Here is a 54,046-nt window from a genome sequence, read left to right on the forward strand (position 1 = left end):
ACCTGGCGCGCGAGGCCGGCGTCAGCCGAGCGACGGCGAACCGGGCCGGCGATCTTCTCGCCGAGCTCCGCGCGGCCGAAGCCCGCCTGCGGCGATCGTCGCCCAGGGCCCTCAAGGAACGCATCCATGCTCTGGAAGCGGAACTACGCGCCGTGCGTGGTGCCGAGATGGCGGAGCTGCGGGCGCTCACCCGGACGCTCGCGCAGCACATCCAGATGCTGACGTTGCAGCTCGCCGAGCGAGATGCCGTCATCGAAGGTCTGCGAGCGGAGCTGTCTCGATCCGTGGACGCCAGGGTCGTCCCGTTGCGGCGTCCGCCTCTGGACGGCACCGGCTGACAGCCGCGCTTCATCCTGACCGGTCCAGGCGCCGCTCGCCGGTCATGGCTGCCTCCCGTGCTCGCCCGTCGAGGCAGGGCTCGGGTTGTGGCAGACGCTGCCGGCCCATCAACCCTGTTCCGCACCAGCACCGAGAACAGGGTGTGACGGCCCGGCTTCCCGCGTCTGCCCCTGCCGCCTCGCCCTCGACGGAGAGGGCGAACACAGGAGGCAGCCATGACCACCGATCGCACACCCCAGCCCCGGAACGACATCTACGAGCGTGTCACCAGCCAGATCATCGCCGCCATCGAGGCCGGCGCCGACCAGTACCGGATGCCCTGGCACCACGACGGATCGGCCATCACTACGCCCGTCAACGTCGCCTCGCGCAAGGCCTATCGTGGCGTCAACGTCATCGCACTCTGGGCCGCCGCGCACGCCGCCGGCTTTCCCGCCGGCATCTGGGGCACCTATCGCCAGTGGCAGGCGCTCGGCGCCCAGGTCCGCAAGGGCGAGCGCGGGCACCTCGTCGTGTTCTGGAAGACCGTCGATCGCCACGGCAAGGCAGACGTACAGGACGGCGACGAGGATCGCGACGAGCCCGCCCGGCGCATGTTCGCCCGCGGCTACACGGTCTTCAACTGCGCGCAGGTCGACGGCTACACGCCGCCCGAGATACCGGTGCTACCCGAGGCCGAGCGCATCGAGCGGGCCGAACGGTTCTGCGCAGCGCTCGGCATCGACATCCGCCACGGCGGATCGCAGGCCTGTTACCGCCCATCCACCGACCACGTGCAGATGCCCGACTTCGCCTGCTTCCGCGATGCCGCAGCCTATTACGCCGTGCTGCTCCACGAATGCGGGCACGCCTCCGGCGCCAGGCATCGCCTCGACCGTGATCTCTCCGGACGGTTCGGCTCGGCCGCCTATGCTATGGAGGAATGCACGGTCGAGCTCCTGAGCGCCATGATCTGCGCCGACCTCCATCTCAGCGTCGAGCCGCGGCCCGACCACGCCAGCTATATCGCCTCCTGGCTCGAGGTGCTTCGCTCCGACAAGCGCGCGATCTTCACCGCCGCAGCCAAGGCGCAGCAGATCGCCGACTGGCTGCACGCCCAGCAGGGCAACGCTTGCCGGAACGACGTCAGGGGCGCCGCATAGGCGCTCCTCGACCCGATCAGTTGACAGTTCGCTCCCGGAACAGCGCCTCAATCAGCGGACATTCCGGCCGCGTGCCGTCGGCGCATTGCGCGACGACGTCCTTGAGCACCCGCTCCATGCGCTTCAGGTCAGCGATCTTCGCCCGCACATCGTCGAGATGCGCGGCGGCGACCGCGCTTGCCTCGGCGCAGGGCTGGTCGCGTTCGTCGACCAGGCGCAACAGCTCGCGGATTTCGTCGAGTGAGAAGCCGAGCTCGCGTGCCCGCAGCACAAAGCGAAGGCGCCGCTCGTGCGTCGTGTCGTAGCTGCGGTAGCCGGCCGCCGTGCGCGGTGGCTCGGGCAGGAGCCCGACCTTCTCGTAGTAGCGCACAGTCTCCAGATTGCTGCCCGTCCGCCGGGCGAGCTCAGCCCGCTGCAGGCCCTTCACGCCAGCGTGATCGCGCATCGCAAAAATCCCTCTTGACCCTGTAGTTGCTACAGACCGCATGGTACTGCGCAATGAGGATTTCGGCAAGGAAAGCGAGATCGGACATGGATATATCGCGACCCAGCACGGCGGGCATGACGTCCGCCACGACCGACGTGCTCGCGTCGGACCGAGCCGAAGTCGGACGGCAGCGCCTGGTCGCCGTCGGCGGCATTCTCGGCGCGCTTGCCGCCTCCTCGTGCTGCATCGTCCCGCTCATCCTGTTTAGCCTAGGCATTGGTGGCGCCTGGATCGGCAATCTGACGGCGCTCGCGCCCTACAAGCCGCTCTTCGTCGCCGGGACGACGGGCGTTCTCGGCTACGGCTTCTATCTCGTCTACTGGAAGCCGAGGCGGGCCTGCGCCGAGGATGCTGCCTGCGCGCGCCCGATCCCCAGCCGCATTGTCCAGATCGCGCTCTGGTTTGCGACGGTGCTCGTCGCGGCCGCCTTCGCATTCGACTACGTCGCCCCGCTGCTGCTTTCCGCCTGACACCAAGAGGAGACCCGTCCCATGAAGAAGAGTTTGAGTGCTCTTGCTTTGATCATGTCGGTGATGACCGCGCCTGCCGTGTTCGCTACCGAACGCACAGTCACCTTCGCCATCGACAACATGACCTGCGCCTCCTGCCCCTACATCGTGAAGACCTCGATGGCGGCGGTCCCCGGGGTCTCGACGGTGGCCGTCTCGTTCGAAGCCAAGACCGCGACCGTGACCTTCGACGACGCGCAGACGACCCCGGATGCCATCGCGGCCGCCAGCATGAATGCCGGCTATCCGGCCCGCCCGACGCAGGAGCAAGGCAGTTGACATGCATGACCGCGCCCTGATCCGCACCGGCGCCGCAGGCGCCATTGTCGTTGCGATCTGCTGCGCGGCGCCACTCCTTGCCGTGCCCCCGCCGCTGGCCGGCCTCGGCGCGTGGTTGACGGGTTCGGGTCTGGTCGTGCTTTCCCTGATCGCCGCGGGCCTCGGGCTTGTCGCCTGCGGCATCCATCATCGCCGTGCAAAGGTCGTCTGTTCCAACACGAAGATTCTGAATGAAGGCCTGAAGCCATGAACGATTGCTGCACATCCTCCGCGTCCCGCGACAAGGCGACGGTTTCTACATCCGCAACGGTGCCGAGCTTGGCCGTGCGGCCGGGTGTGACGTTTCCGGACTGGTCGGTGGTTTCGTCACCCGTGGTGAAGGAGGCCCTGCTGGCCATGGTCGGCTCCGACCATGTGCTCAACCGCTGGAGCGGCTACGAGGCGGCCACGGATCGCGTGCGCGTTGCGTTGCTACAGCTCTACGCCGAACACGGGCGAGCCCCGACCCCAAGCGCGCTTGCCAAGCGTGCGGGGCTGAGCGAGGAAGCCGTCCGTGCGCTGCTCGAAGAGCTCCGCCGTCGCGACCTCGTCGTACTCGATGGCGACATGATTGTCGGCGCGTATCCCTTCACCGACCGCGACACCGGCCACCGGGTCACACTGGACGGACGCACTCTTACTGCGATGTGCGCGGTCGACGCGCTCGGCATCGGCGCTATGACCGACCAAGACATCTCGATCGTCTCGCGCTGCCGCCACTGCGGCGCGCCGGTCCGGATCACCACGCAGGAACGGGGCCGGGCTCTGGCCGACGTTGAGCCGACGACGGCCGTCGTATGGCTCAGCGTCCATTACGAAGGCGGATGCGCTGCGAACTCGCTGTGCACTGCAACATCCTTCTTCTGTTCCGACGATCACCTCGCCGCGTGGCGCCGGCAGCGTCCTGCAGACGAGCCGGGATTCCGGCTGTCGATCGAGGAAGCTCTCGAAGCAGGTCGGGCGATCTTCGGGCCCAGCCTTGCCGGAATCGGCACAATCGCCGGCCACGGCAACAACGCGGCCGAGACACAAGGTGAGCCTCAATCGTCGGGCGATACGGCATCGCCGGACAGGCCCGTGACGCATCGGCGCCTTGGCACGAATGGCCGCAACAATGGTTCCTACGACCTTGCCATCATCGGCGCCGGCTCGGCCGGCTTCTCGGCCGCGATCACGGCAGCCGATCAGGGCGCCCAGGTGGCCCTCATCGGCAGCGGCACCATCGGCGGCACCTGCGTCAATATCGGTTGCGTGCCGTCGAAGACGCTGATCCGCGCCGCCGAGACGCTCCACAATGCCCGAGCCGCGGCACGTTTCGCCGGCATCACGGCCGAGGCCGAACTGACCGACTGGGGCGGAACCGTCCGTCAGAAGGACGCGCTGGTTTCGGAGCTACGTCAGGCCAAGTACGCCGACCTGCTCCCGGCTTACAACGGCATCGCCTATCGCGAAGGGCCGGCGCGCATCGTGGACGGCGGCGTCCAGGTGGACGGCACGTTTGTCTCAGCCGGCAAGATCATCATCGCGACCGGCGCGCGACCGGCCGTCCCTGTCATCCCAGGCATCGAGACCGTGCCATACCTGACGAGCACGACGGCGCTTGATCTCGAGGCGCTGCCCCGATCTCTGCTCGTGATCGGCGGCGGCTATATCGGGGCCGAACTCGCCCAGATGTTCGCCCGCGCCGGCGTCGAGGTGACGCTGGTGTGCCGCTCGCGTCTCCTTCCGGAGGCCGAACCCGAGATCGGCACGGCGCTGACGGGGTATTTCATGGACGAGAGCATCGCGGTGATTTCCGGCATCACGTACCGGACGATCCGCAAGACCGCGGACGGTGTTGCACTCACTGTCCATCGCGACGGCAAGGACGTCACGATCGACGCCGATCAGGTGCTCGTGGCGACGGGCCGCGCGCCCAATATCGAAGGTCTCGGGCTCGCCGAGCATGGGATCGCTCTCTCGCCGCAGGGCGGCATCTTCGTCGATGACCGCATGCGCACGACAAGATCGGGCGTGTACGCTGCCGGCGACGTCACCGGTCACGATCAGTTCGTCTACATGGCCGCCTACGGTGCCAAGCTCGCGGCGAAGAACGCCCTCAACGGCGACAGCCTGCGCTACGACAACAGTGCCATGCCGGCCATCGTCTTCACCGATCCGCAGGTGGCGAGCGTCGGGCTGACAGAGGCGGCTGCGCGGACCGCCGGCCACGCCGTCCGTGTCTCCACGATCGGTCTCGACCAGGTGCCGCGCGCGATTGCCGCCCGAGACACACGCGGGCTCATCAAGCTCGTCGCCGACGCTGGCAGCGGCCGGCTGCTCGGGGCGCATATCCTCGCACCGGAGGGAGCCGACAGCATCCAGACGGCGGCCCTGGCAATCCGGCACGGCCTCACCGTCGACGACCTCGCGGATACGCTCTTTCCGTATCTCACCACCGTTGAGGGCCTGAAGCTCGCGGCTCTTGCCTTCGACAAGGACGTGGCGAAGCTCTCATGCTGCGCCGGCTGAGCCGTGAAGGCTCGGATGTCGAACGTGACAATGTTGGAGGAGATCTAGTGGCGAAGAGATATGACCTTGCGATCATCGGCACGGGAACGGCTGCGATCGTAACAGCACACAGGGTTCGTGCGGCTGGCTGGAGCGTCGCCGTCGCGGACTTCCGGCCCTTCGGGGGCACCTGCGCCTTGCGCGGTTGCGATCCGAAGAAGATGATGGTCGGCGGCGCCGAGGCGGCTGATCACGCCTGGCGCATGAGCGGACGTGGAATCGAAGGGGACGCGACGCTCGATTGGACGGGACTGATGGCCTTCAAGCGCAGCTTCACCGATCCGGTACCGCAGAAGCGTGAGAAAGCCTTTGCCGACAAAGGGATTCACGCCTTCCACGGTCACGTTCGCTTTATCGGCCCGAATGCGCTCGAGTTCGGAGGAGAGAGGATCGAGGCGGACCGTATCGTGATCGCCGCCGGCGCCGAGGCCGTGCCGCTCGGCATTCCGGGCGAGCAGCACCTGATCACCAATGAAGGCTTCCTGGAACTGGAGAGCCTGCCTGAACGCATCGTCCTTGTCGGCGGCGGTTATATCGCGGCCGAGTTTTCGCACATCGCGGCGCGCGCCGGAGCACAGGTCACAATTCTTCAGCACGGGAAGCGAATGCTCAAGCAATTCGACCCCGATCTCGTCGGCTGGCTGATGGACAAGTTCAGCGAGCGCGGCATCAATGTCCGCACACAGGCAGGGGTGACCGCCATTGAGAAGGTATCAGACGGCTATCGCGTCCGGGCGGACTGTCCTGACGGCGAACTCGATATGGACGCAGATCTGGTCGTCCATGCCGCGGGTCGGGCGCCGGCGCTCGCGACGCTCGATCTCGATGCCGGGAGCGTAAAGCACCATAACGGGCGGCTGGCGTTGAACGGATTTTTGCAAAGCGTCTCCAACCCCGCGGTCTACGCAGCAGGTGATGCCGCCGGCCTAGGACCGCCGCTCACTCCGGTATCAAGCCATGACGCGAAGGTAGTCTCGGCGAACCTGCTCAACGGCAACACGGTCAGGCCTGAATACACAGGCGTTCCGAGTGTCGCCTTCACCATCCCGCCGATCGCAGCCGTCGGCATGAGCGAAGCCAAGGCGCGTGAGAAAGGCCTGAACGTTCGCGTAAAGACCGAGCGCGTGGACGGCTGGTTCACCGCACGCCAGCAGGCCGAGACGGTGTATGGCTTCAAAACGTTGGTCGACGCGGACACTGACCGCATCCTCGGCGCCCATCTTGTCGGTCCGCACGCTGACGAAGTGATCAACATCTTTGCACTGGCGATCAGGCAAGGGCTGACGGCAGAGCAGTTGAAGACCACCATGTTCGCATATCCCAGCGGCGCGTCAGATATCGGCGAGATGCTTTGAGCGTAAGTGAGGTGGTCGACCGGTACGGCCGCGGAGCAGTCTGCACGAAAGAAATCCCTTCACCAGTCGCATTCGGTTCGCTGAGCAGTCGTAAAAACCACGAACCGCAATGCGAAGAGCAGCCCTCCAGATACTCCCGAGTGTCTCACCCGTTCTAAAACCGCGCAACGCCGCCAGATCGGCTGGTTTCGGCTGATGAAAGTCCGCTGAGACAGCTTGACTGTTCAGATAAGTCGCCGAAATGAATGCGGCCTTCTGCTGCGCCTCGCTCGGCATCGTGCCGACCGTGCGGCACGCCGATTACATCGGCTCCTGGCTGGAAGTGCTGCGCGAGGACAATCGCGCCATCGTCCGCTCCGCCAGCCAGGCGAGCAAAGCCGCCGATTGGCTGCTCGGCTTCGTGCCGGCCGACGGGGCCGCGCTATCGGCCGAACCCGCGATCGACAGGAGGGCCGCATGATCCTCATGACCGACGAACTGCGCGAGCAGCTCTTGGCCAACGGCCGGAAACGCGACGCCGATCACATCCCCGTGGTGAAGTTCTTCAACCCCCTCGGCGAAGGCGTCTGGCTCGCGACCGAACTCGACGAGGACGGCGACACCTTGTTCGGCCTGGCAGATCTCGGCGAACCCGAGCTCGGCTCATTCAGCCTCGCCGAAGTGACCGCGGTGCGTTTGCCGATGGGTCTCGGCATCGAACGCGACATCCTTTTCGAGGGGCTCTATCCGATCTCGGCCTGGGCCGAGGCAGCCAGTCGGACCGGCAGCATTCGTCAGGCCGAACGCGTGCTTCACGCCGCCCACCGAAGCGCGACGACCGCGCAGTCCGTAGATCCGTAAATTTGTGGCGACGGGTCTGCGCTGCTGCGTCTCCCGTCGCCGCGCCCTAGCCGCCGGCCAGGAGAGAGTGAGAGGGAGGACGGGATTTCGTGACGGGTTGGAGGTCGAGAGAGAGGCTCTCGGCCGCCCGTCGCGGAGTAATCTCGATGGCTACTGCAGTTCAGAGGATCGTCCTGTCGTCTTCGCGCGACATCCCCTTCAACAAGCTGGCGCTCAGCCAGTCCAATGTCCGGCGCGTGAAGGCCGGCGTCTCGATCGAGGACCTGGCGGCCTCGATCGCGCGTCGCGGCCTCATCCAGAGCCTCAGCGTCATCCCCGTCGTCGATGCCGAGGGCCATGAGACCGGCATGTTCGAGGTGCCGGCCGGAGGCCGTCGCTTCCGTGCGCTGGAACTGCTCGTCAAGCAGAAGCGCCTCGCCAAGATCGCCCCGGTGCCGTGCGTGGTGCGCAAGCGCGACGACGAGATTCTCGCCGAGGAAGTCTCGCTGGTCGAGAATATCGACCGCGCGCCGCTTCATCCGCTCGACCAGTTCCGCGCCTTCCAGGACATGCGGGTGAAGGGCAAGACCGAGGAGGATATCGCTGCGGCGCTCTTCGTGCCCGTTCAAGTGGTCAAGCAGCGCCTGCGCCTCGCGGCCGTTTCGCCCAGCCTGCTCGACATCTATGCCGAGGACGGCATGACGCTCGACCAGCTCATGGCGTTCACCGTCACCGACGATCACGCTCGCCAGGAGCAGGTCTGGGAGGCGATCAAGGACGCTTGGTCGAAGGAGCCCTATCAAATCCGTCGCATGCTCACCGAGACGACGGTGCGCGCTTCGGACAAGCGCGCCGTCTTCGTCGGTGTCGAAGCCTATGAGCTGGCCGGTGGCATCGTCATGCGCGACCTGTTCCAGTCCGACGATGGCGGCTGGCTGCAGGATGCGGCGCTGCTCGATCGGCTGGTCGCAGAGAAGCTGAAGGCGACGGCAGAGACCATCGCCGCCGAGGCCTGGAAGTGGATCGAGGTCGCGGTCAGCTTCCCCTACGACGCAACGCGCGGCCTGCGCGAGCTGCAGGGCGAACCGCTCGACCTGACGGCGGATGAACAGGCGACGATCGCGGCGCTCAACTCCGAGTACCAGAAGCTCGAGGCCGAATATGAGGACGCCGATGAGTTGCCCGACGAGGTCGACCAGCGGCTCGGCGAGATCGAGACGGCGCTGTCGGCCTTCGACACCCGTCCCGTGCGATTCGAGGCCGCCGACATCGCCCGCGCCGGTGTGTTCATCAGCATCGCTCATGACGGCACCGTCGCCATCGATCGCGGCTATGTCCGGGCCGAGGACGAGGCTCCCGACCCCGGCGCCGAGGCCGATGGGGGCGAAACCGAAGGTCGGTCGGATGAGCCCGGTGCGCCGGCCGTGCAGCGCGCCGTCATCACGATCGGCGGCCAGCCCGTCGAGGCGGAGGACGACGAGGACGACGCGATCAAGCCGCTCCCCGAGCGCCTGGTCATCGAGCTGACGGCCTATCGCACCCTCGCGCTGCGCAACGCCGTCGCGGAGAACCCGCACGTCGCCATGACCGCACTGCTCCACAAGCTGGTGTCGGACACCTTCATGACCCGCATGTACACGGGCGCCATGGAGGCCGGGGTGAAGCACGTCTTCTTCCCGGCGCAGGACGATGGGCTGAAGGACTGCCCGTCCGCCCGCGCGGTGCAGGACCGTCACGCCGCCTGGGCCGGCGACATCCCGAAGGACGACGATGCCCTATGGGACTGGCTCGCGGGCTTGGACGACGCCAGCCGGATGGCGCTGCTGGCGCATTGCGTCAGCTACGGCGTCAACGCGCTCTATGAGCGGCCGAACCCGCACAGCGCCGGCGGCGTGTCGCAGCACACGCTCGGCATGCGGCTCGCCCAGGCCGACCGCCTGACCAAGGCGACTGGGCTCGATCTGGTGGAGGCCGGCTGGCGCCCGACCTTCGGCAATTACCTCAACCGTGTCACCAAGCCCCGCATCCTGCAGGCGGTTCGCGAGGGCGTCGGAGAGCAGGCCGCGCAGCTCATCGACCACCTGAAGAAGGGCGACATGGCCAAGGAGGCCGAGCGGCTGCTCGCCGAGACCGGCTGGCTGCCCGAGCCGCTGCGCCTGATCGACGATGCCGAGGTGTCCACGCCGGAGGTCGAGGCTGGCGGCGAGGACGACGATGCGGCGCTGCCCGCATTCCTCGCCAGCGACGACGAGGAGGTCACCGCGGAGGCCATCGATGATGAACCGCACCTTGTCGCGGCTGAATGACGAACCCCCGGAGCGGCTTCGGCTGCTCCGGCCTTTTCCCCGAACGAAAGAGCATCGCCATGTCGCAATCCAAACCGCCGCCACACCGCGTCGTCTTCCAGTACCTCGTTCCCGTGCACGTCGAGGTCGAGGAGCGTCGGCCGCGTGACGATAATCGACGAAATGCCGGTGCGCGACCCCGTCGTCGTGGAAGGCGATCCCGCCGATCTCGCCGACGCCGCGCGCGCCGCCGACAACGGCCAAGCCTGGCCTTCCTGGCAGTTCGGCTACTAGCCGCCGTCACCCCGAACTCCGAGCCCGGCCCGAGCGCCGGGCTCTTTTCGTTTCCGGAGCCCGCTATGACCGATTTCGTCACCCGCTATTCCTGCCTGCTCGACGTCGGCACCTCCGCCAATGTCGCCCGGGCTTTCGACATCTATGCCGCCTTGATGGCCGAGAACGGCCGCGAGGACCCGCCGGCCGAGCCGTTTCACCTGTCGGTGACACCCGAACACGGCGCGTCGCGGCTCTGGCTGCGCGATCCCGGCACCGCCGATCCGCAGCTTGCGATCACCTTCGTGACGCGCTGCGCCGAGGCGTTCGGACTGACCGGCCGCTGGGGATTTCAGTGGGCCGGCATTGCCTCCAATCCCGTGATCGACGGCTTCATGGGCGGCGCCCATGTCCTCGATCTCGCCACGGGCCAGACAATCGCCTGGATGAGCACCGGCCGCTGGCTCGCCGACCGGCTTGCCGAGGGAGGCGCACGATGAGCATCCCCGACCATGCCCGCGCCAACTTCCAGACGTTGCTGCGCGCCGCGTCGAGCGGCGACCTGGCGCTGATGGAATGCGCCGACGTGGCGACCGGCGAGCCGCGCTACGTCATCTGCGCTGTCGGCCGCGATGAAGGCGACTTCGTTTTCACGCCGTTCGGCCATCTCGCCGACGGCAATCCCTTCGAGATCTACCGCCCGCCGGAGGCCTCGACATAGGGGCGCACCACATCGAGGAGACGCGCGACTTCCGCGCGGGCCTTCGATGCAAACGCCGGATCGCTGTCGAAGCGATCGAAGGCATGGCACTGATAGTAGGCGTTCAACACCGCGATCACATCGCCCAGATCGTCACCCGTTCCGACCATCCCGGACTTGTCGGCGTGCGACAGGCCCTTTTCGAGGTCGTGGCGAATGTCCTGCCGACACCGATCGTCGCTCCAGCCCTGGCTCGAAAGATACGCCTTCAGCCCAAGCTCGGCGGCGATCGCGGTCATGTAGCAGGTGTCGCGGGGATCGCCGTTCTCCGCCTGTGCCGGCGACGGCAAAAACTCCTCGCCGTTGGCGAGCAAACCACGCGCTCGCACGATGTCTTCGCGCGCCACCACCAGACCGCCACCTCCCATTGGCATACTCATCATCCGGCGCAGCGCGCCCGGATGATGTTAGGCGTCACGGCTGTTTTCCTACGAGAGCTTAGCGTCCCATCCGCATCGCCGGAAGCCGGTGCCACAGGCCGGGTTCCGGCTGCGCCAGAGTGAGAGGGTGGCCGGGACGGGGTTGAGCCCGTCCGGTCGAGAGAGAGCGCCGGGCCGGCTCGCCCTTGTCCCGCTCTCCGAGGTTCTCCGATGCTCCATGCTCCGATCCCCGCCGCCGAGGCGGCATCGCTTCCGCTTGGCTCCTCCACGCCGCCGGCCGCCTCCATCCTCGCCGCCGCCGAACGCATCCTCTCCCACCTCGAACAGGGCCGCACCGTCGATGCCGCCATGCTGCGCAGCGCGATGGAGGACGCCTTCGGCGCGTCCGACACAGCCGGCGCGTGGGACTGGAAAGCCGCCTATGACGCTTGCGAGGTCGCGACCGTCCTGTTCCTGCGCAAATACGGAAAGCCGCTTTTCCGCAAAGCCGCATCGCCGGCTTCACGGCTCACGGCGCTGACCAAGATCATTGGTCTGCTGCCGACGCACACGCGTCGATCCGAAGAGACGCAGGCCTTCCAGCAGTTCTCCACGCCGGTCCCGCTCGGCCTTGCCGCGTTGACAGCGGCAACGTTGACCCCGACCGACCGCGTGCTGGAGCCGTCCGCCGGCACCGGCCTGCTTGGCGTCCTTGCCGAAACTGCGGGCGCATCGCTCATCCTCAACGAGCTGGCCGATACCCGCGCCGATCTTCTCACTTCTCTCTTCCCGGCCGTGCCCGTCACGCGCTTCGACGCCGCCCAGATCGACGACCATCTCGATCCGACCGCTATGCCGAGCGTCGTCATCATGAACCCGCCATTCTCGGTTATGGCGAACGTCACCGGGCGCGTCGCCGACGCCGCCTATCGGCATATCGCCTCGGCACTGGCCCGTCTGGCCGACGGCGGGCGCTTGGTCGCCATCACTGGCGCGAACTTCTCGCCGGAGCTTCCAGCCTGGCGGGACGCCTTCGTCCGTCTGCAGGCGCGCGGCCGCGTCGTGTTCACCGCCGCGATCGCCGGCTCGGTCTATGCCAAGCACGGCACGACCATCGACACCCGCCTGACCGTCATCGACAAGGCGCCGGCCGAGGATGCCGAGCATTTGCCGGACTCCGCCGGGATCGCGCCCGACGTCGCGACGCTGCTCGCCTGGATCGATGCGCAGCTCCCAGCGCGCCTGCCGGTCACGATCGCGCGTCCAAACGCGATGTCGGCCGCCACGCCGCGAACGGTGCGAGGTTATCTCGCTCGCGCGGCGACGGCCCAGCCCGACCGCCGGATCACCCAGATCGAAGGCGTGCCGCTCGCCTATGAGACCATCGATTGGACGCCGCCGGAGAGCGGCCGCCTATCGGACTCGATCTATGAGGCCTACGTCCTCCAGTCGATCCGCATCGACGGCGCGCAGCCGCACCCGACCAAGCTGGTGCAGTCCGCAGCCATGGCCTCGGTCGCGCCGCCGAAGCCGAGCTATCGCCCGACCCTGCCGGGAGCGATCGTCGCCGACGGCGTCCTCTCGGACGCCCAGCTCGAGACGGTGATCTATGCCGGCGAGGCTCATGGCGAATATCTCGCAGGGGCCTGGACCGTCGACGAGACCGGCGATCTCGTCACCGCCGCGCCGGACGATGCCCCGAACGCGGTCCGTTTTCGCCGAGGCTTCATGCTCGGCGACGGCACAGGCGCCGGCAAGGGTCGCCAGTCGGCCGGCATCATCCTCGACAACTGGCTGCAGGGGCGCCGCAAGGCCGTCTGGATCTCCAAATCCGACAAGCTGCTCGAGGACGCACAACGCGACTGGTCGGCGCTCGGCATGGAGCGGCTGCTGGTCACGCCGCTCTCGCGCTACCCGCAGGGCACGGCGATCCGGCTCCCCGAGGGCGTCCTATTCACCACCTACGCCACGCTACGGTCCGACGACCGTGGAGAGAAGCTTTCGCGCGTCAAGCAGATCGTCGAATGGTTGGGCTCCGATTTCGACGGAGTGATCATTTTCGACGAGTCCCATGCAATGCAGAATGCCGGCGGCGGCAAAGGAGAACGGGGCGATGTCGCACCCTCGCAGCAAGGCCGTGCGGGGCTCCGGCTCCAGCACATGCTCCCGAACGCCCGCATCGTCTATGTTTCTGCGACCGGCGCCACCACGGTTCATAACCTCACCTATGCCCAGCGGCTCGGCCTGTGGGGCGGCGAGGATTTCCCCTTCGCCAACCGTGCCGAATTCGTCGAGGCCGTCGACAATGGCGGCGTCGCCGCCATGGAGGTGCTCGCCCGCGACCTGCGCGCGCTCGGCCTCTACACAGCGCGATCGCTCTCCTATGACGGCGTCGAATACGAACTGGTCGAGCACCAGCTCACCCCCGAACAGACCCGCATCTATGACACCTATGCCGGCGCCTTCGCCATCATCCATAATCATCTCGACGCGGCGATGCAGGCCGCCAACATCACCGGCGACAGCGGCACGCTGAACCGACAGGCGAAGTCTGCCGCGCGCTCGGCCTTCGAGAGCGCCAAGCAGCGCTTTTTCGGGCATCTCCTGACCAGCATGAAGACGCCGACGCTGGTCCGCTCGATCGAGCAGGACCTGGCGGCTGGCCATTCCGCCGTCATCCAGATCGTTTCGACCGGCGAAGCCCTGATGGAGCGTCGCCTGGCTGAAATACCGACCGAGGAATGGCACGACGTCCGCGTCGACATCACGCCGCGCGAATACGTTCTGGACTACCTCGCCCATTCCTTCCCGGTGCAGCTTTATGAACCGTTCTCGGACAGCGAGGGCAATCTGTCGTCGCGGCCGGTCTATCGCGACGGCCAACCCGTCGAAAGCCGCGAGGCCGTCGCCCGCCGCGACGAGCTGATCGAACGGCTCGCATCGCTGCCGCCGGTCCCGGGCGCGCTCGACCAGATCGTCCAGCGCTTCGGCACGGACATCGTCGCCGAAGTGACGGGCCGGTCGCGCCGCGTCGTGCGCAAGGGCGAGCGGCTTGCTGTCGAGAACCGGGCGGGATCGGCCAATCTCGCCGAAGCAGCCTCATTCATGGACGATGACAAGCGCGTCCTCGTCTTCTCCGACGCCGGCGGCACTGGCCGCAGCTATCATGCGGATCTCGCTGTCCGCAACCAGCGCCTGCGCATCCACTATCTCCTGGAGCCGGGCTGGAAGGCCGACGCGGCGATCCAGGGGCTCGGCCGCACCAACCGCACCAACCAGGCGCAGCCACCGCTCTTCCGGCCGATCGCCACCGACGTGAAGGCCGAGAAGCGCTTCCTCTCGACCATCGCGCGACGGCTCGACACGCTCGGCGCCATTACGCGCGGCCAGCGCCAGACCGGCGGCCAGGGCCTGTTCCGACCCGAGGACAATCTCGAATCCCACTACGCGCGCGATGCGCTGCGCCAGCTTTACCTGCTGCTCGTGCGCGGCAAGGTCGAGGGATGCTCGCTCGATCGCTTCGAAACCGCCACCGGCCTCAAGCTGATGGACGACAACGGCATTAAGGACGAGCTGCCGCCGATCACCACTTTCCTCAACCGGCTGCTGGCGCTCACCATCGAGTTGCAGGGCGTCCTGTTCACCGCCTTTGAGCAACTCCTGATGGCGAAGATCGAGGGCGCGATCCGCAGCGGCCACTATGACGTCGGGCTTGAGACGCTGCAGGCCGAGAGCTTCGTGGTCACCGACAGTAAGGTGATCCATGTGCATCCCGGCACCGGCGCGGAGACTCGGCTGCTGACCATCACGCGCCGGGAGCGCAATCGACCGATCACGCTGCTCGATGCGCTCGATCATCGCGCCGATCCGCGTGCGCAGCTGCTCGTCAATGGTCGCTCCGGTCGCGCCGCGGTGCAGATGCCGGCCCCGTCGATGATGCTCGATGACGGCGAGATCGAACGCCGCGTGTGTCTGATCCGGCCGATGGAGCAGCACTATGCGCCGCTGCGCATGATGGAAGAGAGCCATTGGGAGGAAGCCGAACGCGACCGCTTCGCCGCCGCATGGGACGCCGAGCTTGCCGACATCCCGGAATTCTCCGACAGCACGATCCACATCGTCGCGGGCTTGCTGCTGCCGATCTGGAAGCGCCTGCCGGACGAGTCGACGCGGGTGTATCGACTCCAGACCGACGCGGGCGAGCGCATCATTGGCCGCCGCGTGTCGCCGGCCTGGGCCGCCAACGCTGCCTCGCAGGGGGCGAGCACGCTGACACCGGAACACGCCTTCGCCGCGCTGATGGAAGGCCGCACGATCCTCGACTTGGCCGAAGGCCTCCAGCTTCGCCGCGCCCGTGTCATGAGCGCCTATCGCCTGGAGCTGACCGGCTTCACCGAGGCGATGCGCGAGCGACTGCGAGCCTATGGCCTGTTCAGCGAGATCATCTCCTGGAAGCTGCACTTTTTCGTGCCAGCCGACACCAATGGCGTAAGCATCCTCACCAAGCTGCTCGACACCTATCCGGTGGCGCGCATCTCCGAGCGGGAGGCCGCGTGATGTCTCGTCACGATGCTTCCGATCTTGCGCAACGTCTCCGCCGGCAGGCCGAGGCGGTGTGCCGACACTACCTCTCCAGCGGGCGGCGCGAGGGCCGCTACTGGCTGGTTGGCGACGTGCGCAACACGCCCGGCCGATCGATGTATGTGCGGCTCAAGGACTCGCCCAAGGGTCCGGCCGGCAAATGGACCGATGCCGCGACCGGCGAGCATGGCGATCTCCTCGACGTGATCCGGGATAGCTGCGGCCTCATCGACTTCAAGGACGTCGCGGACGAGGCACGGACCTTCCTCAGCATGCCGCAGCCCGAACCAGCGCCAGCACATCCGCGTCAGGCACCCGCACCACACGGGTCGCCCGAGGCGGCCCGCCGCCTGTTCGGCATGTCGCAGCCGATTACGGGCACGCTCGTACAGTCGTATCTACGGGAACGCGGCATTACTGATTTACGCGGAACCGGAAATCTGCGCTTCCACCCGCGCTGCTACTATCGACCCGACGAGCATTCTCCGACCGAGACCTGGCCCGCCATGATCGCCGCCGTCACCGATCTCCGCGACAGGATCACCGGGGCGCATCGGACCTGGCTCGACCCGCGACGCCGCGACAAGGCGCCGCTCGACACGCCGAGGCGGGCGATGGGCGATCTTCTCGGCAACGCGGTCCGCTTCGGAACGGGCGGCGAAGTCATGGCGGCCGGCGAAGGCATCGAGACCGTCCTGTCGGTCAGGCAAGTCTTGTCCGACATGCCGATGCTGGCGGCGCTCTCAGCAGCCCATCTCGCCGCCATCTTGTTCCCGGACACGCTGCGGCGGCTCTACATCCTGCGCGACGACGATCCGGCCGGTGACGGTGCGCGCGACAGTCTCGTCGAACGGGCGAACGCGGCCGGCATCGAGGCGATCGTCGTGTCTCCGAGGCTGGGCGACTTCAACGAGGACCTCCGAAGGGCTGGACTGGAAAGCCTGCGGGCAACGACGCGGGTACAAATCGCTCCCCAGGACGTCGCACGCTTCATGGCAATGGCGGCATAGCCGGAAGGGTATGCTGGTGACCGCAACGCCCTCGCTTGGCACTCGCTCGGATGCTCCCAGGTGTCAGGGAGAGCCGCAACCCGGCCTTCGAGAGGGCGATCGGCCGGCAAACGGCCCGGACCGACAACGTCGGCGCCCGACTATTTTCCGGCGGCCCGTCGGGCCTTTCCATCGCGAAACAAAATAGCCGGCCTTCGGCGTCCTCCGCTGTGCTGCGGCCCTCTCGCTTCGCTCCGGGTGCAGGTCCGGCCCGCCTGCCGGCTTTCGTCGCCAGAAGGCCGCGAGGGTCGCGGTCACACCGACGAAGGAGCATCCCGATGAGCGAGCAGGACGACAGCTACGAGCCGCATCACGCATCATCCCCCACCGACCACGTCCTCCACGAGCTTCAACTTTATGGCTACCGTCCCTTCGCGGACGAACCCGACGGAAGGCCGCTGCCCGAAGGAAACCACGTCGCCGGCGCCATCGCCGATATCTTCGACGCCCTGATCGCAACCCTGGAAGACACCCGCCTCGAGCCCGACCTCGACGATCTCCTCTGGTCGACGGTCAACGTCTTCCACCGCGCGACCGACCGGATCGAGCGCGAGCTGGACGACAATGAGCAGGCGCAGCGCCGCGGTCAACGCGAACAGGATGGCTCTGAGGTGAAAGCCGTCGAGCTGGAACGCCTCACGGCCGAAGGCCAGACGATGATCGAGCGACGCAACGCCTTCGAACTGATGCGCGACCAAGCGGCCGAGCACTACGAACGGCACACCGGCTCAGCCTGGCGTCCCCGCAGCGGATCGATGGTGAGCCATCGCAACCTCACCTCGGCAATGATCGACAGCCGCGACTTCCTCGCCGCCAAGAGGCGGGCCGATACCGAGGTGCTGCTGCCGGCCGGACCGAAGATCGCCATCACCGGTGGGCTCGACTTCAACGATCACACGCTGATCTGGGCCAAGCTCGATCAGGTCCACGCCAAGCACCCCGACATGGTGCTGATCCACGGCAAGTCACCGAAGGGTGCCGAAAAGATCGCTTCACGTTGGGCCGATCACCGCAAGGTGCCGCAGGTCGGATTTGCTCCCGACTGGACGAAACATGCCAAGGCCGCTCCGTTCAAGCGCAACGATCAGATCCTCGACGTCCTGCCGATCGGGGTCATGCACTTTCCCGGCAGTGGCATTCAGGACAACCTCGCCGACAAGGCCAAGAAGCTCGGCATCCCGGTCTGGAAGCATGGCGGCGCGTGAGCGCCGCCACCTTTGCAACCCCGGCTACCGCTTCATCTTCGTGAATTTGTAGACGCGCCCAGCGCTATCGTAGGTGGTCCAGTCGCCGACCTGCTCACCATTCTCGAAATAGCCGGACCGCAATTTTGAGCCGTCACGGCGAAACCATTCCCAATATCCAGTGGGCTGAACCTCGAGCGTTTGGCCGACGACCCACAAGCTGCCGTCCCTGTGCTTCTTCTCGAAAGGGAGTGTCTCGGTCATTCTCCGCCTCGTCTCAGTCTGGCTCGCCAATCACGGCTATCCGGGCGGACCGCGCATAGTGCGCTAGCTCAGTATCATTCTCGATCAACGCGTCGAGCAGCGTCTTCATATCCGTCCGGTCGGAGGAAGACTGAAAGGGACCCGGCTGACGTTCGATGGCCAACGCGGCGATCGCGAGGGCCTTCTTCACGAGATGCAGATCTCTACCTGTGAACTCCGCCATTGCCGGTCCTTCGCGACTCCAAGCTTGCGGCCCACAGCATAGCCTAGATCCTCGTCCAGCGGCACATGGCACGAGCAAAGCAGAGCAAGCGTCGAGGCCAGGATTGTGGATCTCCTGACGCGAAGAACCACCCCCGCCTTTAAGCGCTGATCCTTGGTCCACCCGCGGACTTGTCGCCATCAACCCGTAAAGGGTCGGCTATGCGAGCATGCCGCCGCTGCGGCTGCGCCTGCGCGGTGATTGCAGTCCACGGCCGAACACTTCGGGCGCCTGTCGGCGGGGGATGGTCCTCCGCTCCAGCAGGAGCCCAGCAAATGTCCCTCAACGACGCTCACGCCTTCGCCTTCAGCCTCGCCACCACCCTGATGGCCGCCATCGTCATTTTCCAGGCCGGCGACGGCACCCTCTCGGTGACAACCGCCAGTGAGTACGACGGCGACGCCTCGGAGATCGTCCATGAAATCGACCCGTTCGCGCCCTGATCAGGCTCATCGGACTGCGCCGGGCGGAAGTCGCTTGCGGTTTCCGCTCCCGGGCAAGGCCCTTTTCCGCTATTATCCGAGCGCGCCGTGGTGGTGGTGGCAGGCGCGACCGTCAGACCTATCGTCACGGAGGCTACCACCATGATCATTCTTGCAATCCTCGCCTCGCTCGCCGCCATCGGCGCGCTATGCTGGCTGTTATTCACTCTAGCCGTCTTCGCACTGCCGGCCTTCGTCGGCGCAACCGTTGGCGCCTGGGCTTACGGCACTGGCGCCGGTGTGCCTGGCGCAATTCTCATCGGCCTGGTCGCCGCGGCCGCCACCCTAGCGGTCGGCCAGCTCGTGATGATGTTCGTGCGGCCCGTATGGCTGAAGCTGATCGTCGCCATCGCCTTCGTTGCCCCGGCGGCGATCGCCGGATTCCATGCCACGCACGGCATCGTCAAGCATCTCATGCCATCCGAGGCATGGCAGATGACCTTCTCCGTCATCGGCGCCATCGCGGTCGGCATCACCGCCCTCGTGCGGGTCGCAGGGATGGCGACGGCTCCGGGCCCTTCCGGTCAGGGCTTAGCGCGGGCCTGACTTGATCCAGCGCCAATGCGACGGACCAAAATCGCGTTGGCGCGAACGCCTCCGTCGTCTGAGGCGGGTGTGGCTGGAGCGTGGAGCAAGACTCGACGCTAGACCTTGGGCACGACCCCCGCTGGCGCGCTTCGAGGCGGCTGCATCTGCGCGGGCAACGTGCGACCGCTCGTCACGACCCTCCAATAGCGGCGACAACGAGGAGGCAGCACGACTAGCCTGTACGAGGGAGCAATCGCCAGAAGGTCCCGTATCGGCGCCGGTATGCCGATGCAGGGTGGCCGCCATCTTCTCCGTTTCCTGGCCCGTGTCTCAACCGCTCCAAACGGCCTCTTCAATGGCCTGATCTGGCCGAAGGCCGGCTGCGCCTCGATCGCCTATGACGCAACAGCCGCGTCAGACTTTCTTCCCCTGCCGGCTACGCCGCCATTCCTCGCGGGACAACAAAGTCCTCCTTAGCTGTCCAGCCCCTTCGGGGTGCGCCGTCGATCGCCTCCGGCCAACCGATCGCCATCGAGGCCGCAATGGTGCGGGCTCGAATACGGAAAGACGGAGACTTACAATGGCGACCATCGGCACCTTCAAGAAGACCGGTTCGAACGAGTTCACCGGCGAAATCGTCACCCTCAGCGTCCAGGCCAAGGGCGTGCGTATCGTCCCCGACACCCGCGCCACTGGCGAAAACGCGCCGAGCCACCGGGTTCTGGTCGGCCGCGCCGAGATCGGGGCCGCCTGGTCCAAGCGCTCCAACGAGGGCCGCGACTACCTGGGCCTCAAGCTGGACGACCCTTCGTTCAACAGCCCCATCTACGCCAACCTCTTCGACGACGAGGACGCGGACACCTTCTCGCTGATCTGGTCCCGTCCCAACGGGCGGCGCAGCGACTGAGGGCCGGCGCAAGGCCCCGGCCGGAAGGCCGGGGCCCTCGCATTCTCGAACGACCGAATCAGTCAGCGGCTTCGACACCGGCAATCCGCTCGCCGAAGGCGAAATCGCTGGAACTCCGAGGCCAGAACGACTATTATAGTCGTAGTTTTGGCGTGCGCGTAGGACCGTGTGGGAGGTGATCATGCATGATCACCGCCCGACAATTTCGGGCCGCACGCGCGTTGCTGGGTTGGACACAGGAGACGCTCGCGGACAAGGCCCGGGTCTCATTGACCGCTCTCAAGCGCCTCGAATCCCATAGCGGGCTGGAGGTGTACGAGACGACTCGCGATGAGGTGAGACGAGCTTTCGAACGCGCCGGCATCGTCTTCCTGAACTCCGACCAGGGCAAGGGAGTGCTGTTGGTCGATGCCAAGAAGGACGCCTGATTTTCCGATTGTCGCGGCAACGCCACGACTTCGCGCAGGTGTTGCCCGCTTCATCATTGCGATCAAATCAGGGCTAATAATGTTTCCCAGAATGGATAAACCGCGTCTTCGGGGGATGTTGTGACCAAGTCGGATTTTCTCGACCAGCCACCGGGCGGCGCGGCGCTGACGGCCTACGATCGGGCGCATCTGAAGCTCTATGCCCGTCTGCTCGATGCCGAGGCGCAAGGGGCGGATTGGCGAGAAGTGGCTAAAGTCCTCTTCGACCTTGAGGCCGATTGGGACGAGCCCCGCGCTCGGCAGGTCTACGACGCACATCTTGAACGCGCCAGATGGATGACGCAGGGCGGCTACTGCGAGTTCCTTGGCTCGCGCGCGCACTGAGGTGATGCGGAACGCGCATCACCTTGATCCACCTTCGTTATTCCCAAGCCTCATTCAACTTGGAATCGTACCCCATGCATAACTCGCGTTGCGTCTTATTGCGCGGAGGCGGTGGAGGATGTCCGAGGACGAAAGCTGGCGGTCTGAGGCCGCTTACGATTACATCGATGCGCTAACGCCCGGCGATCTGGCCTGGGAGTTTCTGCGGCGCAACCCAGACTACAGAAAATCCTATCGGGAGCTGATAGCCGTCGGGCGTTTGAGCGAGAGCGCCGCGCGCGAGTTTGCCGCCCAATGGGGGTTGCGATTTCGTCGCCGACCCAAGCCACTCGGCGCTAATCCAGCCGATCTTCTGGACCCCGCAAGTCGATCCGGCTGCGATCATCCTGACGACAGGCCCAGAGACCGATGGCCCCCCGTTCACCGCTGAAGATGTTCATGCCCATGTAATCCTTCAGTATGACGAGGCGCTCGTCCGGCTTGAGATGCGACGCGAAAGCTTTGACGTCGCTCTGACCGCATTGTCTAGCCGCCAGGCGCTCGCCGCGCTTCTCATTATCGATGATCTGCTGCCGGACCGCCTCACCGCTTTGGCGCGCTTCTGGGCCGCCATCAAGAACCGGCGTGCGCCCGCCGACCCCCGAGTCACACCGCAGCGCCAGCGGCGCGCTCGCTTGATGCTACGCGTCGTCGATGCCCGGGTCGCAGGAGCGACCTACCGCCAGATCGCCGCGCAGCTCTTCCCAAATCTTAAAAGCGACTCGGAAACCTGGGTCGAGAACCCCGTCCGCGAGACGACAGTCCGCCTTGCCCGGGACGGCTTGGCGTTCGTCGGTGGTGGCTACCGCAGAATCCTTCGGCTTCCACGTCGCTCGCGATGACACATCCTCGGTGTCGAAAATAACTTCCTAATTCCGTTCCTGTCGGAAGCGCCGTCCTCCCGCCACCGTGCTCGCAACCCGCCGCTCGTTCGCAGCGGCCATCAGTGAGACCACGGAGGTGCGATCATGGCCGAAACAGCCGCCAGTATTCCGCAGCGCTATCTCAGAACACAGGAAGCCGCGCGGTTCCTCGGCCTTTCCGAGCGCACGCTCGAAAAGCACCGTACCTACGGAACCGGCCCAACCTATCGCAAGCTCGGCGGTCGCGTCGTCTATGCGGTGGAAGACCTCCAAGCCTGGGCGGACCGGGGTCTCGTAACCTCCACCTCCGATCCACGCGCAGGCACCGTTCTGCCCGCCAAGCGTCAGCCGAAATCTCCCGCCACGGCCGGCGGGCGCTTTCCTCGCTGAGACGGCGCGCCATGTCGTCCCGCCACCAACATCGCGATGAGCGTGCGCAGCTCGATCTGTTCCGGGCGCTGCCCGGCGATCTTGCGCCCCGCGATGCGCAGGACCTCATGGCCTATCCGTTCTTCTCGCTCGCCAAGTCGAAGCGCCTGGCGCCGATCGATTTCAAGGCAGGCTCTGTAAAGATCCGCGTCGAAGCGGTCGCCGAGCACGGTATGGCCACGATCTGGGACGCCGACGTCCTGATCTGGGCCGCCTCACAGATCGTCGAGGCGCGCGACCTCGGCCTGCGGCCGTCGCGTCTGATGGCGACCACGCCATACGAGATTCTGCAGTTCATCGGCCGCGGCGTGTCGCTGCGCGACTACGACCGCCTGAAGGCCGCGCTCGACCGGCTTCAGTCGACCACGGTGGCGACCTCGATCCGCCAGCCGACCGAGCGGCGAATGCACCGCTTCTCCTGGATCAACGAGTGGAAGGAACGCGCCGATCACCGAGGCCGCCCGCTCGGGCTCGAACTGATCTTGCCTGACTGGTTCTACGGCGCCGTGCTGGACGACGCGCTCGTGCTGACAATCGACCGCAACTATTTCGGTCTGACCGGCGGGCTCGAACGCTGGCTTTACCGCCTCGTGCGCAAGCACGGCGGCAAGCAGGAGTTCGGCTGGAGCTTCGACTTTCCACATCTCCATTCGAAGTCCGGCAGCCTCTCGCCGCTCAAGCACTTCGCCTACGACCTGCGTGACATCGTCAAACGACAGCCGCTTCCAGGCTACCGCCTGACCATAGAGCAATGCGTCGGCGGGCCGGAAATTCTCTCCTTCGTGCCGACCGATCCGGATGCCCTCGGCATCCCGCGACGTCGTCGCCGGACCAAACCTCACCCTGGGGATAAGCTGTGAATCGTCTCGTGCTATCAGGGACCGGCACTATCGTGCCATCGGGGACCGGACACTCGTGCTATCGGGGACCGGAATCGTCGATTCCTCGCGCCAAATCAGCAGCTTGCGAGCCCCGTAACTTATCTAACCTAGATTCCTACGGAATCTTTCTAACGCGACCGCCTTTTTCGGCCGCTGTGGACGAGTGCCCGATCGCCGGGAGACCGTCATGATCGTCGCGCTGCTCAACCAAAAAGGCGGCGTCGGCAAGACGACGCTCGCCCTTCACCTCGCTGGCGAATGGGCTCGCCGTGGACAGCGCGTCACGCTGATTGACGCCGACCCGCAAGGCTCGGCACTCGACTGGTCCCAGCAGCGCAGTCGCGAGGGGCTGGAGCGGCTGTTCGGTGTTGTCGGCCTGGCGCGCGACACGCTCCACCGTGAAGCGCCGGAGCTGGCGCGCGACGCCGACCATGTCGTCATCGATGGCCCGCCGCGCGTCGCCGGCCTGATGCGCTCGGCGCTTCTCGCCGCCGATCTCGTTCTGATCCCGGTGCAGCCGTCACCGCTCGATGGCTGGGCCTCGGCCGAGATGCTCAGCCTGCTCGGCGAGGCGCGCATCTATCGCCCGCAGCTCGCCGCTCGCTTCGTGCTGAACCGGTGCGCCGCCCGCACGGTCCTGGCGCGCGAGACCGCCGAGACGCTGGCGGATCACGACCCGCCCTTGCTCTCGACCACGATCGGACAGCGCATCGTCTTTGCTGACGTTGTGCAGACCGGCCGGCTCGCCGCCGAGCAGGACGAGGATTGCCCCGGCGCGCGCGAGATCGAGGCGCTCGCGGCGGAAGTCGCGAGGATTGGCGCATGAGCGCGCGGTCCCCGAAGCGCAGCTTTGCGGCGCGTCCGGCCGATCCCGAAGACTGGATCAAGGTGCCCGATCGCCACGCAACCCGCACCCAGCCCGCTGAGGATTTCTCTGCGCGGCTGACGATTGACGTCACCACCGACATGCGGGGCCGCATCAAGATCGCTGCCTTCCAGCGCGGCCAGACCGTCGCCGACATGCTGCGCGCGCTGTTCGAACGCGAATTCCCACCCCCCTCAGGAGAAGGATGATGACCGGCCTTGTCGCCGCGCCAATGCGCGTCCTTGGCGCTACCGCCGAGCCGCCGCCCGAGGCGTTCACCCAGGTCGAACTCATCTGGATCGAGAAGCAGACCGAGCACTGGATCCGCTTCGGCCGCGAACGGCGCGAGCAGATCCTCGATCGTCGCCGTCGCATCCTCTTCTTCCCTCCCGGCAGCGTCCTCGCGCTCGTGCGCTGGGCGGCGAACGAGCACGGCACCGTTCTCTCGCGGCTCGACATCCTGCGCACGGTTGAACGCGGCGCAGCGTGCCAGACCGTTCCGACGGTCACGCCCGGCGCAGAGGTCCTGCTGCATGTCGATGGCTGGCCGAAGGTTGAGCGCGTGCTCCAGCTCATCAACGCCATCGAGGCGCGCGGCATCGATCCGATCGAGGTTTCGCCCGATCATTGGCACCACGTCCATAACCGGATGACCATCGGCGAAACGCCGCGCGCTTATGGCTTTCGGCAGCATCGCGCCTTTCTCCTGCGTCGGGAGATCGGCGCATGACCCGGCTCTCCTATGGCGTCGTCATGGCCGCGTCCGTGTCGCTTCTCGGGGTCGCCTCGATCGCTTCCTTCGCGCCGCGCCTGATCTGGAACGCGTCCGCCAGCACGCCGGTCGGCTTCTACACGATCGGCGAAGTGGGCAACCTCGAAGTGACCGATCTGGTGGCCGTCGACGCGCCCGAGCCGCTCGCAACCTTCCTGTCCGATGGCGGCTACCTGCCGCGCGGCGTACCGCTCCTGAAGCGTGTCGCCGCGCTCCCGGGACAGCGGGTCTGTCGGACCGGGCTCGTCATCACCGTCGACGGCGTGCCGATGGGAGACGCCCTCGATCGCGATCGTCGCGGCCGTCTGCTCCCGATCTGGCGCGGCTGCCAGTTGGTCGCGAACGGCGAGCTGTTCCTGATGAATTGGCAGGTCCGAGACAGCCTGGACGGACGCTATTTCGGCCCGCTTCCGGCCACCGCCGTGATCGGCCGGGCAACCCCTCTCTACACCGACGAGGACGGCGATGGCCGCTTCGTTTGGCGTGCGCCGACGCGGTGACGGCGCGCCCATGACCCTGTTCACCGCAATCTGAAGGAGACGACCCATGCCCGTGATCGGTCAATTCGTGCGCGAGAATGATGGCTTCATCGGCGACCTGACGACGCTGTCATTGCATCAGGACATCATCATCGTCGCGGCCGAGCCGTCCGATGCCGAGAACGCGCCGGACTACCGCGTCCATGTGCTCGACACCATGAGCAACGAGACTGGCGCGGAGATCGGCGCGGGCTGGAAGCGCACCGGCGAGAAGGCCGGCGAATACGTCTCGCTGCAACTCGACGATCCGACCTTCGACCACCCGATCCGCGCCAATCTGTTCCAATCGGCCGACGACAAGTCCGCCTGGAGCCTGCATTGGAATCGCCCGCCGAAGCGCGGCGAGCGGGATTGATCGATGACCGTCGCGCGCCATCAGCCTGCCGTCGGAGGGAGGATCGCCCTCCGACGTACAGCCCTCCTTCTCCTTTCCGGCCTAATCCTCGCCGCGCCGGCCGCAAGCACTGCCTACGCTCAGCAAGCGCAGGTGGAGCGGCCCTCACGCAGCGATCCCTATGGCGCTTACATCGCGGAGGCGGCGCAGCGGTTCGGCGTTCCAGAAGCGTGGATACGCGCCGTCATGCGCGTCGAAAGCGCAGGCGATGTGCGCGCCATCTCGTCGGCCGGCGCCATTGGACTGATGCAGATCATGCCGGCCACCTGGGCCGAACTCCGCGTCCGGCATCGGCTCGGCGGCGATCCCTACGATCCGCGCGACAACATTCTGGCGGGCGCTGCGTATCTGCGCGAGATGCACGGCCGCTACGGTTGGCCCGGCTTTCTGGCGGCCTACAACGCCGGCCCGGGCCGCTACGAAGAGTATCTCGCAGGCCGCCCATTGCCGGCTGAAACCCGCGCCTACGTCGCGGCGCTCGCCCCCGTTCTCGGCGGCGGTGAACTCGCCGGCCCCGTCACGGTGGCGGCCGCCGATCCCCTGGCTTGGACCCGGGCGCCGCTCTTTGCCCCGCAGTCGGCCGGCAGCGAACCTGCCGCGCCGGTGCAGTCTGCGGGCGCTCCGGACGCCCCCGCAGCGGTTGCCCCGGAGCGCGATCAAGGCCCGGTGGCTTCGCGCACCGATGGCCTTTTCGTCGCGCGCAATGTCCCTGGTGGCCCGCGATGACCGCTTTCGCACCGGTTCGCATTGTGGCGCGGTCTGGCGGGCAAATGGCGGTCCGGAGAGGAGGAGCCGACAGCACAACCGCACGATGGCGAGATAAAAGCCGGCGAGGTGCGGCTTGGTGCGGTGGTGTGTTTTCAGGGACTTGTGGCGCATTTGCGCGAGGTGCGCCTCATCGGCGCAGCCTGCGCATTTGCCATTTCGCCAAGGCTTTCCGCGCGTTTGCGCGATGTGCGGGGCCTCGACCATGAGCGGCGAGGACGATTTCCGCATCCGGCCTGGCCGCATCCGCTCGACCCGTGCGCAGCAGGCGCGGCCCTTCATTGCCCAGGCGCTCGCCGCCGCTCAGCGGGCCGGTGGACGCGTCTCGCGCTCCGGCCAGATCAGCAAGGGCAATCGCTCGCGGTTCGGACGCGGACTGCGCGCGACCGTGCAGGCCAATCGGCTGCTCTCGGGCCGATCGCGGAACACCGTCATCAAGACGCGCGTCGTCCGTCATAGCGCGCAGGCCGCGCCGCTCTCCGCCCACCTCAGCTATCTCCGCCGCGAGGGCGTCACCCGGGATGGGGAGAAGGCGCACCTGTTCGGTCCCGAAACCGAGGACGCCGATCCGAGGGCCTTCGCCAAGCGCACCCAGGACGACCGGCATCACTTCCGGTTCATCGTCTCACCCGAGGACGCGACCGAGATCAGCGACCTCAAGGGCTTCGCGCGCGAGCTGATGGACCAGATGGAGAAGGACCTCGGCACAAAGCTGGACTGGGTGGGCGTCGATCACTGGAACACCGACAATCCGCACGTCCATATCATCCTGCGGGGTCGGACCGACGACGGCCAAGACCTCGTGATCTCGCGCGACTACATCAAGGAAGGCATGCGCGCCCGCGCGCAGGATCTCGTCACCCAGGAGCTTGGGCCGCGCACCGAGCAGGAGATCCGGCGCAACCTCGGGCGTCAGGTCGAGGCGGAACGCTGGACCGATCTCGATCGCCAGATCGCCCGCGACAGCTATCGCACGGGCGTCGCCGACCTCGCCCCACATCCCGATCAGCAGCCAGACGAATTCCACGCGCTGAAGGTCGGTCGGCTGCGCAAGCTGGAGACACTCGGCCTCGCCGATCAGGTCGGTCTCAGCCAGTGGGTCGTATCGGACGATGCCGAAAAGACGCTGCGCGCGCTTGGCGAGCGCGGCGACATCATCAAGCGCATCCACCGCGGACTGACCGAACGCGGCATCGAGCGCGGCACGACGAGCTATGTGCTCGCCGGCGAGAGCATTGACGATCCGGTCATCGGACGGCTGGTCGACCGCGGTCTCGACGATGAGTTGAAGGGTACAGCCTACGCCGTGGTCGACGGCACCGACGGGCGCACCCACCATATCAAGCTCGCCGATCTCGATGCCGCCGGGGACAGTGCGCCTGGTTCGATCGTCGAACTGCGCAAGTTCGACGACGCGCAGGGCCGCCGGCGTGTCGCGCTCGCGGTACGGTCCGATCTCGATATTGAGCGGCAAGTTCATGCAACCGGCGCCACCTGGCTCGACCGGCAGGCGATCGCCCGCGAGCCGGCAGCGCTCGGCGGTGGCGGCTTCGGCGCGGAGGTTCGCCAGGCGATGGACCGACGCGCCGACCATCTCATCGCCCAGGGGCTCGCCGAGCGGCAAACGCGCGGCGTCAGCTTCTCTCCGGGGCTGATCGAAACCTTGCGCCAGCGCGAGGTCGAAGCGCTCGGGGAGAAGCTCGCGGCCGAGACCGGCCGGTCATTCTTGAAGGCCGGAACGGGCGAGTATGTCGCGGGCACCTATCGGCAGCGCTTCGCGCTCGCCTCCGGCCGCTTCGCCATGATCGACGACGGCCTCGGCTTCCAGCTCGTGCCCTGGTCGCCCTCCCTCGAACGTCAACTCGGCCAGCACGTCTCCGGCGTCTCGCGCGGCGGCGGCGGCGTCGACTGGAGCTTCGGCCGCAATCGAGGCCTCGGCATGTAGCCCAACCAAGAAAGGAGTACGCCCATGTCGGCGACTAAAATCCTCTGGGGTCAGATCCTCACCGTCTTCCTGATCGTGTTGATGACGACCTGGGGCGCGACACAATGGACGGCCTATCGTCTCGGCTTCCAGCCTCAGCTCGGACTGCCCTGGTTCGAATTGGCGGGCTGGCCGATCTACTACCCGCCCGCCTTCTTCTGGTGGTGGTATTTCTACGACGCCTATGCGCCGCCGATCTTCGTCGAGGGCGCCTATATCGCCGCATCGGGTGGCTTCATCTCCATCGCCGTCGCGATCGGCATGTCGGTGTGGCGGGCACGCGAAGCGAAAAACGTCGAGACCTATGGCTCGGCCCGCTGGGCGCGGCCGGAGGAGGTGAAAGCCGCAGGCTTGCTCGGTCCAGATGGCGTCGTGCTCGGCAAACACGAGCGCGACTATCTCCGACATGACGGCCCCGAGCATGTGCTGTGCTTCGCGCCAACGCGTTCCGGCAAGGGCGTGGGTCTGGTCGTGCCCTCGCTCTTGACCTGGCCGGGGTCGGCGATCGTCCACGATATCAAAGGCGAGAACTGGACGCTGACCGCCGGCTACCGCGCCCGCCACGGCCGCGTGCTGCTGTTCGATCCGACGAATGCGAAGTCGGCGGCCTACAATCCGCTGCTCGAGGTGCGGCGCGGCGAATGGGAAGTGCGCGACGTGCAGAACATCGCCGACATCCTGGTCGACCCGGAAGGCTCGCTCGAAAAGCGGAACCACTGGGAGAAGACGTCGCACGCACTTTTGGTCGGGGCCATCCTCCACGTCCTCTATGCAGAGCCCGACAAGACGTTGGCCGGCGTCGCCGCCTTCCTGTCCGATCCGAAGCGCCCGATCGAGTCGACGCTCGCGGCGATGATGAAGACCGCGCATCTCGGCGAGGCCGGCCCGCATCCGGTGATCGCCAGCGCGGCCCGCGAGCTGCTCAACAAATCCGACAATGAGCGGTCGGGCGTGCTGTCGACTGCGATGTCGTTCCTCGGGCTTTATCGCGATCCCGTCGTGGCCGAGGTCACCCGCCGCTGCGACTGGCGCATCGCCGATATGGTCGAAGGCAAGCATCCGACCACGCTCTACCTCGTGGTCCCGCCATCCGACATCAACCGCACCAAACCCTTGATCCGCCTGATCCTCAACCAGGTCGGGCGCCGGTTGACCGAGGACTTGCAGGCGAAGGGCAACCGACACCGTCTGCTGCTCATGCTCGATGAGTTTCCCGCCCTCGGGCGCCTGGACTTCTTTGAGAGCGCACTGGCGTTCATGGCGGGTTACGGCCTGAAGGCCTTCCTCATCGCCCAGTCGCTGAACCAGATCGAGAAGGCCTACGGGCCTAACAACTCGATCCTCGACAACTGCCATGTCCGGGTCAGCTTCGCGACCAATGACGAGCGAACCGCCAAACGCGTTTCGGACGCGCTCGGCACCGCGACCGAGATGAAGGCGATGAAGAACTATGCCGGACACCGGCTGTCGCCGTGGTTGGGGCATCTGATGGTCTCACGCTCTGAGACGGCCCGGCAGCTACTGACGCCGGGCGAGATCATGCAGCTTCCCCCTTCGGATGAGATCGTCATGGTCGCCGGCATCTCCCCAATCCGGGCGAAGAAGGCACGATACTACGAGGATCGGCGGCTTCAGGAGCGCATCCTGACCCCGCCGACCCTGACGAAACCGCGAACAGGTCAGGCCGACGACTGGAGCACACTGGCGCTGCCGGCGGCGCCCGACCTCCACGCACCGATCGCTGCGCAGGAGGCATCGGACGATGATCCGACCGAGTCGGAGCGTCGTCACCAGCCAGAACTCAGCCGAACGAAGACCGTCGAGCGCAAGGCGGTCATCGAGAACGAGTTCGAAATCGATCCTCGGGATGACGTCGATGAGGATGCCGCGCGCCTAAGCCGCATGAACCAGACCATGCGCCAGGTCGCCCGTCAGGCATCGCTCGACCCGGGCGATGGCATCGAGTTGTAGGGGCGGTCGTGACGAAACCTCTCAAGAAACAGCGGCTGTCGGTCTATCTCGATCCCGATGTGATGAAGGCGCTCACCGCGCACGCCGCGCGGCGAGACCTATCCCTGTCGCTAGTCGCAGAAGCAGGCATCGCCTCCTTCTTGTCGCCTGATGCCGCGGAACGGCAAGAGGCGGCCACCACCAAGCGGCTCGACCAGCTCGATCGTCGCATCGCGCGGATGGAGCGCGACCTTGGCATTTCAGTCGAGACGCTCGCCGTGTTTATCCGCTTCTGGCTGACGTCCAACCCGCCACTGCCCGAGCCGGCGCAGATCGCGGCGCGTGCGAAGGCCGCCGAGCGCTACGAAGCTTTCGTCACCGCCCTTGGCCGACGACTCGCGCAGGGACCGAAGCTCAGGCAGGAAATCGCGGAAGACATTCCCGCGCACGACGCGGAATAATCACTGATCGACGCATCGCAAGTATTGCTGCGTTCCGCCGCTTCCCTGTCTTTGTACGCCACAGTACGACGACCACATTATGGTTGTTGTCAGGCCATGATTTCTGCCTCTTCTACTCATCCCCGATCCAGGGCCGCATGTCGCGGTCCCGCAAGAGAACGGGGACGACGTGGCGGCAAATCACCAGAAATCGGAAGCGATCCTACGCGGCGCGCGCATGCTGCGCACCGCGCTCGGCCCCGCCATCGCCCGCTTTCTGGAAGACCCCGCGATCGTCGAGGTGATGCTCAATCCCGATGGGCGGCTCTGGGTCGACCGGCTGTCCGAGGGGCTTTCCGATACGGGTGAGTTGCTGACGGCGTCAGATGGCGAGCGGATCATCCGCCTCGTCGCTCACCATGTCGGCGCCGAGGTTCATCCTGGCGCCCCCCGCGTCTCGGCCGAGCTACCCGAGACGGGGGAACGGTTCGAGGGCCTGTTGCCGCCCGTGGTGTCCGCGCCGGCATTCGCGATCCGCAAGCCCGCTGTCGCTGTCTTCACGCTCGACGACTACGTGGCAGCCGGAATCATGGCGGCGGATCAGGCCGAAACGCTGCGCCAGGCCGTCGCCGATCGGCGTAACATCCTCGTTGCCGGCGGGACCTCGACCGGCAAGACCACTCTCACCAACGCGCTCCTTGCCGAAGTCTCCAAGACGTCCGACCGCGTCGTCCTGATCGAGGACACGCGCGAGCTGCAATGCGCCGCTCCAAACCTCGTCGCCATGCGAACGAAGGACGGCGTCGCATCGCTTTCTGACCTCGTCCGCTCCTCGCTCCGCCTGCGGCCCGACCGCATTCCTATCGGGGAGGTGCGCGGCTCCGAGGCGCTCGACCTCCTAAAGGCCTGGGGCACCGGCCACCCCGGCGGCGTCGGGACCATCCACGCCGGCACCGCCATCGGCGCGCTGCGCCGCATGGAGCAGCTCATCCAGGAAGCGGTCGTCACCGTTCCGCGCGCGCTCATCGCCGAGACGATCGATCTGGTCGCCGTCCTCTCTGGCCGCGGCGCGTCCCGCCGCCTGGCCGAACTCGCCCGCATCGAGGGCCTCGGCCCCGACGGCGACTACCGCGTCACCCCCGCAAGCCCGCCGCTCACAGGAGAACCGTCATGATCAAGCATGCTTTGCGCATCCGCCGCCACATCGCCACGGCGGTGTCGGTCACCTTCCTCACACTCGCCCTGGCGCCGGCCGCCCATGCGTCGGGTTCGTCGATGCCTTGGGAGGCGCCACTTCAGTCGATCCTCGAATCGATCGAGGGGCCTGTCGCCAAGATCATCGCGGTGATGATCATCATCATCACCGGCCTGACGCTGGCCTTCGGCGACACGTCGGGCGGCGCCCGCAAACTGATCCAGATCGTCTTCGGCCTGTCGATCGCCTTCGCCGCGTCCAGCTTCTTCCTGTCCTTCTTCTCGTTCGGCGGTGGGGCGCTCGTCTGATGGCCGATGGCGCGGATCATGGCGGCGAACTGCCGGGCTTCTCCGTCCCGGTCCACCGGGCGCTGACCGAGCACATCCTGCTCGGCGGCGCGCCGCGCTCGCTTGCCATCCTCAACGGGACGCTGGCCGCCGCGCTCGGCCTCGGCCTTCGCCTGTGGCTGGTCGGCCTGGGGCTTTGGGCCATCGGGCATTTCGCGGCGGTCTGGGCCGCCAAGCGCGATCCGCAGTTCGTCGACGTCGTGCGCAAGCATCTGCGCATCCCCGGCCACCTGTCGGTCTGAGGAGCGACGCTGATGATGAACCTCGCCGAATATCGCAACCGCAACACTCGGCTCGCCGACTACCTCCCTTGGGTGGCGTTGGTCGGCGAAGGCGTCGTGCTGAACAAGGACGGCAGCCTTCAGCGCACCGCACGCTTCCGCGGGCCCGACCTCGACAGCGCCGTCCCGGCCGAGCTGGTGGCCGTCGCCGGCCGCCTCAACAATGCCTTCCGCCGTCTCGGCTCCGGTTGGGCCATCTTCGTCGAGGCGCAGCGGCACGGCGCCGTCACCTATCCGGCCAGCATGTTCGCCGACAGCGCTTCGGCCCTGGTCGATGCCGAGCGCAAGGCCGATTTCGAGGAAGCCGGGGCGCACTTCGAGTCCAGTTATTTCCTGACCTTCCTCTATTTGCCGCCGGTCGAGGACGCCGCCCGCGCCGAGACCTGGCTCTACGAGGGCCGTGATCATGCCGGCGTCGATGCGCACGAGATCCTGCGCGGCTTTGCAGACCGCACCGATCGCATCCTCCAGCTCATCGACGCTTTCATGCCGGAATGCGCTTGGCTCGATGACGGCGAGACGCTGACTTATCTGCATTCGACCGTCTCGACGAAGCGGCACCGCGTCCGCGTCCCCGAGACACCAATGTATCTCGATGCGCTTCTCGCCGATCAGCCGCTGACCGGCGGGCTGGAGCCCCGCCTGGGCGATGCGCATCTGCGCATCCTCACCATCGTCGGCTTCCCGACAGCGACCACGCCCGGCATCCTCGACGAGCTGAACCGCCTGGCCTTTCCCTATCGCTGGTCGACGCGCGCCGTCCTCCTCGACAAGACTGACGCGACCAAGCTGCTGACCAAGATCAGGCGGCAATGGTTCGCCAAGCGCAAAAGCATTGCGGCGATCTTGAAAGAGGTGATGACCAACGAGGCTTCGGCGCTGGTCGACACCGACGCGGCCAACAAGGCGGCCGACGCCGACATGGCGCTGCAGGAGCTGGGCGCCGACTACGCCGGCCAGGCATATGTGACGGCGACGATCGCGGTTTGGGATGACGATCCCCGCATCGCCGCCGAAAAACTCCGTCTCGTCGAGAAGGTAATCCAGGGCCGCGACTTTACGGCAATGCCCGAGACCATCAACGCCGTGGATGCTTGGCTCGGCTCGCTGCCTGGCCATGTCTACGCCAATGTCCGGCAGCCGCCGATCTCGACACTGAATCTCGCCCACATGATCCCGCTGTCGGCGGTGTGGGCTGGACCGGAACGGGACGAGCACTTCAATGCACCCCCACTGCTTTACGGCAGAACCGAAGGCTCGACCCCGTTCCGGCTTTCCATCCATGCAGGCGACGTCGGCCATACTCTGATCGTCGGCCCGACCGGCGCCGGCAAATCCGTGCTGCTCGCCCTCATGGCGCTTCAGTTCCGACGCTATCCGCGATCCCAGGTCTTCTCCTTCGACTTCGGCGGCTCGATCCGGGCCGCAGCCCTCGCCATGCGCGGCGACTGGCACGATCTCGGCGGTGGGCTTACCGAAGGCGCTGACGACAGCGTGTCACTGCAACCGTTGGCGCGGATCGACGATGTCGCCGAGCGGGCATGGGCCTCCGACTGGCTGATCGCGATCCTGGGGCGCGAAAGAGTCCCGGTCACGCCCGAGGTCAAGGAGCATCTGTGGTCGGCGCTGTCGTCGCTGGCCTCCGCGCCTATCAGCGAACGCACCCTAACGGGTCTCTCGGTTCTCCTCCAATCCAACGATCTGAAACAGGCGCTCCGACCATACTGTGTTGGCGGCCCCTATGGCCGGCTGCTCGATGCCGAGGCCGAGCATCTGGGCGAAGCCAATGTTCAGGTCTTCGAAACCGAGGGATTGATCGGCACCGGTGCTGCCGCCGCTGTGCTCGCCTATCTCTTCCATCGCATAGAGGACCGCCTAGACGGTCGTCCGACGCTGCTAATCGTCGACGAAGGCTGGCTCGCGCTGGACGACGACGGCTTCGCCGGTCAGCTCCGCGAATGGCTGAAGACGCTGCGCAAGAAGAACGCCAGCGTCATCTTCGCCACCCAGTCGCTCTCCGACATCGATGGGTCTGCAATCGCGCCCGCGATCATCGAGAGCTGCCAGACCCGTATTCTGCTACCGAACGAACGCGCGATCGAGCCGCAGATCACCGCCATCTATCGGCGTTTCGGCCTCAACGATCGCCAAATTGAGATCCTCGCCCGGGCGATGCCCAAGCGCGACTACTACTGCCAGTCGCGGCGGGGGAATCGCTTGTTCGAGCTAGGCCTGTCGGACGTAGCCCTGGCGCTGTGCGCAGCCTCGTCGAAGCAGCATCAGGCGCTGATCGCCGCGGTTCACGCCCGCAGCGGCACGGATGGTTTCCTTGCCGAATGGCTTGGCGAGAACCGGCTTGGCTGGGCCTCCGACCTCATCCCCGACCTCACCAATGTCACCCCCCAAACCGATCCGGAGGCACGCTCATGACCCGCTCTCATTCTTCCCGCTCGCGCGCGCTGGGCATCGGCGCCGCGCTCCTCGCCGCGCCGCTCGCGCTGTCGCCGATCCTTGCGCCGCCCGCAGCCGCGCAGTGGATCGTCTATGATCCGACCAACTATGCGCAAAACGTCCTGACGGCGGCGCGCACGCTCCAGCAGGTCAATCAGCAGATCACCCAGCTTCAGAATGAAGCGACGATGCTGATCAATCAGGCCCGCAATCTCGCGAGCTTGCCATACTCCTCGCTCCAGCAGCTTCAGCAGTCGATGCAGCGCACCCAGCAACTTCTCGCGGAGGCGCAGGGCATCGCCCTCAACGTCCAGCAGATCGACCGCGCGTTCCAGACCACCTACGGCAACGCGTCGATGTCGGCTTCCGATCAGGCGCTCGTCTCCCAGGCGCGGGAACGCTGGCAGAATACGGTCGGCGGTTTGCAGGACGCCATGCGGGTGCAGGCGGGCGTCGTCGGCAACATCGATACCAATCGCAGTGAGATGACGGCGCTCGTCGGTCAAAGCCAGGGCGCGACCGGCGCGCTGCAGGCGACGCAAGCGGGGAATCAGCTTCTCGCTCTGCAAGCACAGCAGCTCGCCGACCTCACCGCCGTCGTCGCCGCCAATGGCCGCGCACAGAGCCTCTCCGAGGCCGAGCGGGCGGCAGCGGCCGAACAGGGCCGCGAACAGCGCCGCCGGTTCCTGACCCCGGGTACCGGCTACGAGCCCGGCAACGCGCGCATGTTCCCGAACGGCAACTGAGGACATGGTCATGGACGGCAAGATGCTCGCCCGGCTTGGCGCCGTCGTGTTCGTCGCGGTCGCGGTAACCGCGACCGCCATCGAGATGACCCGGAAGGAAGAAGCGCCGCCCGCCTGGCCATCCGGCCGCTCGACCGAGGCGCAGGCCGATCTGCTGCGCGATGAGCTGATCCGCTGCCAGTCCCTCGGTGAAGCGGGGCCACGCGATCCGGGGTGTCTCCGAGCCTGGGCGGAGAACCGTCATCGCTTCCTCGCGCCCGGCGCCCGTCCGATGGAGCGTCTTCCCGAACCGCCTCCGCCGAATGCGATGCCGCGCGAAATCCCCGAGAATCCGATCCGCCGCGAGAGCGCGCCCCAGCCCGACGAGGCACGGTAGTATCATGGGCGGCACCGGCGTCATCGACCACTTCCTCGAGGTCTTCACCCGCTACATCGACAGCGGCTTCGGCCTGCTGAGCGGCGAAGTCGCCTTCATCGCCACCACGCTGATCGTCATCGACGTGACGCTGGCGGCGCTGTTCTGGAGCTGGGGCGCCGATGACGACATCATCGCCCGCCTGGTGAAGAAGACGCTGTTCGTCGGCGTGTTCGCCTACATCATCGGCAACTGGAACAACCTCGCCCGGATCATCTTCGAGAGCTTCGCCGGCCTCGGACTGAAGGCCAGCGGCACGGGCTTCACGACAGCCGACCTCCTGCGCCCGGGCAAGGTCGCGCAGACCGGGCTCGACGCCGGACGGCCGCTGCTCGACTCCATCTCCAACCTCATGGGCTATTGGTCGTTTTTCGAGAACTTCATCCAGATCGCCTGCATGTTCCTGGCCTGGGCGCTGGTGTTGCTCGCTTTCTTCATCCTCGCCATCCAGCTCTTCGTCACGCTGATTGAATTCAAGCTGACGACGCTCGCCGGCTTCGTGCTGATCCCGTTCGGCCTCTTCGGCAAATCCGCCTTCATGGCCGAACGTGTTCTCGGCAACGTCATCTCCTCCGGCATCAAGGTCCTGGTGCTCGCTGTCATCATCGGCATCGGCTCGACGCTGTTCTCCGAGTTCACATCCGGCTTCGGCGGGCAGAACCCTTCGATCGACGAAGCCATGGCTATCGTGCTCGCCGCGCTGTCGCTGCTCGGCCTCGGCATCTTCGGTCCCGGTATCGCAAGCGGCATCGTCTCGGGCGGCCCCCAACTCAGCGCAGGCGCAGCCGTCGGCACAGGCCTCGCCGCAGGCGGCATGGTGGCGGCAGGCGTCGGCGCGGTCGGTGCAGCCGCGTCTGGCGGCGCGGCGCTCGCCGGTGGCGCAGCCGCCGCCGCCCGTGGCGGTGCTGCGGTCGCAGGCGGTGCTTCGACTGCTTACAGCCTTGGCTCTGCTGGGCAGTCCGGCGCGACGGGTGTGGTCTCTGGACTTGGTGGGGTCGCCCGTGCGAGCGGCAGCGCCGCGGTCTCGCCACTGCGCCGCGCTGCCTCCCGCGCCGCCGAGAGCATGCGCTCCAGCTTCGACGCCGGTGGCAAGGCCGCGTTCGAGGCGACGGGCGGCTCTTCCACCATGGGCTCGGTCGGCGGTGATGCCGCCGGCGACAGCGCCGCGTCCTCCGGTGTCGCCATTGCCGGCGGACCGCCCGCTTGGGCGCAGCGGATGCGCCGCTCCCAGCGAATGACCCATGCCGTGCAAGCCACGGCCCATGCCGTCCGCTCCGGCGACGCCCACGGCGGCGGCTCCTCCGTCAATCTCTCCGAAGGCGATCGCTGATGTTCAAACGCCCCTCCACCCATTACGGCAAAGCCGCCGAGCCCGAGACGCCGTATCAGCGCGCCGCGCAAGTCTGGGATGAGCGCATTGGCGCCTCTCGCATCCAGGCCAAGAACTGGCGGCTCATGGCCTTCGGCTCCCTGATCCTGTCGGCCGGGTTCGCTACCGCACTAGTCGTGCAATCGGCACGCGGAACGATCGTGCCGTGGGTGGTGCAGGTCGATCGCGTCGGTCAGGCTCAAGCCGTGGCGCCGGCCGAAGCCGACTACCGCCCGACCGATCCGCAAATCGCCTTCCACCTGGCGCGCTTTGTCGAACAGGTCCGCTCGATTCCGGCCGACGCGATCATCGTGCGACAGAACTGGCTCCGTGCCTACGACTTCACGACCGATCGCGGCGCTATGGCGCTGAACGACTATGCGCGCTCGAACGACCCGTTCACGCGTGTCGGTCGCCAGCAGGTCGCCGTCGACGTCTCCAGCGTCATCCGCGCCTCTCCGGACAGCTTTCGCGTGGCCTGGGTCGAGCGCCACTACGAGAACGGCCAACTCGCCGAGACCACGCGCTGGACCGCGATCCTGACGATCGTCGTGCAGATCCCCCGCAATGCCGACCGGCTCAGGGCCAACCCGCTCGGCATCTACGTCAACGCCATCAACTGGTCACGGGAGCTTGGGCAATGAAGCCGTCTTTCCGTAAAGCTGGAAATCCGGCTTCACACACACTTGTATTCCCGGCTCTCCGCAGAGCCGCAATCCCTATGGTCCTGCTGGCGACAACCGCGCTCGCCGGCTGCGCCACCACGAACCCACCGCCCGAAATTTCCTACGACAACGCGGCTCCTGCCGTGCAGACCGTCGATCCGCCTGCGCCCGTCACCGTGGTTGAGTTACCGCGGCCGTTGCCGCTACCCGGCCAGTTGCAGCGTGTGCCGGAGACACGACGCGCGCCCGAGCCGGCCAACCCGACGGCGCGCGTCAATCAGGCCAATGAGGCGGCCCGCGTCCAGCCGGTGCGCGACGGCTTCATCAACTCCATGCAGGTCTATCCCTGGACGCAAGGGGCGCTCTATCAGGTCTACACCGCTGTCGGTCAGATCACCGACATCGCGCTTCAGCCCGGCGAGCAGCTCGTCGGCGCCGGTCCGGTGGCGGCCGGGGACACGGTCCGCTGGATCATCGGAGACACCGAGAGCGGATCGGGCGCGACGCGCCAAATCCACATCCTCGTGAAGCCGACGCGGGCCGACCTGATGACGAACCTCGTCATCAACACCAACATGCGCACCTATCACATGGAGCTGCGCTCGACCGAGCGGACCTACATGGCCTCTGTCTCCTGGCAGTATCCGCAGGACCAACTCATCGCGCTGCGCCGGCAGAATGCCGAGGCACAAGCCGCGCACCCCGTGGCCAGCGGGGTCGACCTCGCCAACGTCAACTTCCGCTATGCGATCGAGGGTGATCGCGCGCCGTGGCGGCCGCTGCGCGCCTTCGACGACGGTCGCCAGGTCTTCATCGAGTTTCCTCGCGGCATCGGCCAGGGCGAGATGCCGCCGCTCTTCGTCGTTGGTCCCGAGGGCAACACCTCAGAGCTGGTGAATTACCGCGTTCGCGGCCACCACATGATCGTCGACCGGCTGTTCGCTGCCGCCGAACTGCGCTTCGGCTCCGGTCGGGAGCAAAAGCGCGTCAGAATCGTCCGAACCGACGGGAGGCCGACCTCGTGAGCGAGAACCCGCCCCGGAGCGAGGAAATGCCGGACGACGATGCGCAGCCCCTGACCGGCGAGTCGGTCGGGCCTGCGCCGATGCGTCTGCGCGCCGAACCGCCCCGCGTCACCCGATTATCGCGGAAGGTTCTCGCCGGCCTCGGTCTTGTCGCCAGCGTCGGACTCGGAGGAGCACTGATCTACGCGCTTCAGACCCGCGACGCCGGTCGGCCGACCGACGAGCTCTATTCGACCGAGAACCGCTCGACCGCGGACGGCCTGGCTGGCCTTCCACGAGATTACAGTGGCGTGCCGCGGCTCGGTCCGCCACTTCCCGGTGACCTCGGGCGGCCGATCCTCAGCACCCAGGATCGCGGACAGCCGGTGCCGACACCCGGAATCGCCACGCCCAATCCCGGCATCAGCCCGGAAGAGCAGCGCCGCCTTCAGGAGATCGAGACCGCGCGGACCAGCCGTCTGTTTTCCGGATCCGAAAGCCGGGGCGCGCCCGCCGCGGCGGGAATTGCCCCAGCACTCCCGCCCTCGCCGGATTTGGCGAGCCTTGGCCTTGCGCCACCGCCGACCACTCCCTCTGCGCAGGATCGCCAGAACGCCTTCCTCAGCGCGGCGGCCGATCGACGGACGGTGTCCCCCGATCGCGTCGTTGCTCCGGCGTCGCCGAACATCCTTCAGGCCGGCGCAGTCATCTCGGCGGCGCTCATAACTGGCATCCGGTCCGACCTTCCGGGACAGATCACCGCCCAGGTGACCGAAAACATCTACGACAGCCCGACGGGCCGCATCCTGCTCGTCCCACAGGGCACGCGGGTTATCGGCCAATACGACAACAACGTGCAGTTCGGCCAAAGCCGCGTGCTGCTGGTCTGGAACCGGCTGATCTTTCCGAACGGCCGGTCGATCGTTCTCGAACGCCAGCCAGGTGCCGACGCCGAAGGTTTCGCCGGCCTGCAGGACGGCGTCGATTACCACTGGTGGGATCTCGCCAAGGCGGCCGGACTTTCCACACTGCTCAGCGTCGGCGCCGAACTCGCCGTGGACAATGATGATCGCTTGATCCAGGCGATCCGCAATGGCGGCGAGGACACCATCAATGATGCAGGACAGCAGATTGTGCGGCGACAGCTCAACATTGCGCCGACGCTGACGATCCGCCCTGGCTTCCCTGTTCGTGTGATCGTTACGCGGGACCTGGTGCTCGAATCCTACGGAGGATCATGATGGCGAAGCTTAAGTTGGGTCCGATCGTCGACGACAAGCCGATCAAGGTCACGGTAGAAATGCCCGCAGCTCTCCACCGGGATTTGCGGGCATATGCCGAAGCGCTAGGCCGGGAACAGGGCGAGGTGATTGCTGACCCAATGCGATTGATCGTGCCGATGCTGGAGAGGTTCATCGCAACCGATCGCGGTTTTGCAAAAGCTAGGCGAGCTACGACGCAAGAAACCGACGATTAGCCCACACTTCTCCCCTTCAGCCCTGAAAGGGTGTCGAGACATTTCAGCAGCAGTGGCAGGGCGGGATTGTCGTTGTCGCAACATGAAATCGTAGCAGCCGTGGGCGCTCGGACCGATGAAAGCGGAACCAACGCGATATCAGTGCGGCTAACCAACGTCGTGATGGTTAAACCGAAGCCCTGTTCGACCATGGTGAGGAGTGTCTCCCGGCTGACCTGTTGAATGGATAGTTGAACCTCTCCTTCCACGGCTCCTACCATGCGCTTGAGCAAGTCGGAGAGTTCACGTCCGGCACCGTCGGAACGAACGAGAAATACCTCCTCGCAGATGTCTTCCCAAGCCAATTGCATTCGCGACGCCAACTGGTGACGCTGGGACAATGCCACGAACAAAGTGGGATCGCAGAAGCGCCGAATTTTAAACTGGCGGTTGCTGTTCGTGCGAAGGCAAATTGCGGCGTCCAGTAATCCACGCCGCACCCGCGCTGTATTCTCTTCTGAAGTGCCTTCCTCGAGCTTCACCTCGATAGTCGGATATTGATGTCGGAAGTCCGCGAGAAGGTCGATGATTGGGCCCGCTGGAAATGCTTCGAGCATGCCGAATCTGATAAGCCCGGTCTTGAGGTTTCGGGTAGACCGGATCTCTGTCGCAGCCTCGCGAAGGTATCGCGCTCCTGCCGCCGCGTGCTGAAGAAAGCGTGCTCCTTCGGGCGTTAGCGCGGCACCTGTTCTTGTGCGCTCGAACAGCGAAACGCCAAGCTGACGCTCTAGCATCTGCACGCGACGGCTGACGGTAGATTGGGAGATCGCAATGCGGTCGGCCGCCCGGCGAAAGCTACCTGCCTCGGCGACCTGGATCGCGTATTTGAGGTATCGCAGATCAAGCGTCAGATCAGGCATGACGCCCCTCCGTGACTGCCGCCATTTGAGCGCACGAGCAGCGCGCCAAATTCTGATCCGCCAGCGGACGGCGCGTCTCTTTCGATCTCAGACGAGGAATGTGAGCCGAGTCCTTCGATGAGCATGACCATCTCCGAATCCCAGAAATGTATGCGGCAGTCATACATCTCCAGCCACTTGATGTCTATGCGTCACGCATATATCGTTGATGGATGGAGCCGGAGGCAGCCAAGTATCATTTTGGTGCACTTGCGCTCGCGGTGGCTGACAGCATCGCGAGTGCCTCAGCCTCGCTTTCGCCGAGCGGACCAGCGGCTGCGCTGATGATCTTTCTTAGTGTTGAGCCTGGGGTCCCTATCAGCGTCCTAGCTAGCCGGCTTCGTCTTTCCCATGCTGGGACCGTGCGATTGATCGACAGGCTTGAAACCGGTCATCTGGTCGAACGGCGGCGACACACCGTCGACAAACGGGCGCGTTTCATCCACCTCACCAATTCCGGTGAACAGATGACTAAAGCCTTGCTCAGAGCGCACGAGCAGGTGATCGCGGCGTGGGTCTCGCCCCTATCGCCCATCGACCTGAACGACCTAGGCACGTTGTCCGAGCGGCTTCTTCTCGAAAGCGGGTTGAACAAAAGTGAGCTCGCAAGCCTCCAGCATCTGGGCGGCGACCCGAGGCGACGACCTACTGAAAACGCAACGCCAGCCCGCTCGCCACCCCGGCGCCCTTCGAAGAACGACTGACCAGAATTTAAATCAGGCTTGATACTTTGGAATCCATCGCGTTCGACCTTCTCATATGCATGCTGGCATTCTGGTTTGGGTATTCCGCAAACCGAGGTGGGACATGCCTGGTCGTGGCTGCTCACGAGTTGCAGAAACGACGCCGACCAAGAATGTTCGTCGGATTTCTTGCGGCGTCTGCAGCGGCGGGCCTTGTTGCTATTCCGCTCGCTTGGTCTGGGTCGCTGAACGCGACCCTGGCACCCTCGACGAACGTCAACGCCTTTCTCCTAATCGGCGCCATCGCCTTCGGCTTTGGGGCGCTCATCAATGACGCCTGTCTGCTTGGATCGTTGGCACGGTTAGGCGATGGCGAAATGCGACTGCTGGCTCTTCCTGTGGGACTAGCAGTCGGGATCTTGATTGCCGATCATGGTCGGCCCGGCTCTCTCGTGACATGGACAAGTGTTATCGGGAGCCCAAGCATTCCTGGGGCCGCTATGGTTCTCGCCCTTGCGGTTGTACTCGCGCTGGCGATGATGTTCGTATCGACGAAGGGTGCATCGCGAAAAAGACCGGGGTGGGCGTTTGGCGCCTCAATGATTGGCCTCGGTATCGCTGGTGGACTTCTCTACGCCCTGTCACCGGCTTGGACGTTCGCTGACCTGATCCAACGCGGCCTTCCTCTTCGAATGACGCCAACAGGCGAGGTCGCACTCGTTGCGGTCATTGCCTCTGTTGCGGGAGCAATCACGGCATCCGTGCGTCAGGGACGTTTGCGTTTTCAACGGCCGACGGTTGCCGGCATTCTGCGATCGATTGTCGGTGGAGCGTTGATGGGAATAGGTATCGGCCTCATACCCGGTGGCAACGACGCTTTGATCCTCGCCGCAGTGCCTACACTCTCTCCGGGCGGCATAGTTGCCTACCTCGTGATGACGACGACGATCGTTTTTGGATTTGAAGCGCGTGACAGGCTTTTCAAGAAAGGTCCATCAGGCCACGGGAGAGTGTAGATGGTCTTGGGCCGATCATGAGACCCGTGAATATCGACATATTAGGTCATACGCCTGCGTTGCCCCATCCCCCTAATTGCCGTCTCGAAGGATAGTGCGTCGAGCATACGGTTGTGTGCATGTAGGCGTGGTCACGGCAGGAATGAGTGTCTGTCGCCGCATACCCCAGCTCCGGCGCGAGAATCTGAGGTTTCAGACATCGTCGGTGCCTACCGGCCCGCCTTCGCCCTCCATCCGATTAATGGCACGCACGTCCTTAGCGTTGAACTTAAGCCTCACGCCTGATCCCGCGCGATGATCCTCATCGATGAAGACGGCGCCGCCCCGTTCGAGCGCGTCACGCAACCGCGTCAGTTCCGAAGCTGCAAGCACGCTACCGCCGGCCTCGAACCGGGCTAACGTCTCCTCGTCCAACTCAGCGATCTTGGCGACGTGCGATCGCGGCCACTGAATCAGGGCTCTCGCTGCGCGCGCCAATGGTCCAGTCATGCTCATCGATGCTTCCTTCTTTGGAAAACCCACCTTTTCGCAAAGTGACGACTTTGCGGGCACTCGATCGGCTAAATGAGCTTCGCCATTGCGACCGCGGTATCCGCCATGCGCGTCGCAAAGCTCCATTCATTGTCGTACCAAGCAAGCACGCGAACCATCCTGCCATCGACAACATCTGTTTGGGGAAGTGCCACGATTGAGGATTCCGTCCGATGGTTCAGATCGACCGACACCAAGGGCTCTGTCGTGAAGGCGAGCACCCCACTCATCGCACCGGCGGCAGTCTGACGGATGGCGTCGTTCACCTCGTCTATCGAAACCTCACGCGACGTCGAAACAGCCAAATCTATGACCGACACGTTCGGCGTTGGGACGCGGATGGACGAGCCGTGAAGCTTACCTTTTAGTTCCGGCAGCACGCGGCCAATCGCGTTCGCAGCCCCGGTGGAAGTCGGAATCATTGAGAGTGCGGCTGCGCGGGCGCGGTAGAGATCCTTGTGGACGGTATCCTGCGTCGGCTGGTCACCGGTATAAGCGTGAACCGTGGTCATATAGCCTCGCTCTATGCCGCAGAGGTCGTTCAGTACCTTCGCGACAGGCGCGAGGACATTGGTCGTGCATGAGCCATTAGATACGACGACGTCGTCAGCGGTCAGCGTGTCGTGATTGACCTTGAAGACGATCGTCTTGTCTGCCCCATCGCTCGGCGCGGAGATGAGCACGCGTTTTGCTCCCGCACGAATGTGCGACTCGGCCTTCTCCTTGGATGTGAAGAAGCCCGTGCATTCGAGCGCCACGTCAACACCAAGCTCATCATGGGGCAGGTTTGCTGGATCGTGTTCCGACGACACCCTGATTTTACCGGACCCGACGTCGATCCAGTCTTCGCCGAGGTCGATCGAACCGCGAAAGGGACCATGAACTGAGTCGTACCTCAGGAGGTGTGCCAAGGTAGCGACCGGCCCGAGGTCGTTGATCGCAACCACTTCGACGTCCTCTCGACGTAGTTCGACGATCGACCGTAAGGCTAGTCGCCCGATCCGACCGAAACCATTGATTGCGACCTTAACCGTCATGCCTGTCTCCCCTGGCTTGCCCTACTGACTAGAGCATACGCCATTCACTCAGTGACGCATGGCGCATGAACTCGCCTCTGGCAGCATGTTCGTGCCGACACATTTATGTATGCGTCACGCATAGACCTATCTGCGTGGGTGCTTGGGGTCAACGTGGCAATGTCGGCGCGGACTTTGGACCACAACGCGAAGTGGCGCTGCAAAGATGTGATTCGGCCTCAAGGCAGCCGGAACCACGGCAAGCGACACCGATCTATAGCCGCCAGGTATCGGCATTCCGTACGCCGCCATGATCTAAATAGCGGACTTTCGATATCCAGTGTCATCGCTGGGGTGTCGTAAGCCTCTGTGAATCCGGCTTTTTCTCCTCTCGCTTGCCGACCGGCACCACACGGGTATGGCTTGCTGTCTATGCTTCGCGCACATATAGATGTGGCAATGGATGAACCTCGCGATCGAAATATCTTTGGGGCGTTCGCACTCATGATCAGCGACGACATCGTTCGCGCTAGTTCATCGCGGGCGCCGGAAGCTGGACCCGCAGCATCGGCCCTGGCGTTGATTGCGCACATGCCTGGGCTCTCGATTCGCATGCTCTCTATCGGCGTCGGCCTCTCCCATGCAGCGACAGTCCGTTTGGTGGATCGGTTAGCGGCTGAGGGATTGGTCGAACGCCGTGAGCATTTCACGGATGGTCGCACCCGGTCCCTCTATCTCACTGCGGCGGGCAAGATAGCGAGCGACGAAGTCCTTTCCTCGCGCGACGAGGTGATCGCAGAGGGGTTATCCATCCTAAGCCCAGACGAACTGAAAGTTCTCGGCGCCATAGCGGAACGCGTCTTACGCAATCGCCTGGAAAATCTTGAGCATTCTTATCGTATCTGCCGCTTGTGTTGCTATGAGGGTTGCACGAACTGCCCGATCGATGCCGAGTTGCATGAGCGTGGCGTAGATCGCGAAAACAGCGGCGAGGCGTAGGACTATCGCAATCGCATCACTCAGTGTTGAGCAATGAGATATGCCGCCAGAAATCCCACGACCGTGATGAGCCCTATGAACGGCGGCGCCTTTTCGAAAGCTTCGGGTATCATGGCTTCTGCCAGCATCGCTATGACGGCGCCGGCCGCGAAAGAAAGAATGGCTGGCGCCTGAGTTGATGCCGAAACGAGGAGAAGATTTCCTACACCGGCGGCAACGCAAACGAGTAGGGGAATGCCGACCCAGACCGCGTAGATATAGCTTCGAGGTCGGCCCGCAACCTTCATCCCTGAAGTGCTCGATAGGCCCTGCGGCACATTAGCGAGAAAGAAGCCTGCCACGACGGCCAGGCTGATTCTGCCGCCATCAGCCACCGACATCCCGATCACAAGGGCCTCTGGAATTCCGTCGAGAACGCTGCCGAGCGCAATTGCGGCACCACTACCACGGTGCTCCTGTTCAGTGGCCTGCTCCGTGCATTCACCGCATCGCTTTCGATGCTTCGCGCCTTGGCGAGACAGAAACCAGTTTGTGCCGCTGAAGATCGCAGCTCCGGCGAGCAGCGCGAAGATCGAAATTGGGCCCATCCCGGCCGAAACGCGATCGCCGATGAGTTCGGTAGCGACAACGGCAATCAACACGCCGCCACCAAAGCCCATAACTGCGGAGATCATGCGGTGAGTAAGTCGCCCGAAAAGCACGTCCGCCAGCACCGCCCCCACCAGCAGTCCACTACCCGATAAAAGGCCCCACAAGCCGGCGATCACGTATTCCGGCATCATGGCGGTGACCCGGCTGCCAGCACGTCAAAGCGCGAGCACCCTTGCAGCAGTGTTGTCGATGATAGTCGAAGCTCGCTCATCGCTTCGCTCGGTCCAATCGCCAGGTCGGTCGCGCGAAGTGGCAGCTATAGCCACCGGGTTCACGCATGAGATATTTCTGATGCTCGGGCTCAGCCTCCCAGAAAGATTCTTCCGGGTTGATCTCGGACACGACTGGCCCAGGCCAGCGACCCGACGCTTCGATCTCGGCGATCGTCGCTAACGCGATGTCCATCTGCGCTGCGGAAGTATAAAAAATGGCCGATCGATAGCTCGGGCCTACATCGCTGCCCTGTTGTTCATACGTTGTTGGGTCGTGAATCTGGAAGAACAGTTCAAGAAGCGCTCTGTACGTCAGGATCGACGGGTCGAAAGTTACCTCGACGGCTTCCGCATGGCCATAATGCCGCGCATAAGTCGGATCTGGCATCTCGCCGCCGATATAGCCAACACGCGTGGACACGACGCCATTCGCGCGGCGCAGCAAATCTTCGAGACCCCAGAAACACCCACCCGCGAGTATCGCTCGATCGGTTCGCGCCGGCGCCTGGTCTGTAGCGGGCAGGCTCTCCATCCGTTTACCCTTAGCTCTGTATACCAAATCAACTCGACGACGCCGCACCGGCAGGCTGACCGCCGCTCGAAAGCTCGGTCTGCACATCAGAACCCCGGACGAGCGTCAGATCGACGGGACACCGATCCGCGATCTCAAGAATGCGCGCGCGTTGATCATCGCTGAGCGGCCCATCGAGAACGATGGTGCGTGTGAAGCGGTCAGGCGGCATCATGTCCGCCACCTTCTCGTGCCGCACGGTCGTCGTCGCTCTTTCGAGCGGGAAGCCCTTGCGGTCGGCGTAAAGGCGCATCGTCATCACCGTGCAGGCAGCTAGCCCGGCTGACACCAGTTCGTAGGGAGACAAGCCGCTCCCAAGACCTCCGACCGATTCCGGCTCGTCGGCGAACAGAGTGTGCTCGCCACTGCGCACCGTGAGCTGGAACTTTCCCGCGAGCGTCTCCGATGCAACGACACCTTTCGCCGCCTCGACCTGCGGAAGATCCGCCGCAAGCGGCGGAAGAAAGCGGCTGGCCCACGCGGCGACCATAGCTGAGGCGTAGTTCGCATCTTCGACGTCGGTGAGAAGGTGATCCGCCGTGTCGAGCGAGACAAAGCTCTTAGGATGTCGTGACGCGACGAAGATTCGCGAGGCATGCTCGATGCCCACGACTTGGTCCACCGGCGAATGCATGACCAGCACCGGACGTCGAAGCGCGGCGATGGACTTCTCGATGTCGGCTCGCTCTACCGTTTCCAGGAAGGTGCGGCGGATGAGGAACGGCCTGCCAGCGATCTCCACAGAGGCCTCGCCCTTGCTCGCTATCGCGTCGAGGTCGCCAGGCCGGAACACGCGCAAGATATGCTGAAGGTCGGCCGGCACACCGATCGTCACCACCGCTGCGACATCCGGCAGCTCGGCGGCGGCTACGATCGCTGCCGTGCCACCCAGGCTGTGCCCGACAAGGAGGGCGGGTGGCATACCGGCAGCCGCCATGGCCTTCGCGGCTGCCCTCAGATCGTCGACGTCAGAAGCGAAGCTTACCTCTTCTTCCGCGGCACTCGCGAGCCCTGTGCCGGCGAAGTCGAACCGCAAGACGCCGATACCAGCCCGCGAGAGCGCGCGTGCGATGTGGACGGCGGCGCGACTGTCCTTCCCGCAAGTGAAACAATGGGCGAAAATCGCCCAGCCGCGAGGAGTCCCTTCCGGCGCCTCTAGGTGCCCGGTTAGCTCCGACGCCGCTCCCCCGGCAAACTTGAACCGTGTTCCTGCCATATGCTTCGAGCCTCCAACGGCGGCTTGGCAGGTGCACCGAAACCCTTCGAACCTGACCCGGAGCACCATCGACCCGAGATAACCGCCAAGGCATTCTTTTTATATGCGTGGCGCATATAGACAAGCCCCTAAACCACTATTATATGCGTCGCGCATACTTCTGTGGCCATAGTCAGATTGGTCCACTGGGGTGGCATTCGTCAGGCGCAGGCCAAAGGGCTATGGAACTCAATCAGGTCAGCTATTTCATCAACTTGGCCGAGACGCTGAATTTCACTGCGGCTGCTCGCCTCAGTGGTGTGTCACAACCAAGCCTGACCCGAGCGATCCGCCGCCTGGAGGAGGAACTCGGTGGACCGCTTATCTATCGTGACGGGAAGAACAGCCGGCTAACGAGCCTGGGTCAGGACGTCGAGCTGGAATTCCGCCGAATGCTGGTTGCGATGAAGAGCGTAAGACATCACTCGGAAAACTGGGCGATGGGGCGGCATCGCGTTCTCGATGTTGCTGTCGCCTCCAGCGTCGGCCCGAGGGCCTTCACAGCCTTTTTCGAGAGCGCTCTGGAAGAGGTGCCGTCCATCGAGATCAAACTGCACTCGCTCCAGTCGGGCGAGGACACGTCGGAGGTGCTCTCAGGCAAATATCACGCGTGCATCCTGCCTCGCGAATCCAGGCCGGATCGTAAACTTGATGTGCGTCCTCTCTTCCGGGAGCGTTTCGTGCTCGGCTGCGCTGCAGATCACCCCTTAGCGGCGTGCGAAGTCGTTCGTGGCGAAGACCTGCTCTCTTTCCCGTTTGTAGATCGACTGAAATGCGAATGCCGCGATCAAATCCTCGATCACTTCGCGCGTCGAGAGGTGCGGATACGTCCTCGCTTTCGCTCAGATCGAGATGATTGGGTGCAGCGCATCGTCGCCGAAGGTCGGGGGGTATGCATTCTGCCCGAACGCTCGGCCACCACCCACGGCTTGATCACCAGGCCGATCGAGGGCTTCGCTATCGAGCGTGAGATCGTGATTGCCACCGTGTCCGGATCTACGGCACCGGTCGAGATACGAAAAATCGCTCAGCTTGCAGCCCGATACGAATGGAGTTGACCCGCCAAGCAAGAGGCATGTGCGGTATAGAAACTATACGCACGACGTATTGGATTAATGTTGGGGCCACTGCGATAGTTGATGTGAGTATCGACGTGATAAATTGAACGTAGTGTGCCTGACCCTCTAACTAAGTAATGGAGATTCACCATGAAGTTTGAAAAGTCGCAGGCAGCAATCGAACGCCTGACCCCGGAACAACGCCGGATCACCCAGCAGGACGGCACCGAGAGGCCCTTTACCGGCGAGTATAACGACAACAAGGAGGCGGGCATCTACGTTGACGTCGTATCCGGCGAGCCGTTGTTCGCGTCGACGGACAAGTTCGAGTCGGGCACTGGCTGGCCGAGCTTTACCAAGCCGATCGTCGCGGCTCACGTGAACGAAGTGCGAGACAGCTCGCATGGCATGGTTCGGACGGAGGTTCGCTCGGTGCACGGCGACAGCCATCTTGGCCACGTGTTTCCGGACGGGCCGTCTGACCGCGGCGGCCTGCGCTACTGCATCAACTCGGCATCACTTCGATTCATCCCGCGCGATGAGATGGAAGCCGCGGGCTATGGCGAATATCTCGACCAAGTAGAGGAGGCCTAACATGCAACAGCGCGCTGTTCTCGCTGGCGGATGCTTTTGGGGAATGCAGGATCTGATCCGCAAGCAGCCCGGCATCGTTTCGACCCGCGTCGGCTACACCGGTGGCGACGTGCCGAATGCCACGTACCGCAACCATGGCACTCATGCAGAGGGGATCGAGATCACCTTCGACCCGACAGTGACGAGCTACCGTAATATCCTGGAATACTTCTTCCAGATCCATGATCCGACGACAAAGAACCGCCAAGGCAACGACCGCGGCCTCTCCTATCGGTCTGGCATCTATTACGTCGACGAGGAGCAGAAGCGCATCGCCGAAGATACGATAGCCGACGTCGATGCGTCCGGGCTGTGGGACGGCAAGGTCGTCACCGAAGTCGAGCCCGTGGGTGACTTCTGGGAAGCGGAGCCGGAGCACCAGGATTATCTGGAGAAGAGGCCGGGCGGATATACCTGCCATTTCCCGCGCGCTAACTGGGTGCTCCCGAAGCGTAAAGACGCTGGCGACACCCAGGCTGAGGCCGGCGCGGCAGCGGAATAACTGCAGCGACAATTGCGGCTGAGCCCCTGGGTCGCACCATCGGACCCGCATCCACTGATGGTGCGGGTCTGAAACCCAGCTAATCAAGCGGTCAGACCGCTCCTCAGCCATCGAGTTGTTAGGATCGCCACATCATGCCAGACCTTTCTTCGTTTCCGATCACACAACGCTGGCCGGCATCCAACCCCGACCTTCTGCAGCTCTACGCCGCGCCCACGCCCAACGGCGTCAAGGTCTCGATCATGCTCGAGGAGATCGGCCTGCCGTACGAGCCGCACTTTATCGACATCTCTAAAAACGAAAGCAAAGATCCGGCCTTCGTTTCACTAAACCCGAATGGCCGCATACCTGCGATCATCGACCCAGTGGGCCCGGACGGTAAGCCGCTCGGCGTTTGGGAATCCGGTGCGATCCTCGTTTATTTGGCCGAGAAGACCGACCAGCTCGTCCCGAGAGCATCAGCCAAGCGCTACGAGGCGCTAAGCTGGGTATTCTTCCAGATGTCGGCGATTGGCCCAATGTTCGGTCAACTCGGCTTTTTCTTGCGTTGGGGCGGTAAGGACTACGAGGATAAGCGGCCTCAGCAGCGGTTCGCCGACGAGTCCAGACGTCTTCTAGGCGTCTTGGATCGCCAGTTGGACGGGCGCAGCTGGATCGTTGACGACTACTCCATTGCTGACATTGCGACCCTCGGTTGGGTGAACGCCCTGGTTGGCGCCTACGATGCCGGCGACCTACTGCGGTTTAGCGATCATTCGAATGTCCGAGCGTGGCTGGATCGCGGCCTTGCGCGCCCAGCAGTCCAACGTGGGCTGCTCATGCCGGCGAGATCAGCATGAGTGTCATCGCTGCATATTACTACAACGAGGGTCGGCGTATCCGAGAAGTGGCTATCGACGAACGCGTCGAGCTCGACAAGAACCGTTCGGGCTTCTGCTGGATTGGGCTCAGCGAGCCTTCCGTCAACGAACTGAGGGCGCTTCAGGCGACCTATAATCTGCATCCTTTGGCGATAGACAACGCGATGCACCCGATATGCCCGCCCAAGCTCGAAGTTTATAACGGCGAGCTTTACGTCGTCGCCCAGACAGCTGAGCTGGTCGGGGACCGCATACGTTACGGCAAGACGGCGATCTTTACTGGCCATAACCATCTTATCACCGTTCGCCACGGCAACGCCGGGGCATTGGGCAACCTTCGAGAGCAACTCGAGCGTTCGCCCGCCCAATTCGGAAAGGGCGTCGATTACGTCCTCCACGCGATCCTTCACCGGATCGTGGATCAGTATCTGCCCATCTTCGAAATGATCGAGGATGACGTACTTGCGATGGAGAGGCGGTCGCTCGACGACTTCCTTGGGCGAGAGGACGTTGCTCGCATCTTCGGCCTGAGATGCGAGCTGACGCGCTTTCAGCGCACCCTTGGCGCTATGGCCGAACTGGTGCGCAAGCTCGTGCGCGGACACTTTCCCTGCATCAGCGCTGAGGTGCGACCCTACTTCAACGACGTTGCGGACCATGTTGATCGTGTCCAGTCCATGGTCGATGGCCTCCTGCAGGTGCTATCCACTGTATTCGAGTTCAGCAGCCTTCTCGAAGCGCAAAGAATCGGGGTCGTCACACGCCAACTTGCGGCATGGGCCGCGATCCTCGCAGTGCCGACAGCGATTGCAGGCATATACGGCATGAACTTCAAGAACATGCCGGAACTGGACACGGCTTACGGCTACTTCGTCGTGCTCGGTGTCATGCTGATGTTCTGCCTCTTCCTGTTCGTGCGGTTCAAGAAGGCCAAGTGGCTGTGATCGCTGCGCGCGAGCCTCAACTAGATCCAGCAGGCTGCCGCGCGCCGTCCACAGCCGCCCTTCCGTCCCAACGTGAACTCGAGGTGCATCAATGACCGCCCAAGTGACCGACGTTCTAGAAGCAGTGCAGACCTTCGTCGCGAAGGGCTATGACCGCGAGTACCGCGTCAAGGACGGCAACCTAGTCGATCTCGAACTGGGATCGATGCTCGATCCATGCTCCATTCGCGTCGACGCAGCGCTGCGTCTCGAAAGCGGGGACGGTGCCGAAGATGCTTCGAACATCTACGCGATCACCGATCCCGCGACCGAGCGAAAAGGTTTGCTGATTGATGCCTTCGACGTGTTCGACGAGATTTGCCACCGTGATCTTTCCGAGCGCCTCCTGGAACATCGTGAGATAACGCCTGCAGGCGACGAAGGCGTTCCGAGCAAGCATGGGCTGCGGAAGGTCTATAAGGCCGAATTCGATCGCGAACCCGAGCGTTACGTTCTTCGAGAAGGCTTCCCCGATTTTCCGGCATGCCCGTTCGGGGGCGCATTCAGCATTCTCGGCTTCGATACCGCAGAACAGACGTATGTCTGGCTCGTGACCAGCATCATTCGGGATCCTCGGCTGATCAGAATCCCCTACCAGGGCGAAGACGTCATCATCGAAGAATAACGGTGCCGGCTGCGGAACGCGGCCTTTCAACGGCTTGCTTCGATAGATCGGCTTATCATTTCAAATTGCAATGCAACGAGGTGCAGATGGATTGGAATAAGGACCACATTCGGGAAACGATGCTGTCGTTGGAGACCGCTGCTCTGCAGAGCGCTCGCGACAAGTATCTCGATTATGTTTCTACCGCTCGCTTGGATCGGAGCGAGTCGATCGAGAACGACGAACAGGCACAAGCCGAGATCGCGAGCGACTTCGCCGAGGCGCTCGACGATACGCTGGACGATTACGCCGACAAGCTCGACAAGCTCAGAACAATCGACTTCGGACCGAAGACGGCGGTTACAGAAGGGGCGGTCATCAAGTTGTCGGGTCGCTAC

Annotated in this window: 65 protein-coding genes and 1 pseudogene (2 of these 66 only partly in view); 55 read left to right on the plus strand and 11 right to left on the minus strand. The window is 64.8% G+C overall.

Features of this window, described 5'->3' with window-relative positions; translation table 11 throughout:
- Positions 1–338, plus strand: partial view of a hypothetical protein gene (locus ABDF71_RS09060; protein WP_012112820.1) — the 3' portion only. The gene continues 103 nt to the left of window position 1, outside the view; 338 of the gene's 441 nt are visible here — the last part of the coding sequence; its start codon lies beyond the left edge, outside the window; it ends in the stop codon at positions 336–338.
- A gap of 216 nt (positions 339–554) precedes the next feature.
- Complete coding sequence (locus ABDF71_RS09065) at positions 555–1,481, plus strand: ArdC family protein (protein WP_012112819.1); 927 nt, start codon at positions 555–557, stop codon at positions 1,479–1,481.
- A gap of 16 nt (positions 1,482–1,497) precedes the next feature.
- On the opposite strand, the gene ABDF71_RS09070 is transcribed toward ABDF71_RS09065, so the two are convergent.
- Entirely contained in the window at positions 1,498–1,926 is a 429-nt protein-coding gene (locus ABDF71_RS09070) for a MerR family transcriptional regulator (RefSeq protein ID WP_012112818.1), read from the minus strand.
- A gap of 116 nt (positions 1,927–2,042) precedes the next feature.
- Between ABDF71_RS09070 and ABDF71_RS09075 the strand changes: the two genes are divergently transcribed.
- The 11 genes and pseudogenes from ABDF71_RS09075 to ABDF71_RS09125 all read left to right on the plus strand — a co-directional run bounded on the left by ABDF71_RS09075 (position 2,043) and on the right by ABDF71_RS09125 (position 10,798).
- The gene (locus tag ABDF71_RS09075; RefSeq protein ID WP_231771510.1) at positions 2,043–2,438 is read left to right on the plus strand and encodes a mercuric transporter MerT family protein; all 396 of its coding nucleotides are present in this window, start codon (positions 2,043–2,045) and stop codon (positions 2,436–2,438) included.
- Positions 2,439–2,459: 21 nt separating this feature from the next.
- The gene (locus tag ABDF71_RS09080; RefSeq protein WP_012112816.1) at positions 2,460–2,756 is read left to right on the plus strand and encodes a heavy-metal-associated domain-containing protein; all 297 of its coding nucleotides are present in this window, start codon (positions 2,460–2,462) and stop codon (positions 2,754–2,756) included.
- A 1-nt stretch (position 2,757) separates the two neighbouring features.
- Positions 2,758–3,006 carry a hypothetical protein gene (locus ABDF71_RS09085; protein ID WP_036742955.1) on the plus strand — a complete coding sequence of 83 codons (249 nt, stop codon included), beginning with the start codon at positions 2,758–2,760 and terminating at the stop codon, positions 3,004–3,006.
- Positions 3,003–5,306, plus strand: a complete 2,304-nt coding sequence (merBA, locus tag ABDF71_RS09090) for a bifunctional organomercurial lyase/mercury(II) reductase MerBA (protein ID WP_500061476.1) — start codon at positions 3,003–3,005, stop codon at positions 5,304–5,306. Before ABDF71_RS09085 ends, merBA begins: the two co-directional genes overlap by 4 nt.
- Positions 5,291–6,700: a dihydrolipoyl dehydrogenase family protein gene (locus ABDF71_RS09095; RefSeq protein ID WP_246670937.1), complete on the plus strand. Its 1,410-nt coding sequence runs from the start codon at positions 5,291–5,293 to the stop codon at positions 6,698–6,700. Before merBA ends, ABDF71_RS09095 begins: the two co-directional genes overlap by 16 nt.
- Positions 6,701–6,932: 232 nt before the next feature.
- Positions 6,933–7,160 (plus strand): annotated as a pseudogene (locus tag ABDF71_RS09100) (zincin-like metallopeptidase domain-containing protein); the annotation flags it as partial.
- The gene (locus tag ABDF71_RS09105; RefSeq protein ID WP_088217376.1) at positions 7,157–7,540 is read left to right on the plus strand and encodes a DUF2958 domain-containing protein; all 384 of its coding nucleotides are present in this window, start codon (positions 7,157–7,159) and stop codon (positions 7,538–7,540) included. The pseudogene ABDF71_RS09100 and the gene ABDF71_RS09105, both read left to right, overlap by 4 nt.
- Before the next feature lie 146 nt (positions 7,541–7,686).
- Entirely contained in the window at positions 7,687–9,825 is a 2,139-nt protein-coding gene (locus ABDF71_RS09110; RefSeq protein ID WP_088217375.1) for a ParB/RepB/Spo0J family partition protein, read from the plus strand.
- Between the two features lie 144 nt (positions 9,826–9,969).
- Positions 9,970–10,098, plus strand: a complete 129-nt coding sequence (locus tag ABDF71_RS09115; protein ID WP_254915502.1) for a hypothetical protein — start codon at positions 9,970–9,972, stop codon at positions 10,096–10,098.
- A 65-nt stretch (positions 10,099–10,163) separates the two neighbouring features.
- Positions 10,164–10,577 carry a hypothetical protein gene (locus ABDF71_RS09120; RefSeq protein ID WP_088217374.1) on the plus strand — a complete coding sequence of 138 codons (414 nt, stop codon included), beginning with the start codon at positions 10,164–10,166 and terminating at the stop codon, positions 10,575–10,577.
- Positions 10,574–10,798 (plus strand): DUF6117 family protein, encoded by a 225-nt coding sequence (locus tag ABDF71_RS09125; RefSeq protein WP_088217373.1) that lies wholly within the window; start codon positions 10,574–10,576, stop codon positions 10,796–10,798. Before ABDF71_RS09120 ends, ABDF71_RS09125 begins: the two co-directional genes overlap by 4 nt.
- On the opposite strand, the gene ABDF71_RS09130 is transcribed toward ABDF71_RS09125, so the two are convergent.
- Positions 10,771–11,205: a HEPN domain-containing protein gene (locus ABDF71_RS09130; protein ID WP_167387111.1), complete on the minus strand. Its 435-nt coding sequence runs from the start codon at positions 11,203–11,205 to the stop codon at positions 10,771–10,773. The two genes, ABDF71_RS09125 and ABDF71_RS09130, sit on opposite strands and share 28 nt — an antisense overlap.
- A 222-nt stretch (positions 11,206–11,427) precedes the next feature.
- Between ABDF71_RS09130 and ABDF71_RS09135 the strand changes: the two genes are divergently transcribed.
- From ABDF71_RS09135 to ABDF71_RS09145, 3 genes are all read left to right on the plus strand, one after another.
- The gene (locus ABDF71_RS09135; RefSeq protein WP_094514274.1) at positions 11,428–15,753 is read left to right on the plus strand and encodes a strawberry notch family protein; all 4,326 of its coding nucleotides are present in this window, start codon (positions 11,428–11,430) and stop codon (positions 15,751–15,753) included.
- Positions 15,753–16,787: a DUF7146 domain-containing protein gene (locus tag ABDF71_RS09140; protein WP_088217370.1), complete on the plus strand. Its 1,035-nt coding sequence runs from the start codon at positions 15,753–15,755 to the stop codon at positions 16,785–16,787. Before ABDF71_RS09135 ends, ABDF71_RS09140 begins: the two co-directional genes overlap by 1 nt.
- A 317-nt stretch (positions 16,788–17,104) precedes the next feature.
- Positions 17,105–18,031 carry a DUF2493 domain-containing protein gene (locus tag ABDF71_RS09145; protein WP_088217369.1) on the plus strand — a complete coding sequence of 309 codons (927 nt, stop codon included), beginning with the start codon at positions 17,105–17,107 and terminating at the stop codon, positions 18,029–18,031.
- A gap of 24 nt (positions 18,032–18,055) precedes the next feature.
- On the opposite strand, the gene ABDF71_RS09150 is transcribed toward ABDF71_RS09145, so the two are convergent.
- Positions 18,056–18,274 (minus strand): toxin-antitoxin system YwqK family antitoxin, encoded by a 219-nt coding sequence (locus ABDF71_RS09150; RefSeq protein WP_500061477.1) that lies wholly within the window; start codon positions 18,272–18,274, stop codon positions 18,056–18,058.
- 13 nt (positions 18,275–18,287) lie between these two features.
- The gene (locus ABDF71_RS09155; protein ID WP_088217367.1) at positions 18,288–18,497 is read right to left on the minus strand and encodes a hypothetical protein; all 210 of its coding nucleotides are present in this window, start codon (positions 18,495–18,497) and stop codon (positions 18,288–18,290) included.
- 314 nt (positions 18,498–18,811) lie between these two features.
- On the opposite strand from ABDF71_RS09155, the gene ABDF71_RS09160 reads away from it, so the two are divergent.
- The 29 genes from ABDF71_RS09160 (at position 18,812) to ABDF71_RS09300 (ending at position 41,136) form a co-directional block, all read left to right on the plus strand.
- Positions 18,812–18,979, plus strand: coding sequence for a hypothetical protein (locus ABDF71_RS09160; RefSeq protein WP_167387110.1), 168 nt, complete (start codon positions 18,812–18,814; stop codon positions 18,977–18,979).
- A gap of 141 nt (positions 18,980–19,120) precedes the next feature.
- Positions 19,121–19,564, plus strand: a complete 444-nt coding sequence (locus ABDF71_RS09165; protein WP_088217365.1) for a hypothetical protein — start codon at positions 19,121–19,123, stop codon at positions 19,562–19,564.
- A 562-nt stretch (positions 19,565–20,126) separates the two neighbouring features.
- A complete protein-coding gene (locus tag ABDF71_RS09170; protein WP_094514272.1) occupies positions 20,127–20,453 on the plus strand; it encodes a DUF736 domain-containing protein in 327 nt (108 codons plus the stop codon).
- A gap of 185 nt (positions 20,454–20,638) precedes the next feature.
- Positions 20,639–20,881, plus strand: a complete 243-nt coding sequence (locus ABDF71_RS09175) for a helix-turn-helix domain-containing protein (RefSeq protein WP_037520532.1) — start codon at positions 20,639–20,641, stop codon at positions 20,879–20,881.
- A 120-nt stretch (positions 20,882–21,001) separates the two neighbouring features.
- Complete coding sequence (locus ABDF71_RS09180; RefSeq protein WP_088217363.1) at positions 21,002–21,265, plus strand: DNA -binding domain-containing protein; 264 nt, start codon at positions 21,002–21,004, stop codon at positions 21,263–21,265.
- A 118-nt stretch (positions 21,266–21,383) separates the two neighbouring features.
- On the plus strand, positions 21,384–21,695 hold the full coding sequence (locus tag ABDF71_RS09185; RefSeq protein ID WP_231771187.1) for a transcriptional regulator domain-containing protein: 312 nt from the start codon (positions 21,384–21,386) through the stop codon (positions 21,693–21,695).
- Positions 21,604–22,146 carry a DUF2285 domain-containing protein gene (locus ABDF71_RS09190; protein ID WP_235819899.1) on the plus strand — a complete coding sequence of 181 codons (543 nt, stop codon included), beginning with the start codon at positions 21,604–21,606 and terminating at the stop codon, positions 22,144–22,146. Before ABDF71_RS09185 ends, ABDF71_RS09190 begins: the two co-directional genes overlap by 92 nt.
- Before the next feature lie 126 nt (positions 22,147–22,272).
- Complete coding sequence (locus ABDF71_RS09195) at positions 22,273–22,557, plus strand: helix-turn-helix transcriptional regulator (protein WP_039187922.1); 285 nt, start codon at positions 22,273–22,275, stop codon at positions 22,555–22,557.
- 11 nt (positions 22,558–22,568) lie between these two features.
- Complete coding sequence (locus ABDF71_RS09200) at positions 22,569–23,456, plus strand: replication initiator protein A (protein WP_088217362.1); 888 nt, start codon at positions 22,569–22,571, stop codon at positions 23,454–23,456.
- 208 nt (positions 23,457–23,664) lie between these two features.
- The gene (parA, locus tag ABDF71_RS09205) at positions 23,665–24,303 is read left to right on the plus strand and encodes a ParA family partition ATPase (protein WP_088217361.1); all 639 of its coding nucleotides are present in this window, start codon (positions 23,665–23,667) and stop codon (positions 24,301–24,303) included.
- Entirely contained in the window at positions 24,300–24,551 is a 252-nt protein-coding gene (locus ABDF71_RS09210) for a hypothetical protein (RefSeq protein WP_088217360.1), read from the plus strand. The genes parA and ABDF71_RS09210 overlap by 4 nt, the downstream gene beginning before the upstream one ends.
- Positions 24,551–25,072, plus strand: coding sequence for a DUF2840 domain-containing protein (locus tag ABDF71_RS09215; protein ID WP_088217359.1), 522 nt, complete (start codon positions 24,551–24,553; stop codon positions 25,070–25,072). Before ABDF71_RS09210 ends, ABDF71_RS09215 begins: the two co-directional genes overlap by 1 nt.
- The gene (locus ABDF71_RS09220; RefSeq protein WP_088217358.1) at positions 25,069–25,614 is read left to right on the plus strand and encodes a S26 family signal peptidase; all 546 of its coding nucleotides are present in this window, start codon (positions 25,069–25,071) and stop codon (positions 25,612–25,614) included. Before ABDF71_RS09215 ends, ABDF71_RS09220 begins: the two co-directional genes overlap by 4 nt.
- Positions 25,615–25,660: 46 nt before the next feature.
- Positions 25,661–26,008 carry a DUF736 domain-containing protein gene (locus ABDF71_RS09225; protein WP_088217357.1) on the plus strand — a complete coding sequence of 116 codons (348 nt, stop codon included), beginning with the start codon at positions 25,661–25,663 and terminating at the stop codon, positions 26,006–26,008.
- A 3-nt stretch (positions 26,009–26,011) separates the two neighbouring features.
- Positions 26,012–26,773 (plus strand): lytic transglycosylase domain-containing protein, encoded by a 762-nt coding sequence (locus ABDF71_RS09230; protein ID WP_500061478.1) that lies wholly within the window; start codon positions 26,012–26,014, stop codon positions 26,771–26,773.
- Positions 26,774–27,017: 244 nt separating this feature from the next.
- Positions 27,018–28,757, plus strand: a complete 1,740-nt coding sequence (locus ABDF71_RS09235; RefSeq protein ID WP_088217355.1) for a relaxase/mobilization nuclease domain-containing protein — start codon at positions 27,018–27,020, stop codon at positions 28,755–28,757.
- Between the two features lie 24 nt (positions 28,758–28,781).
- Positions 28,782–30,767, plus strand: a complete 1,986-nt coding sequence (locus ABDF71_RS09240; protein WP_088217354.1) for a conjugal transfer protein TraG — start codon at positions 28,782–28,784, stop codon at positions 30,765–30,767.
- 8 nt (positions 30,768–30,775) lie between these two features.
- Positions 30,776–31,207 (plus strand): hypothetical protein, encoded by a 432-nt coding sequence (locus ABDF71_RS09245; RefSeq protein ID WP_039187904.1) that lies wholly within the window; start codon positions 30,776–30,778, stop codon positions 31,205–31,207.
- Positions 31,208–31,376: 169 nt separating this feature from the next.
- Positions 31,377–32,360, plus strand: coding sequence for a P-type conjugative transfer ATPase TrbB (gene trbB, locus ABDF71_RS09250; protein ID WP_088217353.1), 984 nt, complete (start codon positions 31,377–31,379; stop codon positions 32,358–32,360).
- Positions 32,357–32,689: a TrbC/VirB2 family type IV secretion system protein gene (locus tag ABDF71_RS09255; protein WP_037455233.1), complete on the plus strand. Its 333-nt coding sequence runs from the start codon at positions 32,357–32,359 to the stop codon at positions 32,687–32,689. The genes trbB and ABDF71_RS09255 overlap by 4 nt, the downstream gene beginning before the upstream one ends.
- Complete coding sequence (locus ABDF71_RS09260; protein ID WP_039187889.1) at positions 32,689–32,970, plus strand: VirB3 family type IV secretion system protein; 282 nt, start codon at positions 32,689–32,691, stop codon at positions 32,968–32,970. The genes ABDF71_RS09255 and ABDF71_RS09260 overlap by 1 nt, the downstream gene beginning before the upstream one ends.
- A 12-nt stretch (positions 32,971–32,982) precedes the next feature.
- On the plus strand, positions 32,983–35,439 hold the full coding sequence (gene trbE, locus ABDF71_RS09265; RefSeq protein ID WP_088217352.1) for a conjugal transfer protein TrbE: 2,457 nt from the start codon (positions 32,983–32,985) through the stop codon (positions 35,437–35,439).
- Positions 35,436–36,206: a P-type conjugative transfer protein TrbJ gene (gene trbJ, locus ABDF71_RS09270; protein ID WP_088217351.1), complete on the plus strand. Its 771-nt coding sequence runs from the start codon at positions 35,436–35,438 to the stop codon at positions 36,204–36,206. Before trbE ends, trbJ begins: the two co-directional genes overlap by 4 nt.
- Positions 36,207–36,216: 10 nt before the next feature.
- Positions 36,217–36,582, plus strand: a complete 366-nt coding sequence (gene trbK-alt, locus ABDF71_RS09275) for a putative entry exclusion protein TrbK-alt (protein ID WP_088217350.1) — start codon at positions 36,217–36,219, stop codon at positions 36,580–36,582.
- Between the two features lie 4 nt (positions 36,583–36,586).
- On the plus strand, positions 36,587–37,951 hold the full coding sequence (trbL, locus tag ABDF71_RS09280) for a P-type conjugative transfer protein TrbL (RefSeq protein ID WP_088217349.1): 1,365 nt from the start codon (positions 36,587–36,589) through the stop codon (positions 37,949–37,951).
- Positions 37,951–38,634 (plus strand): conjugal transfer protein TrbF, encoded by a 684-nt coding sequence (trbF, locus tag ABDF71_RS09285; RefSeq protein ID WP_088217348.1) that lies wholly within the window; start codon positions 37,951–37,953, stop codon positions 38,632–38,634. Before trbL ends, trbF begins: the two co-directional genes overlap by 1 nt.
- Positions 38,631–39,680 (plus strand): P-type conjugative transfer protein TrbG, encoded by a 1,050-nt coding sequence (trbG, locus tag ABDF71_RS09290; protein ID WP_088217347.1) that lies wholly within the window; start codon positions 38,631–38,633, stop codon positions 39,678–39,680. The genes trbF and trbG overlap by 4 nt, the downstream gene beginning before the upstream one ends.
- Positions 39,677–40,900 carry a TraB/TrbI/VirB10 family type IV secretion system protein gene (locus tag ABDF71_RS09295; RefSeq protein ID WP_088217346.1) on the plus strand — a complete coding sequence of 408 codons (1,224 nt, stop codon included), beginning with the start codon at positions 39,677–39,679 and terminating at the stop codon, positions 40,898–40,900. The genes trbG and ABDF71_RS09295 overlap by 4 nt, the downstream gene beginning before the upstream one ends.
- Positions 40,900–41,136, plus strand: coding sequence for a DUF2274 domain-containing protein (locus ABDF71_RS09300; RefSeq protein WP_088217345.1), 237 nt, complete (start codon positions 40,900–40,902; stop codon positions 41,134–41,136). Before ABDF71_RS09295 ends, ABDF71_RS09300 begins: the two co-directional genes overlap by 1 nt.
- On the opposite strand, the gene ABDF71_RS09305 is transcribed toward ABDF71_RS09300, so the two are convergent.
- Both ABDF71_RS09305 and ABDF71_RS09310 read right to left on the minus strand, forming a co-directional pair.
- The gene (locus ABDF71_RS09305; RefSeq protein WP_088217344.1) at positions 41,133–42,035 is read right to left on the minus strand and encodes a LysR family transcriptional regulator; all 903 of its coding nucleotides are present in this window, start codon (positions 42,033–42,035) and stop codon (positions 41,133–41,135) included. The genes ABDF71_RS09300 and ABDF71_RS09305 overlap by 4 nt on opposite strands.
- Positions 42,023–42,160, minus strand: a complete 138-nt coding sequence (locus tag ABDF71_RS09310) for a hypothetical protein (protein ID WP_191192435.1) — start codon at positions 42,158–42,160, stop codon at positions 42,023–42,025. Before ABDF71_RS09310 ends, ABDF71_RS09305 begins: the two co-directional genes overlap by 13 nt.
- Before the next feature lie 87 nt (positions 42,161–42,247).
- Between ABDF71_RS09310 and ABDF71_RS09315 the strand changes: the two genes are divergently transcribed.
- A complete protein-coding gene (locus tag ABDF71_RS09315; RefSeq protein WP_088217343.1) occupies positions 42,248–42,778 on the plus strand; it encodes a MarR family winged helix-turn-helix transcriptional regulator in 531 nt (176 codons plus the stop codon).
- A 59-nt stretch (positions 42,779–42,837) separates the two neighbouring features.
- Positions 42,838–43,773 carry a YeeE/YedE thiosulfate transporter family protein gene (locus ABDF71_RS09320; RefSeq protein ID WP_223850409.1) on the plus strand — a complete coding sequence of 312 codons (936 nt, stop codon included), beginning with the start codon at positions 42,838–42,840 and terminating at the stop codon, positions 43,771–43,773.
- Positions 43,774–43,965: 192 nt separating this feature from the next.
- On the opposite strand, the gene ABDF71_RS09325 is transcribed toward ABDF71_RS09320, so the two are convergent.
- Positions 43,966–44,325, minus strand: a complete 360-nt coding sequence (locus tag ABDF71_RS09325; protein WP_202988009.1) for an XRE family transcriptional regulator — start codon at positions 44,323–44,325, stop codon at positions 43,966–43,968.
- An 8-nt stretch (positions 44,326–44,333) separates the two neighbouring features.
- Positions 44,334–45,341 (minus strand): type I glyceraldehyde-3-phosphate dehydrogenase, encoded by a 1,008-nt coding sequence (gap, locus tag ABDF71_RS09330; RefSeq protein ID WP_088217340.1) that lies wholly within the window; start codon positions 45,339–45,341, stop codon positions 44,334–44,336.
- Between the two features lie 483 nt (positions 45,342–45,824).
- Between gap and ABDF71_RS09335 the strand changes: the two genes are divergently transcribed.
- Positions 45,825–46,319, plus strand: coding sequence for a MarR family winged helix-turn-helix transcriptional regulator (locus ABDF71_RS09335; protein ID WP_198650686.1), 495 nt, complete (start codon positions 45,825–45,827; stop codon positions 46,317–46,319).
- 20 nt (positions 46,320–46,339) lie between these two features.
- Here ABDF71_RS09335 and ABDF71_RS09340 read toward each other — a convergent pair whose 3' ends face one another.
- From ABDF71_RS09340 to ABDF71_RS09350, 3 genes are all read right to left on the minus strand, one after another.
- The gene (locus ABDF71_RS09340) at positions 46,340–47,101 is read right to left on the minus strand and encodes a ZIP family metal transporter (RefSeq protein WP_500061479.1); all 762 of its coding nucleotides are present in this window, start codon (positions 47,099–47,101) and stop codon (positions 46,340–46,342) included.
- A 76-nt stretch (positions 47,102–47,177) separates the two neighbouring features.
- Positions 47,178–47,714 carry a peptide-methionine (S)-S-oxide reductase MsrA gene (gene msrA, locus ABDF71_RS09345; RefSeq protein WP_088217338.1) on the minus strand — a complete coding sequence of 179 codons (537 nt, stop codon included), beginning with the start codon at positions 47,712–47,714 and terminating at the stop codon, positions 47,178–47,180.
- A 28-nt stretch (positions 47,715–47,742) separates the two neighbouring features.
- Complete coding sequence (locus tag ABDF71_RS09350; RefSeq protein WP_500061480.1) at positions 47,743–48,969, minus strand: bifunctional alpha/beta hydrolase/OsmC family protein; 1,227 nt, start codon at positions 48,967–48,969, stop codon at positions 47,743–47,745.
- Positions 48,970–49,190: 221 nt separating this feature from the next.
- Between ABDF71_RS09350 and ABDF71_RS09355 the strand changes: the two genes are divergently transcribed.
- The 7 genes from ABDF71_RS09355 to ABDF71_RS09385 form a co-directional block, all read left to right on the plus strand.
- On the plus strand, positions 49,191–50,066 hold the full coding sequence (locus tag ABDF71_RS09355) for a LysR family transcriptional regulator (RefSeq protein ID WP_167387108.1): 876 nt from the start codon (positions 49,191–49,193) through the stop codon (positions 50,064–50,066).
- 150 nt (positions 50,067–50,216) lie between these two features.
- On the plus strand, positions 50,217–50,660 hold the full coding sequence (gene msrB / locus ABDF71_RS09360) for a peptide-methionine (R)-S-oxide reductase MsrB (RefSeq protein WP_037520575.1): 444 nt from the start codon (positions 50,217–50,219) through the stop codon (positions 50,658–50,660).
- A 1-nt stretch (position 50,661) separates the two neighbouring features.
- Positions 50,662–51,201, plus strand: a complete 540-nt coding sequence (gene msrA / locus ABDF71_RS09365) for a peptide-methionine (S)-S-oxide reductase MsrA (RefSeq protein WP_088217335.1) — start codon at positions 50,662–50,664, stop codon at positions 51,199–51,201.
- A gap of 134 nt (positions 51,202–51,335) precedes the next feature.
- Entirely contained in the window at positions 51,336–52,040 is a 705-nt protein-coding gene (locus ABDF71_RS09370; RefSeq protein WP_088217334.1) for a glutathione S-transferase N-terminal domain-containing protein, read from the plus strand.
- On the plus strand, positions 52,037–53,005 hold the full coding sequence (locus tag ABDF71_RS09375; RefSeq protein WP_088217333.1) for a magnesium and cobalt transport protein CorA: 969 nt from the start codon (positions 52,037–52,039) through the stop codon (positions 53,003–53,005). The genes ABDF71_RS09370 and ABDF71_RS09375 overlap by 4 nt, the downstream gene beginning before the upstream one ends.
- A gap of 91 nt (positions 53,006–53,096) precedes the next feature.
- Positions 53,097–53,669, plus strand: coding sequence for a hypothetical protein (locus tag ABDF71_RS09380; protein ID WP_088217332.1), 573 nt, complete (start codon positions 53,097–53,099; stop codon positions 53,667–53,669).
- 86 nt (positions 53,670–53,755) lie between these two features.
- Positions 53,756–54,046, plus strand: the 5' portion of a protein-coding gene (locus tag ABDF71_RS09385) for a hypothetical protein (protein WP_088217331.1). 159 nt of this gene lie beyond the right edge of the window; the window shows 291 of its 450 coding nt (coding positions 1–291); its start codon is at positions 53,756–53,758; the stop codon falls past the right edge of the window.

The sequence above is a fragment of the Ochrobactrum sp. WV_118_8 genome, assembly GCF_039631535.1.
In the GTDB taxonomy this organism is placed as follows: domain Bacteria; phylum Pseudomonadota; class Alphaproteobacteria; order Rhizobiales; family Rhizobiaceae; genus Brucella; species Brucella anthropi.

Coding starts and splice junctions, on each gene's coding strand:
- ABDF71_RS09220 (WP_088217358.1), top strand. CDS start 25,069: ATGACCCGGCTCTCCTATGGCGTCGTCATGGCCGCGTCCGTGTCGCTT.
- ABDF71_RS09130 (WP_167387111.1), bottom strand. CDS start 11,205: ATGGGAGGTGGCGGTCTGGTGGTGGCGCGCGAAGACATCGTGCGAGCG.
- trbL (WP_088217349.1), top strand. CDS start 36,587: ATGGGCGGCACCGGCGTCATCGACCACTTCCTCGAGGTCTTCACCCGC.
- trbE (WP_088217352.1), top strand. CDS start 32,983: ATGATGAACCTCGCCGAATATCGCAACCGCAACACTCGGCTCGCCGAC.
- ABDF71_RS09135 (WP_094514274.1), top strand. CDS start 11,428: ATGCTCCATGCTCCGATCCCCGCCGCCGAGGCGGCATCGCTTCCGCTT.
- ABDF71_RS09105 (WP_088217376.1), top strand. CDS start 7,157: ATGATCCTCATGACCGACGAACTGCGCGAGCAGCTCTTGGCCAACGGC.
- ABDF71_RS09340 (WP_500061479.1), bottom strand. CDS start 47,101: ATGATGCCGGAATACGTGATCGCCGGCTTGTGGGGCCTTTTATCGGGT.
- ABDF71_RS09080 (WP_012112816.1), top strand. CDS start 2,460: ATGAAGAAGAGTTTGAGTGCTCTTGCTTTGATCATGTCGGTGATGACC.
- ABDF71_RS09065 (WP_012112819.1), top strand. CDS start 555: ATGACCACCGATCGCACACCCCAGCCCCGGAACGACATCTACGAGCGT.
- ABDF71_RS09350 (WP_500061480.1), bottom strand. CDS start 48,969: ATGGCAGGAACACGGTTCAAGTTTGCCGGGGGAGCGGCGTCGGAGCTA.
- ABDF71_RS09110 (WP_088217375.1), top strand. CDS start 7,687: ATGGCTACTGCAGTTCAGAGGATCGTCCTGTCGTCTTCGCGCGACATC.
- trbJ (WP_088217351.1), top strand. CDS start 35,436: ATGACCCGCTCTCATTCTTCCCGCTCGCGCGCGCTGGGCATCGGCGCC.
- ABDF71_RS09315 (WP_088217343.1), top strand. CDS start 42,248: ATGGAGCCGGAGGCAGCCAAGTATCATTTTGGTGCACTTGCGCTCGCG.
- gap (WP_088217340.1), bottom strand. CDS start 45,341: ATGACGGTTAAGGTCGCAATCAATGGTTTCGGTCGGATCGGGCGACTA.
- ABDF71_RS09380 (WP_088217332.1), top strand. CDS start 53,097: ATGACCGCCCAAGTGACCGACGTTCTAGAAGCAGTGCAGACCTTCGTC.
- ABDF71_RS09215 (WP_088217359.1), top strand. CDS start 24,551: ATGACCGGCCTTGTCGCCGCGCCAATGCGCGTCCTTGGCGCTACCGCC.
- ABDF71_RS09170 (WP_094514272.1), top strand. CDS start 20,127: ATGGCGACCATCGGCACCTTCAAGAAGACCGGTTCGAACGAGTTCACC.
- ABDF71_RS09140 (WP_088217370.1), top strand. CDS start 15,753: ATGTCTCGTCACGATGCTTCCGATCTTGCGCAACGTCTCCGCCGGCAG.
- ABDF71_RS09200 (WP_088217362.1), top strand. CDS start 22,569: ATGTCGTCCCGCCACCAACATCGCGATGAGCGTGCGCAGCTCGATCTG.
- ABDF71_RS09260 (WP_039187889.1), top strand. CDS start 32,689: ATGGCCGATGGCGCGGATCATGGCGGCGAACTGCCGGGCTTCTCCGTC.
- msrA (WP_088217338.1), bottom strand. CDS start 47,714: ATGGAGAGCCTGCCCGCTACAGACCAGGCGCCGGCGCGAACCGATCGA.
- parA (WP_088217361.1), top strand. CDS start 23,665: ATGATCGTCGCGCTGCTCAACCAAAAAGGCGGCGTCGGCAAGACGACG.
- msrA (WP_088217335.1), top strand. CDS start 50,662: ATGCAACAGCGCGCTGTTCTCGCTGGCGGATGCTTTTGGGGAATGCAG.
- ABDF71_RS09095 (WP_246670937.1), top strand. CDS start 5,291: ATGCTGCGCCGGCTGAGCCGTGAAGGCTCGGATGTCGAACGTGACAAT.
- ABDF71_RS09355 (WP_167387108.1), top strand. CDS start 49,191: ATGGAACTCAATCAGGTCAGCTATTTCATCAACTTGGCCGAGACGCTG.
- ABDF71_RS09235 (WP_088217355.1), top strand. CDS start 27,018: ATGAGCGGCGAGGACGATTTCCGCATCCGGCCTGGCCGCATCCGCTCG.
- ABDF71_RS09075 (WP_231771510.1), top strand. CDS start 2,043: ATGACGTCCGCCACGACCGACGTGCTCGCGTCGGACCGAGCCGAAGTC.
- merBA (WP_500061476.1), top strand. CDS start 3,003: ATGAACGATTGCTGCACATCCTCCGCGTCCCGCGACAAGGCGACGGTT.
- ABDF71_RS09160 (WP_167387110.1), top strand. CDS start 18,812: ATGTCCCTCAACGACGCTCACGCCTTCGCCTTCAGCCTCGCCACCACC.
- ABDF71_RS09255 (WP_037455233.1), top strand. CDS start 32,357: ATGATCAAGCATGCTTTGCGCATCCGCCGCCACATCGCCACGGCGGTG.
- ABDF71_RS09125 (WP_088217373.1), top strand. CDS start 10,574: ATGAGCATCCCCGACCATGCCCGCGCCAACTTCCAGACGTTGCTGCGC.
- ABDF71_RS09370 (WP_088217334.1), top strand. CDS start 51,336: ATGCCAGACCTTTCTTCGTTTCCGATCACACAACGCTGGCCGGCATCC.
- ABDF71_RS09305 (WP_088217344.1), bottom strand. CDS start 42,035: ATGCCTGATCTGACGCTTGATCTGCGATACCTCAAATACGCGATCCAG.
- ABDF71_RS09085 (WP_036742955.1), top strand. CDS start 2,758: ATGCATGACCGCGCCCTGATCCGCACCGGCGCCGCAGGCGCCATTGTC.
- ABDF71_RS09155 (WP_088217367.1), bottom strand. CDS start 18,497: ATGGCGGAGTTCACAGGTAGAGATCTGCATCTCGTGAAGAAGGCCCTC.
- ABDF71_RS09230 (WP_500061478.1), top strand. CDS start 26,012: ATGACCGTCGCGCGCCATCAGCCTGCCGTCGGAGGGAGGATCGCCCTC.
- ABDF71_RS09335 (WP_198650686.1), top strand. CDS start 45,825: ATGATCAGCGACGACATCGTTCGCGCTAGTTCATCGCGGGCGCCGGAA.
- ABDF71_RS09175 (WP_037520532.1), top strand. CDS start 20,639: ATGATCACCGCCCGACAATTTCGGGCCGCACGCGCGTTGCTGGGTTGG.
- ABDF71_RS09225 (WP_088217357.1), top strand. CDS start 25,661: ATGCCCGTGATCGGTCAATTCGTGCGCGAGAATGATGGCTTCATCGGC.
- ABDF71_RS09310 (WP_191192435.1), bottom strand. CDS start 42,160: ATGCTCATCGAAGGACTCGGCTCACATTCCTCGTCTGAGATCGAAAGA.
- ABDF71_RS09300 (WP_088217345.1), top strand. CDS start 40,900: ATGGCGAAGCTTAAGTTGGGTCCGATCGTCGACGACAAGCCGATCAAG.
- ABDF71_RS09185 (WP_231771187.1), top strand. CDS start 21,384: ATGTCCGAGGACGAAAGCTGGCGGTCTGAGGCCGCTTACGATTACATC.
- trbF (WP_088217348.1), top strand. CDS start 37,951: ATGTTCAAACGCCCCTCCACCCATTACGGCAAAGCCGCCGAGCCCGAG.
- ABDF71_RS09165 (WP_088217365.1), top strand. CDS start 19,121: ATGATCATTCTTGCAATCCTCGCCTCGCTCGCCGCCATCGGCGCGCTA.
- ABDF71_RS09240 (WP_088217354.1), top strand. CDS start 28,782: ATGTCGGCGACTAAAATCCTCTGGGGTCAGATCCTCACCGTCTTCCTG.
- ABDF71_RS09150 (WP_500061477.1), bottom strand. CDS start 18,274: ATGACCGAGACACTCCCTTTCGAGAAGAAGCACAGGGACGGCAGCTTG.
- ABDF71_RS09070 (WP_012112818.1), bottom strand. CDS start 1,926: ATGCGCGATCACGCTGGCGTGAAGGGCCTGCAGCGGGCTGAGCTCGCC.
- ABDF71_RS09195 (WP_039187922.1), top strand. CDS start 22,273: ATGGCCGAAACAGCCGCCAGTATTCCGCAGCGCTATCTCAGAACACAG.
- msrB (WP_037520575.1), top strand. CDS start 50,217: ATGAAGTTTGAAAAGTCGCAGGCAGCAATCGAACGCCTGACCCCGGAA.
- trbK-alt (WP_088217350.1), top strand. CDS start 36,217: ATGGACGGCAAGATGCTCGCCCGGCTTGGCGCCGTCGTGTTCGTCGCG.
- ABDF71_RS09375 (WP_088217333.1), top strand. CDS start 52,037: ATGAGTGTCATCGCTGCATATTACTACAACGAGGGTCGGCGTATCCGA.
- ABDF71_RS09145 (WP_088217369.1), top strand. CDS start 17,105: ATGAGCGAGCAGGACGACAGCTACGAGCCGCATCACGCATCATCCCCC.
- ABDF71_RS09320 (WP_223850409.1), top strand. CDS start 42,838: ATGCTGGCATTCTGGTTTGGGTATTCCGCAAACCGAGGTGGGACATGC.
- ABDF71_RS09210 (WP_088217360.1), top strand. CDS start 24,300: ATGAGCGCGCGGTCCCCGAAGCGCAGCTTTGCGGCGCGTCCGGCCGAT.
- trbG (WP_088217347.1), top strand. CDS start 38,631: ATGAAGCCGTCTTTCCGTAAAGCTGGAAATCCGGCTTCACACACACTT.
- ABDF71_RS09120 (WP_088217374.1), top strand. CDS start 10,164: ATGACCGATTTCGTCACCCGCTATTCCTGCCTGCTCGACGTCGGCACC.